This is a genomic window from Paenibacillus caseinilyticus (assembly GCF_027533645.1).
In the GTDB taxonomy this organism is placed as follows: Bacteria; Bacillota; Bacilli; order Paenibacillales; family NBRC-103111; genus Paenibacillus_G; species Paenibacillus_G caseinilyticus.
The window spans coordinates 113,831-171,501 of record NZ_JAQAGY010000015.1 but is presented as its reverse complement, the minus strand read 5'-3'; the positions used below and the strand labels follow the sequence as shown (position 1 = coordinate 171,501).

Annotated in this window: 53 protein-coding genes and 2 pseudogenes (1 of these 55 cut by a window edge); 43 read left to right on the top strand and 12 right to left on the bottom strand. The window is 57.6% G+C overall.

Features of this window, described 5'->3' with window-relative positions; genetic code table 11:
- The 5 genes from O9H32_RS21290 to O9H32_RS21270 all read left to right on the top strand — a co-directional run.
- A protein-coding gene (locus O9H32_RS21290; protein WP_269868139.1) for a response regulator crosses the window boundary here: on the top strand, positions 1–1,137 show its 3' portion. Its footprint begins 483 nt before the window's first position; only the last 1,137 of its 1,620 coding nucleotides appear in the window; the start codon falls outside the window, past its left edge; its stop codon occupies positions 1,135–1,137.
- Positions 1,134–2,981: a sensor histidine kinase gene (locus O9H32_RS21285; protein WP_269868138.1), complete on the top strand. Its 1,848-nt coding sequence runs from the start codon at positions 1,134–1,136 to the stop codon at positions 2,979–2,981. Before O9H32_RS21290 ends, O9H32_RS21285 begins: the two co-directional genes overlap by 4 nt.
- 125 nt (positions 2,982–3,106) lie before the next feature.
- On the top strand, positions 3,107–4,519 hold the full coding sequence (locus O9H32_RS21280) for an ABC transporter substrate-binding protein (RefSeq protein WP_269868137.1): 1,413 nt from the start codon (positions 3,107–3,109) through the stop codon (positions 4,517–4,519).
- A gap of 200 nt (positions 4,520–4,719) precedes the next feature.
- Positions 4,720–5,592, top strand: coding sequence for a carbohydrate ABC transporter permease (locus O9H32_RS21275; protein WP_269868136.1), 873 nt, complete (start codon positions 4,720–4,722; stop codon positions 5,590–5,592).
- Positions 5,589–6,425: a carbohydrate ABC transporter permease gene (locus O9H32_RS21270; RefSeq protein WP_319946947.1), complete on the top strand. Its 837-nt coding sequence runs from the start codon at positions 5,589–5,591 to the stop codon at positions 6,423–6,425. The genes O9H32_RS21275 and O9H32_RS21270 overlap by 4 nt, the downstream gene beginning before the upstream one ends.
- Before the next feature lie 32 nt (positions 6,426–6,457).
- Here O9H32_RS21270 and O9H32_RS21265 read toward each other — a convergent pair whose 3' ends face one another.
- Positions 6,458–7,843, bottom strand: coding sequence for an MFS transporter (locus O9H32_RS21265; protein ID WP_269868135.1), 1,386 nt, complete (start codon positions 7,841–7,843; stop codon positions 6,458–6,460).
- A 115-nt stretch (positions 7,844–7,958) separates the two neighbouring features.
- On the opposite strand from O9H32_RS21265, the gene O9H32_RS21260 reads away from it, so the two are divergent.
- Positions 7,959–8,846, top strand: coding sequence for a LysR family transcriptional regulator (locus O9H32_RS21260; protein ID WP_269868134.1), 888 nt, complete (start codon positions 7,959–7,961; stop codon positions 8,844–8,846).
- Positions 8,847–9,029: 183 nt separating this feature from the next.
- Here the strand turns inward: O9H32_RS21260 and O9H32_RS21255 are convergent, their stop codons facing one another.
- On the bottom strand, positions 9,030–9,818 hold the full coding sequence (locus tag O9H32_RS21255) for an NAD(P)H-dependent oxidoreductase (RefSeq protein ID WP_269868133.1): 789 nt from the start codon (positions 9,816–9,818) through the stop codon (positions 9,030–9,032).
- Positions 9,819–9,962: 144 nt separating this feature from the next.
- Here O9H32_RS21255 and O9H32_RS21250 point away from each other — a divergent pair, with 144 nt between their 5' ends.
- The 7 genes from O9H32_RS21250 (at position 9,963) to O9H32_RS21220 (ending at position 16,484) form a co-directional block, all read left to right on the top strand.
- Positions 9,963–10,337 (top strand): winged helix-turn-helix transcriptional regulator, encoded by a 375-nt coding sequence (locus O9H32_RS21250; protein ID WP_269868132.1) that lies wholly within the window; start codon positions 9,963–9,965, stop codon positions 10,335–10,337.
- Between the two features lie 643 nt (positions 10,338–10,980).
- Positions 10,981–12,027 carry an NAD(P)H-dependent flavin oxidoreductase gene (locus tag O9H32_RS21245; RefSeq protein ID WP_269868131.1) on the top strand — a complete coding sequence of 349 codons (1,047 nt, stop codon included), beginning with the start codon at positions 10,981–10,983 and terminating at the stop codon, positions 12,025–12,027.
- Between the two features lie 148 nt (positions 12,028–12,175).
- Entirely contained in the window at positions 12,176–12,418 is a 243-nt protein-coding gene (locus tag O9H32_RS21240) for a hypothetical protein (RefSeq protein WP_269868130.1), read from the top strand.
- 166 nt (positions 12,419–12,584) lie between these two features.
- On the top strand, positions 12,585–12,824 hold the full coding sequence (locus O9H32_RS21235; protein ID WP_269868129.1) for a hypothetical protein: 240 nt from the start codon (positions 12,585–12,587) through the stop codon (positions 12,822–12,824).
- A gap of 350 nt (positions 12,825–13,174) precedes the next feature.
- On the top strand, positions 13,175–15,490 hold the full coding sequence (locus O9H32_RS21230) for a rhamnogalacturonan lyase (protein ID WP_406627359.1): 2,316 nt from the start codon (positions 13,175–13,177) through the stop codon (positions 15,488–15,490).
- Between the two features lie 140 nt (positions 15,491–15,630).
- Complete coding sequence (locus tag O9H32_RS21225) at positions 15,631–15,909, top strand: hypothetical protein (RefSeq protein WP_269868128.1); 279 nt, start codon at positions 15,631–15,633, stop codon at positions 15,907–15,909.
- 59 nt (positions 15,910–15,968) lie between these two features.
- Positions 15,969–16,484 carry a RidA family protein gene (locus tag O9H32_RS21220; protein WP_269868127.1) on the top strand — a complete coding sequence of 172 codons (516 nt, stop codon included), beginning with the start codon at positions 15,969–15,971 and terminating at the stop codon, positions 16,482–16,484.
- Between the two features lie 111 nt (positions 16,485–16,595).
- Here the strand turns inward: O9H32_RS21220 and O9H32_RS21215 are convergent.
- A pseudogene (locus O9H32_RS21215) lies at positions 16,596–17,557 on the bottom strand (DMT family transporter).
- A 149-nt stretch (positions 17,558–17,706) separates the two neighbouring features.
- Between O9H32_RS21215 and O9H32_RS21210 the strand changes: the two are divergent.
- From O9H32_RS21210 to O9H32_RS21195, 4 genes are all read left to right on the top strand, one after another.
- Positions 17,707–18,552, top strand: a complete 846-nt coding sequence (locus tag O9H32_RS21210; RefSeq protein ID WP_269868126.1) for a metallophosphoesterase — start codon at positions 17,707–17,709, stop codon at positions 18,550–18,552.
- A gap of 135 nt (positions 18,553–18,687) precedes the next feature.
- A complete protein-coding gene (locus O9H32_RS21205) occupies positions 18,688–19,227 on the top strand; it encodes a hypothetical protein (RefSeq protein ID WP_269868125.1) in 540 nt (179 codons plus the stop codon).
- Positions 19,228–19,474: 247 nt separating this feature from the next.
- Positions 19,475–20,281: a class I SAM-dependent methyltransferase gene (locus O9H32_RS21200; RefSeq protein WP_269868124.1), complete on the top strand. Its 807-nt coding sequence runs from the start codon at positions 19,475–19,477 to the stop codon at positions 20,279–20,281.
- 114 nt (positions 20,282–20,395) lie between these two features.
- Positions 20,396–21,490, top strand: a complete 1,095-nt coding sequence (locus O9H32_RS21195; RefSeq protein WP_269868123.1) for a M24 family metallopeptidase — start codon at positions 20,396–20,398, stop codon at positions 21,488–21,490.
- Positions 21,491–21,781: 291 nt separating this feature from the next.
- Here the strand turns inward: O9H32_RS21195 and O9H32_RS21190 are convergent, their stop codons facing one another.
- Positions 21,782–23,242 carry a glycosyl hydrolase family 18 protein gene (locus O9H32_RS21190; RefSeq protein WP_319946946.1) on the bottom strand — a complete coding sequence of 487 codons (1,461 nt, stop codon included), beginning with the start codon at positions 23,240–23,242 and terminating at the stop codon, positions 21,782–21,784.
- A 473-nt stretch (positions 23,243–23,715) separates the two neighbouring features.
- Between O9H32_RS21190 and O9H32_RS21185 the strand changes: the two genes are divergently transcribed.
- From O9H32_RS21185 to O9H32_RS21165, 5 genes are all read left to right on the top strand, one after another.
- The gene (locus tag O9H32_RS21185; protein ID WP_406627362.1) at positions 23,716–24,798 is read left to right on the top strand and encodes a S1C family serine protease; all 1,083 of its coding nucleotides are present in this window, start codon (positions 23,716–23,718) and stop codon (positions 24,796–24,798) included.
- 14 nt (positions 24,799–24,812) lie between these two features.
- On the top strand, positions 24,813–26,696 hold the full coding sequence (locus O9H32_RS21180) for a copper amine oxidase N-terminal domain-containing protein (protein WP_269868121.1): 1,884 nt from the start codon (positions 24,813–24,815) through the stop codon (positions 26,694–26,696).
- A gap of 174 nt (positions 26,697–26,870) precedes the next feature.
- Positions 26,871–28,073, top strand: coding sequence for an MFS transporter (locus tag O9H32_RS21175; protein ID WP_269868120.1), 1,203 nt, complete (start codon positions 26,871–26,873; stop codon positions 28,071–28,073).
- Between the two features lie 258 nt (positions 28,074–28,331).
- Complete coding sequence (gene speD / locus O9H32_RS21170) at positions 28,332–29,150, top strand: adenosylmethionine decarboxylase (protein WP_269868119.1); 819 nt, start codon at positions 28,332–28,334, stop codon at positions 29,148–29,150.
- 270 nt (positions 29,151–29,420) lie between these two features.
- Positions 29,421–29,765, top strand: a complete 345-nt coding sequence (locus O9H32_RS21165) for a hypothetical protein (RefSeq protein WP_269868118.1) — start codon at positions 29,421–29,423, stop codon at positions 29,763–29,765.
- A 122-nt stretch (positions 29,766–29,887) separates the two neighbouring features.
- On the opposite strand, the gene O9H32_RS21160 is transcribed toward O9H32_RS21165, so the two are convergent.
- Positions 29,888–30,664 (bottom strand): DUF1836 domain-containing protein, encoded by a 777-nt coding sequence (locus O9H32_RS21160; protein ID WP_269868117.1) that lies wholly within the window; start codon positions 30,662–30,664, stop codon positions 29,888–29,890.
- 258 nt (positions 30,665–30,922) lie between these two features.
- Here O9H32_RS21160 and O9H32_RS21155 point away from each other — a divergent pair, with 258 nt between their 5' ends.
- A complete protein-coding gene (locus tag O9H32_RS21155; protein ID WP_269868116.1) occupies positions 30,923–32,251 on the top strand; it encodes a hemolysin family protein in 1,329 nt (442 codons plus the stop codon).
- A gap of 187 nt (positions 32,252–32,438) precedes the next feature.
- Here O9H32_RS21155 and O9H32_RS21150 read toward each other — a convergent pair whose 3' ends face one another.
- The 3 genes from O9H32_RS21150 to O9H32_RS21140 all read right to left on the bottom strand — a co-directional run bounded on the left by O9H32_RS21150 (position 32,439) and on the right by O9H32_RS21140 (position 34,064).
- A complete protein-coding gene (locus O9H32_RS21150; RefSeq protein WP_269868115.1) occupies positions 32,439–33,056 on the bottom strand; it encodes an AAA family ATPase in 618 nt (205 codons plus the stop codon).
- A 283-nt stretch (positions 33,057–33,339) separates the two neighbouring features.
- Positions 33,340–33,690, bottom strand: a complete 351-nt coding sequence (locus tag O9H32_RS21145) for a thioredoxin family protein (RefSeq protein ID WP_269868114.1) — start codon at positions 33,688–33,690, stop codon at positions 33,340–33,342.
- Positions 33,687–34,064, bottom strand: coding sequence for a MerR family transcriptional regulator (locus O9H32_RS21140; protein ID WP_269868155.1), 378 nt, complete (start codon positions 34,062–34,064; stop codon positions 33,687–33,689). Before O9H32_RS21140 ends, O9H32_RS21145 begins: the two co-directional genes overlap by 4 nt.
- Before the next feature lie 686 nt (positions 34,065–34,750).
- Between O9H32_RS21140 and O9H32_RS21135 the strand changes: the two genes are divergently transcribed.
- The 7 genes from O9H32_RS21135 to O9H32_RS21105 all read left to right on the top strand — a co-directional run bounded on the left by O9H32_RS21135 (position 34,751) and on the right by O9H32_RS21105 (position 40,066).
- A complete protein-coding gene (locus tag O9H32_RS21135) occupies positions 34,751–35,677 on the top strand; it encodes a DoxX-like family protein (protein ID WP_269868113.1) in 927 nt (308 codons plus the stop codon).
- On the top strand, positions 35,674–36,354 hold the full coding sequence (locus O9H32_RS21130) for a DUF4166 domain-containing protein (RefSeq protein ID WP_269868112.1): 681 nt from the start codon (positions 35,674–35,676) through the stop codon (positions 36,352–36,354). The genes O9H32_RS21135 and O9H32_RS21130 overlap by 4 nt, the downstream gene beginning before the upstream one ends.
- Positions 36,355–36,495: 141 nt before the next feature.
- Complete coding sequence (locus O9H32_RS21125) at positions 36,496–37,200, top strand: Crp/Fnr family transcriptional regulator (RefSeq protein ID WP_269868111.1); 705 nt, start codon at positions 36,496–36,498, stop codon at positions 37,198–37,200.
- Positions 37,197–38,405, top strand: a complete 1,209-nt coding sequence (locus tag O9H32_RS21120; protein ID WP_269868110.1) for an MFS transporter — start codon at positions 37,197–37,199, stop codon at positions 38,403–38,405. Before O9H32_RS21125 ends, O9H32_RS21120 begins: the two co-directional genes overlap by 4 nt.
- Positions 38,406–38,615: 210 nt before the next feature.
- Positions 38,616–38,978 carry a (2Fe-2S) ferredoxin domain-containing protein gene (locus O9H32_RS21115; protein ID WP_269868109.1) on the top strand — a complete coding sequence of 121 codons (363 nt, stop codon included), beginning with the start codon at positions 38,616–38,618 and terminating at the stop codon, positions 38,976–38,978.
- Between the two features lie 131 nt (positions 38,979–39,109).
- Entirely contained in the window at positions 39,110–39,361 is a 252-nt protein-coding gene (locus O9H32_RS21110; protein ID WP_269868108.1) for a YolD-like family protein, read from the top strand.
- Between the two features lie 33 nt (positions 39,362–39,394).
- Positions 39,395–40,066, top strand: coding sequence for a sulfite oxidase-like oxidoreductase (locus tag O9H32_RS21105; protein ID WP_269868107.1), 672 nt, complete (start codon positions 39,395–39,397; stop codon positions 40,064–40,066).
- A gap of 130 nt (positions 40,067–40,196) precedes the next feature.
- Here the strand turns inward: O9H32_RS21105 and O9H32_RS21100 are convergent, their stop codons facing one another.
- On the bottom strand, positions 40,197–40,436 hold the full coding sequence (locus O9H32_RS21100; RefSeq protein WP_269868106.1) for a hypothetical protein: 240 nt from the start codon (positions 40,434–40,436) through the stop codon (positions 40,197–40,199).
- A gap of 282 nt (positions 40,437–40,718) precedes the next feature.
- On the opposite strand from O9H32_RS21100, the gene O9H32_RS21095 reads away from it, so the two are divergent.
- Both O9H32_RS21095 and O9H32_RS21090 read left to right on the top strand, forming a co-directional pair.
- The gene (locus O9H32_RS21095) at positions 40,719–41,024 is read left to right on the top strand and encodes an alpha-glucosidase C-terminal domain-containing protein (RefSeq protein ID WP_406627358.1); all 306 of its coding nucleotides are present in this window, start codon (positions 40,719–40,721) and stop codon (positions 41,022–41,024) included.
- Between the two features lie 163 nt (positions 41,025–41,187).
- Complete coding sequence (locus tag O9H32_RS21090) at positions 41,188–41,631, top strand: hypothetical protein (RefSeq protein ID WP_269868105.1); 444 nt, start codon at positions 41,188–41,190, stop codon at positions 41,629–41,631.
- Positions 41,632–41,945: 314 nt separating this feature from the next.
- Here O9H32_RS21090 and O9H32_RS21085 read toward each other — a convergent pair whose 3' ends face one another.
- A complete protein-coding gene (locus O9H32_RS21085; protein ID WP_269868104.1) occupies positions 41,946–43,178 on the bottom strand; it encodes a ParB/RepB/Spo0J family partition protein in 1,233 nt (410 codons plus the stop codon).
- A 181-nt stretch (positions 43,179–43,359) separates the two neighbouring features.
- Between O9H32_RS21085 and O9H32_RS21080 the strand changes: the two genes are divergently transcribed.
- The gene (locus tag O9H32_RS21080) at positions 43,360–43,512 is read left to right on the top strand and encodes a hypothetical protein (protein ID WP_269868103.1); all 153 of its coding nucleotides are present in this window, start codon (positions 43,360–43,362) and stop codon (positions 43,510–43,512) included.
- A gap of 342 nt (positions 43,513–43,854) precedes the next feature.
- Here the strand turns inward: O9H32_RS21080 and O9H32_RS21075 are convergent, their stop codons facing one another.
- Positions 43,855–44,472: a hypothetical protein gene (locus O9H32_RS21075; RefSeq protein WP_269868102.1), complete on the bottom strand. Its 618-nt coding sequence runs from the start codon at positions 44,470–44,472 to the stop codon at positions 43,855–43,857.
- Between the two features lie 495 nt (positions 44,473–44,967).
- Between O9H32_RS21075 and O9H32_RS21070 the strand changes: the two genes are divergently transcribed.
- From O9H32_RS21070 to O9H32_RS21060, 3 genes are all read left to right on the top strand, one after another.
- A complete protein-coding gene (locus O9H32_RS21070; RefSeq protein WP_269868154.1) occupies positions 44,968–46,095 on the top strand; it encodes a rhamnogalacturonan acetylesterase in 1,128 nt (375 codons plus the stop codon).
- A gap of 285 nt (positions 46,096–46,380) precedes the next feature.
- Complete coding sequence (locus tag O9H32_RS21065) at positions 46,381–47,151, top strand: C40 family peptidase (RefSeq protein ID WP_269868101.1); 771 nt, start codon at positions 46,381–46,383, stop codon at positions 47,149–47,151.
- A 128-nt stretch (positions 47,152–47,279) separates the two neighbouring features.
- Positions 47,280–47,993, top strand: a complete 714-nt coding sequence (locus O9H32_RS21060) for a hypothetical protein (protein ID WP_269868100.1) — start codon at positions 47,280–47,282, stop codon at positions 47,991–47,993.
- A 154-nt stretch (positions 47,994–48,147) separates the two neighbouring features.
- Here the strand turns inward: O9H32_RS21060 and O9H32_RS21055 are convergent, their stop codons facing one another.
- A complete protein-coding gene (locus O9H32_RS21055) occupies positions 48,148–49,074 on the bottom strand; it encodes an ArsR/SmtB family transcription factor (protein ID WP_269868099.1) in 927 nt (308 codons plus the stop codon).
- 388 nt (positions 49,075–49,462) lie between these two features.
- Here O9H32_RS21055 and O9H32_RS21050 point away from each other — a divergent pair, with 388 nt between their 5' ends.
- The 7 genes and pseudogenes from O9H32_RS21050 to O9H32_RS21020 all read left to right on the top strand — a co-directional run bounded on the left by O9H32_RS21050 (position 49,463) and on the right by O9H32_RS21020 (position 57,669).
- The gene (locus O9H32_RS21050) at positions 49,463–50,797 is read left to right on the top strand and encodes an ABC transporter substrate-binding protein (RefSeq protein WP_269868098.1); all 1,335 of its coding nucleotides are present in this window, start codon (positions 49,463–49,465) and stop codon (positions 50,795–50,797) included.
- Positions 50,798–50,869: 72 nt separating this feature from the next.
- Positions 50,870–51,793: a carbohydrate ABC transporter permease gene (locus tag O9H32_RS21045; RefSeq protein ID WP_269868097.1), complete on the top strand. Its 924-nt coding sequence runs from the start codon at positions 50,870–50,872 to the stop codon at positions 51,791–51,793.
- Between the two features lie 17 nt (positions 51,794–51,810).
- Complete coding sequence (locus O9H32_RS21040) at positions 51,811–52,671, top strand: carbohydrate ABC transporter permease (protein WP_269868096.1); 861 nt, start codon at positions 51,811–51,813, stop codon at positions 52,669–52,671.
- A gap of 51 nt (positions 52,672–52,722) precedes the next feature.
- Entirely contained in the window at positions 52,723–54,213 is a 1,491-nt protein-coding gene (locus O9H32_RS21035; protein ID WP_269868095.1) for an alpha-N-arabinofuranosidase, read from the top strand.
- Between the two features lie 124 nt (positions 54,214–54,337).
- Positions 54,338–55,858 (top strand): annotated as a pseudogene (locus O9H32_RS21030) (glycoside hydrolase family 43 protein); the annotation flags it as partial.
- A 368-nt stretch (positions 55,859–56,226) separates the two neighbouring features.
- Positions 56,227–56,997, top strand: a complete 771-nt coding sequence (locus O9H32_RS21025) for a YheC/YheD family protein (RefSeq protein ID WP_269868094.1) — start codon at positions 56,227–56,229, stop codon at positions 56,995–56,997.
- 222 nt (positions 56,998–57,219) lie between these two features.
- Entirely contained in the window at positions 57,220–57,669 is a 450-nt protein-coding gene (locus O9H32_RS21020) for an RrF2 family transcriptional regulator (RefSeq protein WP_269868153.1), read from the top strand.
- Positions 57,670–57,671: the final 2 nt, after the last annotated feature.

The following is a 57,671-nucleotide window of genomic DNA, read 5'->3' as shown; positions in this document are numbered from 1 at the left end:
TCGAGCCCGGATGGAGAAGAGCTTCGAGCCCACATGGCAGCCGCGTACATGGACTGCAGCGGCTTGGTCTACACAGCGAAGCTCTGCCGGGGGAAGATCCATACGGATGAACGGAGACAGGAGCTCCTGACCTGCGTGGGCCGGGAGCTGGCGGAGCGGTTGAGTTCGGGTACCGGGGTCATCTCCCTGACCATGGAAGAAAGTACAGGCCTGCTGGTTACGCTGGTTCTCTGCGAGAGAGATGCTTTCCCGGGCGTGAAGCGCATCGCATCTTGGCTGGAGCAGGGGGCATCCCAGCTTGCAGCCCAATATGAAGTGAACGTAAGGGTCGGCATAGGGCTGCCGCTTGACGCTTCGATATGGGATTCCGGCCCGCAGTGCTACCAGCATGCCGCTCTTGCGCTGGAACAAGGCTTCTTTCACGGTACCCAGCAGGTGGTAGTCTGGGAGGAGCAGCCGCTGAACACGTCAGGATCCATCGATGTATTCGAACGGGAGCAGCAATTCGCCGCTGCCGTCAGCGGGTGTGATGTGGAAGAGACGCATGAGTTCCTGAACCGGCTGGTGGAGCAGACCAAGCGCTGCCGTCCGCTGTCCCCTGCCCAAGTCAAAGCGGATGTAGCCCGGTTAATTCTGAACCGTCTGAGGGAGGCCAAGCACTTGTTGGCCTCGGAAGAGGCGTATACCAGTCTTGCAGGCCTCATTCAGGAGAGAGTGCTGGACTGCGAGGATTACCGCGAGCTCAGGCACTGGGCCAAAAAGCTGGCGTTACAGATTATCGGCCTGTATGAGAGCGCCAGCCAAGACAAGAACAGCCTTGTCATTCACAAATGCAAGGAATATATCCGGGAGCGATGCGGGGAAGAGCTGACGCTGGAGCACCTGGCTCAGAGGTTCCATTTTAACCCGTCGTATTTCAGTACCCTGTTCAAAACGTACACCGGCATGAACCTCACCGACTATCTGACGAAAATCCGGCTCGACCGGGCGCAGCACATGCTGATGAATACGGATGAGAAGATCGCTGATATCGCGCGAAAGGTGGGCTATAAGGAAGCGGGGTACTTTATCCGCTTGTTCAAGAGAGAGAAGGGAACCTCGCCCAAACGATACCGCAGCCTGAACGGAAAGGAATGACTATGAACACCAAGACGCTGTATTCCTTGCCCCGCCGGCTGGGCCTCAAGAGCCAGCTCGTCGTTACCTTTATCGTGTTGATCTCGATCTCGCTGCTGGTGTTCGGGCTGCAATACTTCGATGTCAGCAAGCGCGTCGTCTCCGATATCGTCCAGCGGAACGTCTATGAGATTGTCAAGAAGAACAATCAGATTATGGATACGAAATTAGCGCAGGCCAAGGACAATATCTTATCCTTCCTGGTCGATCAGGAGCTCTACAGCGCGTTATCCTCGATGAAGCCGGAGGACGATTACCAGATTACGCTGCTCGATAAGAAGCTCTCCGCCGTCATGGACAAATATTTCTCCCATCTGCAGGATGTGTACTCCGTTCAGCTCGCGACGAGCTATACGACATTCCGGCCGACGATGCCGCCCAACAGCGGAAGCGGGAAAAATTTCATTCCCGAAGGGACCATCCAGAGAACGGGGATGTACCAAGAAGCGATCCGGCAGGCTGGCCGGATCGTCTGGATTCCGACCTATAATTTCTCCGAAATGTTCGACGTGCCATACATGACGGATGCGAACATTGAATTCCGGTATCTGTTCTCCGCCGTCGAGCTGGTCAACAGCTCTTATTTCGACGGCACTTCCTATTTCACGTCCACGCCGGACATCGAGAAACCTGTGCTGCTTGTCAATTACAAGGAGGATTTTTTCCAGACGATATTCCGGGGAAGCCTGCCGGTTGAGGGCAGCTTTTTCTTCGTGGTCACGAAGGACGGGCAGTACGTGTCCCACCAAGATCCGGCGAATATCGGGCGGAAGGCGGCGTATCCTTGGATCCAGGAAATCACGGAGCAGGGCAGCGGCACTGCCAAATTCGACATCGACGGCCAGAGCGCCATCGTCTCGTTCGATACGTCCCGTGTGACCGGGTGGACATCCGTCGTCGTCATTCCGCCGGACCGGATGCTGGAGGAGTTCTTGGATACGACCAAGACGAACCTCGCGTTCTCCTTGCTGCTCTTGGTGATCCTCTCCTTCCTGATCTCGTATGTGGTGACCGACCGGATTACGAAGCCGGTCCGCAGTCTGCTCAAGGCAATCAAGAAGACGGGCGAGGGCCAGTTCGATATCACGGTAAGTGAACGGGGGAGTATGGAGCTCGTCGTGCTCAGCCAGAAGTTCAAGGAAATGAACGCCAAAATCCAGAAGCTCATCGAGGAAAATTATGAAAGCAAAATTCGCGAGAAGGAAGCCGAGATTACGGCGCTCAATCTGCAGCTGGACCCTCACTTTATGTACAATACGCTGAACCTGATCAATCTGATCTCGGCCGAGAACGGGCAGGAGGAGATCAGCGAGATGATCGTCAGCTTGTCCACCATGCTGAAGTATACGGTGAAGGCGCAGAAGGATCTGGTTCCCTTCAAGGACGATTGGAACTACCTGCAGAGCTATGTGTTCATCATGACGAAGCGGTTCGAGGGACGCTTTCAAGTGGAGTACAGCATGGACCCTGCCTTATTTGCTTATGGGGTGCCGAAGTTCTTCCTGCAGCCGTTCGTGGAGAATGCCTTCGTCCATGCGTTCGATTCGATGAAAACAGGCGGCAGTCTGCACATCAGCGGCTGGATCGATGAGGGTACCCGTACTCGGTATTTCCGGATTGAAGACAATGGCCGCGGCATGGAGCCGGAGAAGCTGCAGCAGCTGCTGGGCGGGGGGACCGGATCGGTGGGCATCCCTAATGTGAACGCCCGTATCAAGATTACGTATGGTGAGGAGTACGGCCTCCAGATGGAGTCGCTGCCAGGGCAAGGAACCACCGTGACGCTTCGTCTCCCGCTCGATTAAAGCGATTACAAAGAAAGTGCAACAACATGAAGAGAATCCCATTTTCCGTGAGGGCGGGTCTTATATACTAATCACTGTAAGGGATGAGGGCATGCACCGATCACCGACATGGAGGGGGCAAGGCAATGAAAGGGAAGCGGAGAAAGACGGCGGCACTGATCAGTTCGATCCTGTTATCGGGGATGGTAGTCAGCGCATGTTCTGGCGGCGGGGGCAGCCCGGCCGCAGAGCCGAAGAACAATGAGGCGGCCTCGGGAGAACAGAAGAAGCAGCCGGTGAAGCTGAAATTCACTTATTGGGGCAGCCCGGACGAGAAGAAAGCGATCGAGAAGGCCACGAAGAAGTTCACCGAGAAATACCCGTGGATTACAGTGGAAACGGTACAAATTCCGAATTCCGACTACAATACGAAGCTGACCGCGATGGCGGCCGCCAATGACATGCCTGACACCGGATACATGACGGGCGATCTCGGCGATACCTGGGCCAAACAGGGCAAGTTCGTGAACCTGTTCGAGATGCTGAACAAGGACCAGGAGATCAAGAAGGAGGACTTCCTCGATACGATCTGGTACAAACAGTCGCCGGATAACGCCTGGGGGATCAGTACGGCCGGCGAAGCGTTCGGCCTGTTCTACCGCAAGGACCTGCTGGAAAAGGCAGGGGTTTCCATGCCTCCGGCGAAGGCCGATCAAGCTTGGACATGGGATCAATTCGTGGATGCCGCCAAGAAGCTCACGCTCGATAAATCGGGCAAGAATGCCACGGACCCCGGCTTCGATCCGAAGAACATCAAGCAGTACGGCGTTACCTTCGAGACGTGGAACGAGCCGCTGAACAACTTTATTTACAGCAACGGCGGCGACTGGGTCTCGAAGGACGGGAAGGAATTCACGCTGAACAAGCCGGAGGCTGCGGAAGCGATCCAGAAGCTGGCCGACCTGATCAACGTGCATCATGTCGCCCCGTCTCCGCTCGCCGCCAAATCGCTGCCGGCGATGAATGTGGCGCTCCAGTCGGGCATCTCGGCGATGGCGGTCGGCGGCCAATGGATGAACCTGGATCTTGGCAATGCCAAGGTGAATTACGACATTGGCGTGCTGCCTAAGCTGAAGACCAGCCTGACCGTGGGCGTGAGCGGGGCGACTGTGTTCTTCAAGGATTCCAAACACCCGGAGGAGGCCTGGATGCTCTTCAAGTGGATGTCGAATCCCGAAGGGGCGGTCGAGCTGTATTCCGGCGGGCTCTGGATGCCGACGATGAAGAAGTGGTACACCGATCCCGCGCTCGTGGCGAAGTGGGTGGATGCCAATCCGGCGGCGCATCCGCCGGGCTTCAAGGATGCGATGATGAATCAGTTCATGAATCATTCGGTGCCCGGCTCGACGTACTACTTGAAGAACTATGCCAAAATCAACTCCATGGTCATCTCCAGCCTGGATCCGGTGTGGCTCGGCAAGCGGAGCGCGCAGGAAGTGCTGGACGAGATTGCGAAGCAGGTCCAGCCGGAGGTACAGGGCAGATATGATACCAAGTAAATATGATACCAAGTAAATATGACGCCAAGTAATGCCGGGTTCCGGCACAGGGGGATGGAGTGCTGCTCCGCCCCCGCCATCTTAATGTGAAGGGAGCCGTGACTCCATTGATCCAGGCAGCAGTCTCCAAAGCGGCAGTGCAGCCCGCGAGGCGTGTGCGGAGAAAGAATCTGGCCGCTGGCTTGCTATTCACTTCTCCTGTGTTAATCGGCTATGCCGTCTTCATCGTCATCCCGCTGGTCATGACGTTCTTCTTAAGCTTTACCGATTACTCGATCGGCGGGCCGATGAGCTTCGTCGGGTGGACGAACTATGAGGATATGTTCACGGGCAAGGATATTTTTTTCTACCCGGCGGTGAAAGCAACGATCTATTATGTGGGCGTCAGTGTGCCGCTGATCATCGGATTCTCCTTCGCCATGGCGATCCTGCTCAATCAGAACATCCGGGCCCGGGGGTTCTTTCGCGGCGTGTTCTACCTTCCGGTCGTCATTCCGATGGCATCGGCGGGGATCATCTGGATGTGGATGCTCCAGCCGGACTTCGGCATCGTGAATCACCTGCTGCGGGAGGCGGGACTGCCGACCTCGCCATGGCTCGCCTCCGATACCACCGTAATCCCGACGCTGATCCTGTTCGCCTTATGGAACTGCGGCAGCACGATTGTGATCTTTTTGGCCGGTCTGCAGAGCATTCCCGCCCATTTGTATGAAGCGGTGGAGATCGACGGGGGTTCCGCCTGGCATAAGCTCGTTCATATTACGATTCCCATGAGCTCGCCGATTATTTTTTTCAACACGGTGATCGGGTTCATCAACGCCTTCCAGACCTTCGTCCAGCCGGCGGTCATGACCAGCGGCAGTTCCGGCAGCGGCGCCGCATCGATGGGCGGACCGGATAACGCCAGCTTGATGTATGTGCTCTATTTGTTCCAGAACGCCTTCCGCTTCTCGAAGATGGGGGCGGCGAGCGCGAACTCCGTCCTTTTATTCTTGGTCACGCTCGGGTTTACCTTGGTGATATTCCGGTTCTCCCGGTCACTGGTGCATTATGAAGGAGATGGGACCAAATGATGCGAAAGCAACAATACGCCGCCCAGACGGTGATCTATTTGCTGCTTATAGGCGGTGCGGTTCTCACACTGTTTCCATTCTATTGGATGCTCAAGACCGCCCTGGTCGGCATGGATGGGGTGTTCGAGGCGACGCCGTCATTCATTCCGAAGAGCTTCGAATTCCATAATTTCGCCGATGCATTGCAGGCCCAGCCATTCGGGCGCTTCTTCTTCAACAGCGGGGTGGTCACGATAGCCAATATTATCGGCGTACTCCTCACCAGCTCCTTGTGTGCCTACGGGTTCTCCCGAATCGATTGGCCGGGGCGGGATAAGGTGTTCGGCCTCATGCTGACGGCGCTCATGCTGCCGTTCGCGGTCGTCATGATCCCCCAGTTTATCGGCTGGCGGATGCTGAATTTGACGGATACGCTCGCGCCATTGATTTTGCCGTCTTTTTTCGGCGGCGGCTTGTTTAATATCTTTTTGCTGAGGCAGTTTTTCATGGGCATTCCCAGAGACCTGGATGAGGCGGCCTTCATGGATGGCGCGAGCCACTTTACGGTCTACAGCCGGGTGATCCTGCCGCTCAGCTCCCAATCGATGATCGTCGTCGGCTTATTCACTTTCCTGAACAGCTGGAACGATTATTTGGCCCCGATGATCTATCTTTCCTCCGAGAAAAATTATACGTTGATGCTCGGTCTTACTTTATTTCAGGGCGCCTATTCCTCCCAATGGAATCTGATGATGGCGGCGGTGGCCATCGTCGTCCTGCCTTCGCTTATCGTATTTCTGTTCGCCCAGCGTTATTTCATTGAAGGCATTGCCATGACCGGGATCAAAGGCTGACGGGCTGACGGTAAGGGGGGGATGGCCGCTCCCTACGACTCCTGCAGCTGCCCTGATTCCCGGCGGCGCCGATTCATGAATACCAGGGACAATGCAATGGCGGTAAGGATCAATCCAAGCACCCGAAATCCCCCGAAGCTGAACTGATCACCCATGACAATCCCGATCAGCAAGGAAGAGAGAATGGTTCCGAGGTATCTTGATGTATTGAAGAGTCCGGATGCTACTCCGATGATTTCCTTGGGCGAGCTTTTGAACATAGCCGCTTGCATAGCGACACCGTTCAACCCGTTGCTGATCCCGAATGCCGCCAACGCCGCACACACGCCGATCACCGGCGAAGTCGGATTCCATGTCACGATCCATACGGACCCCAGCGTCATCAGTATGCCGGATAGCAGCAAGGCCGGCCGGGGGCCAGATCGATCAATCCATCGTCCTGCTAGGGGGGAGACAACGAGCGAGCACAAACCCAAGCTCAGCATGAGCATCCCAGTATGGAATTCATTGACATGACGTACCATCTGCAAGTAGGACGGAAGCCCGAAGAAGATCGAGTAAAAGAGTACGTTCACGAGCATGAACTCGACATTGACCCAAGTCATCTCGGGATATTTGGCGAATGTGCGCAAAGGAATAAAGGGGGAAGCCGCTCTTAACTCATGCCGCACGAAGACTGTAAGCAGCACGAGGCCTATCAACAGAGCCGTGGCGTTGAGTAATGAGAGATGACCGGATGATTTGGCAGACAGTAATCCGACGAGCAGAGCCACCAGACCCGCGGTGAAGAGCAGGATTCCTGACGCATCCATCACATTCAACCATCGGCGAAAGGACATGCCCCGTGCAGCGGACAGCGGCGGCTCGTCCTTGGGAATATGCCTTGAGGCCAATAGGTAGCTCGCCGCCGCGAACGGTATATTGACCCAGAAGATAGCAGGCCAATCCCACCAGTGAATCAAGACTCCGCCAACAAAAGGGCCAATCGCTGCGGCTCCGGACAGGAAGATGGACAGCACAGATAGTGCTGCCGCTTGTTTCTCTGTAATATGAATTCGCACCAAGGCCATTCCAACCGCAACCATCATGCTGGTCCCGATGGATTGCACGATGCGCAGTACGATGAGCCACCCAAAGTTTGGCGATAGCGGGGCGAGTATGGAGGCGACGAAGGCTACGACAAGCCCGATAAGAAATAGGTTCCTGCGGCCGAATACATCGCTGGCTTTTCCCATGACAGGTTGTGCGATGCTGCTTGCAATATAGAAAGAAAAAATAATCCAGGAAACCTCTGTAAAATTAAGTTGATACACATTTTGCAGTCTTGCAATAGCTACGGAAACCATCGAAGAATTCAATGGATTCAACAGGATCCCGAGTCCAATGGAAATCATCAGCCACTTGCTGCCTGTATTCATGTGTGTGCTCCTCCCTACCAAGTGTATTGATGTCATCTTACATAGAATCGGTTATTTATTCCAACGCATTCTATGTTATGATTTCATTGACTTGGAAGAATGAATGGAGGGGCGAATGGAACTTCTTCAACTGCAATATTTTATCGCGGTAGCCCGAGTGGAGCATGTAACCGAAGCTGCACGAAGTCTGCACGTGACTCAATCGTCACTAAGCAAAACGATTCAACGTCTGGAGGAGGATCTGGGGGTCCCTCTGTTCGATCGAATAGGGAGGAAGCTGCGGCTCAATGAGTTCGGCATCCGATTCCTCCACCGTGCGGAAAGGGCTTTATTCGAATTGGAACAGGGGAAACAGGAGATCAGCGATTTATCCAGCCCGGAACATGGCACACTTGCATTGGCGGTGACTGCCGCAAGCGCGCTGCCAAGTATCCTTCGGGAGTTTCGGAAAAAGCGGCCTTATATCCAATTTCATGTGCAGATGCTGACCACGCAGGAAATGGTTACGCTTCTTCATCGAGGAGAGGTCGATTTCTGTTTGTCCTCGCCTTCTATACAAGGAGATGACATTGAATGCCAAGTCGTGTTCAATGACCCTATCCTTGTAGCTGTTCCCAAGGGACACCGGCTGGCAGACCGCAGCAGCGTAGCCTTGACCGAGCTAAGGGATGAATGGTTCGTTGGTGTAAAGAGAGGCTACGGTACGCGTGATCTGGTGGACTCCATGTGCAAATCGATTGGATTTGTACCTAACTATGTGTATGAGGGGGATGAACCCGCAAGGCTCAGCGCGCTCGTGGAAGCCGAGATTGGCATTGCCTTCATACCAAGTACGGCAAGGAATTCACAGGAACAGATCCACTATCTCCAAGTGGAGGACCATGAATTGGTCCGGGAGATCGCTTTATTATGGCACCGGAGCCGGTACATCTCGCGGACGGCTCTGGAATTCCGGGATGTGGTTGTTGAATATTTTGGGTCGATATCCAGGCAGACCCTATAATTCAGCTTGCGTCCAGCGTCAGGCTAATGGAACATGATAACGAAAGAAGCGATACACAAATAACGAAGGAGCAGCTCTGGCCGCTTCTTCGTTATTTGTGCATAGAACCTATAAATCCTTTGCACATATCGTAAGGTCAACTGACAGGGGCGATTTCCTTACGATCTCCCCATCAGGCTCCAGTCATAGTGTCTCCACGCCTTCGGCGATGTGAGCCATCAAGCCAGTTCGTCCGATGGCAATGTCGCTTGCAAGCACATGGCTGTCCGGATAATCCCCGCCGTTCTGATGTCGGAACGCAACGGGCTCCTCCTCGAATAGACGCTCGAGACGCAAACGCCAGGCTGTCATCGCCGCGTCGATGTCGGCTGCCGTCATGCGATCGGTTCCGTAGACGGCATGGGTAGGCAGCACATCCATTCCGGGGTAGAAGAGGATGCCGTGAGTAATGGGGAACAGCAATTGCTCCAGCGGTCCATTGATTCCTCGCGGCGAATAATCCTTCTCGGGCCCTCCGGCAGCCACGGACAGCATAGCCCGCTTTCCCTTTAGCATGCCATCGCCGTAGCGGTAGCGATTCCCTTCGCCCTTAAAGCCATAGGCGAAACCATAAGCGAAGACCCGTTCTACCCACCCCTTGAGAATAGCCGGCATGCTGAACCACCACAGAGGAAACTGCAAGATCACCGCGTCGGCAGCAAGAAGTTTCTGCTGCTCCATCGCGACGTCCGCCGTTTGACGGCCAGTCGAATAGGCGTGCGCTGACTCTTTAATAAAGGATAACCGTTCCGGATGGGCTCGATCCGGGAAGTCGCGCCCATCGAACACGGCCTTCCAGTCCATTCCGTACAGATCGGACAACATGACTTCGTGCCCTTGCTCCTGAAGTGTTTGTACAGCCGTCTCTACGAACTGGTTAGTCAACGAAGCGGGCTCGGGGTGCGCATAAACGATCAATACCTTCTTTGACATGACTCCACTCTCCCTTTGTATTGGCGTACGACGTCTTTAATAAGTGCCGTATGAGTGTTATATTAAAGTGAATATTGAATTTAGTGAAGTACGCATAATTTTATAATATAGTATTAAAAATCAAACTAATAGAGGGCGATGGCTGTGGGAGATCGCAAAAAAAAGCTCGAAGCGAAAGTGGAAGTGTGTCCTGTCGAAACAACTTTGAATGTCATCGGGGGCAAATGGAAAGCGATCATTCTGTTTCATCTTATCGATGGCCCAAAGCGATTCAGTGAATTCCGGCGGCTCTACCCGGGAATGACGCAATTTATGCTTACTTTGCAGCTCCGCGAGCTTGAACGGGATGGCATTATTCACCGTGAAGTGTATAAACAGGTGCCCCCTAAAGTGGAATACTCGCTGACGGAATTCGGAGTGACGTTGAAGCCGATTATCCAAGATATGAAGAAGTGGGGAGTAACCTACAAGAACAGAGTTGACGACATACGGCAGCAGACGGCAGTGCAGGAGCCTTGAATACCAAGGCTTTGGGGCGGAACCGTGACTATACCTTTGGTGAAATCCGGCGCTGGCGCGTCTAGGATGGAGGGTAGGGGATTTTTTATGGCAAAAGGGGCTCTAGACGCGGCCATTGGTTTGACACATCGGTCTGCTGGACAGGGGTGTGACGACCGGCAGGCGTCTTTTTTGCGTTGCGCAGGAGGTGGCGGTATATCGTAGAGCCCCACCTCTCATCCCCCTGACAGGGGTATAAGAAGAAAATGACACGCGTTAACAATATATTTGTAATTAATATACTTGTTTACACATATTTCGCCTGCAGGAACTCCCCCCGCATGGATAAGTGAGACGTTTACCTATTTACGGATCCGGCCTTAGGCTTCCCCATGACCATGTACTGCAAAAGCTTGTAATAAATATACTTGCTATCACTCTTATATATCTGCTAGAACCAACACACCGTATCTAGAAACAAAAATTATAACCCACAAGATTATCCCTTCCTTTGTACATTCGAAAAATCCAAAGTTGCAAAGGGAATAAAACCATAGAAGCAAAAGAACATGTTGGCAATACTACGTTGTGATATAGAAGCAGGACGATTAAACTGGTAGCAGGTGCTATATATCCATATGGTGGAAAGAGGGGAGGCTTACGGATGACTCTTTTATGGTCTTATCCGATCATTGCCGCGCCTATGGCCGGCGGGGTGTCGACGCCGGCTCTGGCGGCGGCCGTATCGAATGCCGGAGGACTGGGGTTTCTGGCCGCGGGCTACAAGACGGAGGCGGCGCTCCGGGCGGAGATTGAAGCCGTGCGTGGGCTGACGAACGCGCCTGTTGGCGTCAATCTGTTCGTGCCCGGCTCGGAAGAAGCAGACGAGGCCGGGCTTGAGAGATACCGCGTGCGGATGAACTCCGAAGCGCAGCGTCTCCAAGTACAGCCGGGCGAAGCGCTGTATGATGACGACGAGTGGGAAGGGAAGCTGCGGGTTGTGCGCGAGCTCCGTGTGCCCGTAGTCAGTTTCACGTTCGGGTGCCCGTCCAAGGGGGTCTTGATGGAGCTGAAGGGGCTGGGAACGACGGTTGTCGTGACGGTAACGTCCCTGGAAGAAGCGCTGCTCAGCGTTGAGGCAGGGGCAGACGCGCTGTGCGCACAGGGCGTAGAGGCTGGTGGCCACAGGGCTTCCTTCGGCAACCGGATGCCGGACCGGGAGGCCTTGAGCCTCCTGGTACTGCTGCGCCAAGTCCGGCAGGCCGTCTCCGTACCGCTCATCGCCGCCGGCGGACTGATGCACGGAGGCGATGTAGCCGCCGTGCTCAGCGCGGGGGCAGAAGCGGCGCAGCTCGGCACGGCGTTCCTGCTGTGCCCGGAGAGCGGTACGCATCCGGTGCACAGGGCGGCGCTGACGGATGGCCGCTTCACGGAGACTGCGTTGACCCGGGCGTTCACCGGTCGGCGGGCGAGAGGCCTGGTGAACCGGTTCCTGGCCGAGCATGCGGATGCGCCTGCGGCCTATCCGCAGATTCAACATCTGACCAGGCCGATCCGCAAAGCATCCGGTGACCTCGGGGAAGCGGATGCGATGTCGCTGTGGGCTGGGCAAGGCTACAAGCTGGCCAGGGAACTGCCGGCAGGTGAACTGATCGGGGTACTGGTGCGGGAAGCGAGAGAGGCGCTCGCATCCACAGCCGGCCGGTTGTAAGTTGGGGCCGGGCAGCAGGATAGTGATCCGCTCCTTGAGCTATCTCCCCAAATCCCGGCCCCGTGACGAACTATTATTTTTATACGACAAGGATAGGCAAGGAAGCGAATCCAACCGGGATCCGCAAGAACCCAGTCAGGAGCTGACGATGGACAAAGAGATACAGCTGGCTGTCGAGAAGATCGAACAGCTCAACATCCGCAACCAAAGGGCGATGATGGAGCTCATCCGCCGGAGCATGAAGCTTACCGAAGACGACTTTATTAAAGAACTGCTGCTCGCTTACGCACAGCGCAACCCCGTACATATTCTGGAGATTTCCATTGCGCTGCAGTATGAAGAAATGATCAAAACGCTCCCCGACAAGTTCGTCTGGTCCGGTGAGGGCTAAGCGTCATCCGTGACGGTGCCAAGGGGTATGAAGAGCCCTGACAAACGCACGAAAGAATTAGCCTCTCTTCATGGGGATTCATCTTCTATGGAAGTTCGGTGGCCGCAGGGACAAGTCCGTGTTTTTGGGGTAAGAAGGAGGAAGAAAGAAAAGAGGAGGTGCAGGCATGAAGTACGAACCAAGTGAAGCTGCAACCGTAACATCCGCCGTGGGATCGGAGCAGCCCGAAATATCGCCGGGCACGGCCACGCCGGAGATTGTTCCCGAACGGCTGCCCGAGATTACCCCGAGCCAGCCGTCGGAAATCCCGGCGAAGCCCATCCCGGAGATCCGTCCGGATCCCGCGGGACCCGAAATTAAACCTGGAGCCGTACCGCCCGAAATACCGGGTGAACAAGTCGGATAAGGCGGCTGGTTTCGTAGAGTTGGTTCCACAGAACGGGTACCATAGAAGAGCATGTTATAAAAGCGAAGAAAGTGCGGAGAGGCTTCCGCACTTTCTTTTTTATATATGAGCATTTATATCTCGCCAGGGCTCGATTCTGTAATCTTATATATCTTATAAACGCGCATCGTCCTTATAGGACGGCGAAGCCGTTTATCTTGTGTGGGTGGAGGCAAGAGAAGGGCAGTTCTGCAAGATTGTGCAAGCCGGCTGCAGGCTGCAGCGCAAGATAGTCCCATGGCGGATGAAGAAGACGAGCGGTATGGTAAGGAGGATGGATCAAGGCAGCATACCAAGGGAGGAATGAAATTATGGTGAAGAAAGCTAGATCTGCAGCAGAATCTGGGAGAGGAAAAGGAGCCGCGGCCCGCAGCGGCGCAGTAACGCGGAAAGCGGGTCTGCTTCTGCTCGGCACATCACTTGCCGCAGTCCTGTACGCTCCGCCATCGGCAGTGGTGCGTGCGGATGAAGCTGCCAGTGCGGCGCCGACAGGTGTGAAGCGCCACATGGAGACTCTTGACAGGGGCGTGGTTGCCGTGGAAGCGGATGGCGGCAACTTCGTTTCCTGGCGCCTGCTGGGCACGGATCCCGTTGATATCGCTTTCAATTTGTATCGGGGCAAGGAAAAGCTAAATAAAAAGCCGCTGGCCGGCGGCACGAATTTCCTGGATGCCAAGGGGAAGGGGAACTCCAAGTATACGGTCCGGCCTGTCGTGAACGGCAAGGAGCTGCCAGCGGCGGGGGAGAGCGCCACCGTATGGGGCAGCACTTACCTGGATATTCCCATTACGGCTCCTGCGGGTGGGACGACACCCGACGGCGTAGCCTATACGTATAATGCCAACGACGCTTCCGCCGGGGATCTGGACGGCGACGGAGAATATGAGCTCATCCTGAAGTGGGATCCGTCGAACTCCAAAGACAACTCGCAAAAAGGATATACTGGGAATGTGTATGTCGATGCCTATAAGCTGGACGGTACGCGCTTGTGGCGGATCGACCTCGGACGCAATATCCGGGCTGGCGCACATTATACGCAGTTCATGGTATATGACCTGGACGGCGATGGCAGGGCCGAGGTGAGCTTCAAGACGGCGGACGGCACCGTTGACGGAACCGGCACGGTGATCGGCGACCCGAATGCGGACTACCGGAACAGCGGGGGTTATGTCCTGGAAGGGCCGGAATTCCTGACGGTCTTCGAGGGGAACACGGGCCGCGCCCTGCAGACGGTGCCCTACGATCCGCCACGGGGCACTGTCACGGATTGGGGCGACGGATACGGCAACCGGGTCGACCGCTTCCTCGCAGGCGTCGCTTACCTCGACGGCGAGCGGCCGAGCCTCATTTTTGCACGGGGCTACTACACACGCGCAGTCGTAGCCGCTTACGATTGGCGGGACGGGAAGCTCGCCAAGCGGTGGACGTTCGATACCAATGAATCCGGCAACGAGGGCTACCGCGGGCAGGGCAACCACAACCTCGGCGTAGCGGATGTGGATGGCGACGGCCGGGATGAGATCATCTACGGGGCAGCCGCCATTGACGATAACGGGAAGGGGCTCTATACGACAGGACTCGGTCACGGCGACGCGATGCACCTTGGCGACCTCGATCCGGAGCATCCGGGAATGGAAGTGTTCCAGGTACACGAGAGCAAGCCGAACCGGGCCGGGATCGAATACAGGGATGCCGACAGCGGCGAGCTGATCTGGGGCGTGCCGACGACCATTGATGTAGGCCGAGGCGTCTCGGCGGATATCGACCCGCGCTACAAGGGGGAGGAAGTGTGGGCGATCGACGGCGCCTGGAATTCTCCAACCGGGGGCCTGTATTCCGCGAAGGGCGAGCTGATCTCCACTTCGATCCCGGGAGCGAACTTCGCGATCTGGTGGGACGGCGATCTTCAACGGGAGGTGCTCGACCACACGTGGACCGAGCCGAACGGCGTCGGGAAGATAGACAAGTGGGATTACACGAATGCGAAGCCGGTCAACCTCCTCACAGCGGATGGAACCCTGTCGAACAACTGGACGAAAGGCAATCCGAATCTGCAGGCGGATCTCCTAGGCGACTGGCGGGAGGAGGTCATCTGGCGTAAGGCGGACAATACCGCCCTGCGGCTCTATACCACGGCAGCGCCTACGGATACGCGCATCCCTACGCTGATGCATGATCCGGTCTACCGTCTCGGTATCGCCTGGCAGAATACGGCGTACAACCAGCCGCCGCATCCGTCATTCTATCTTGGCGAGGGCATGAAGGCTCCGGGCCGCCCCGCTATCTACACGAAGGCGTCCGCCAAGGTCTCCGTCACGCCGTCTGTGCTCAGCCGCAGATCTGGCGGGGGCTCGGCGCCGCTGCTGGCTGCCGTCACGGCGCAGCCTGGACAAGGGACCCCCTTCGGCGAAGCCCGCTCGGCTTCCGTCACGGTGAACGGGCAAACCTTTGCTGCGGAGCGTGTACACGGGGAAGGCAAAGCTGGCGTGTACGGCGTGAAGATCGACCGCCGCAAGGTGATCGGGGCGCTGGACGGGCTGAAGGGCGAGGCCGTTATCGAGGTTACCCTCGAGCTTGAGGGGGGCGTCCGTCTCACCGGGACCGACCGTATCCGCATTACCGACTAGCCGGGTCCCTAGTCCGAATCGCAGGTGCAAAGAGGAGAGCTGCAGGGGATGCGGCTCTTCTTTTTCTTTGATAAGATTAGGGAATATATGGAATATGGAGCGGTGAAGGGCAGGGGATTAGGGGAGGAGGCAAGGATCAGATGAACGAAGTAAAGAAGCGCCTGCGCATCACTGCCGCGATGGTCGTATGGTTATGCGGATCTGCTGCTGGAGCAGCCTACCTGCTGAGTACAGATAAACATAGCGCGTACATCAACATGCTTTTTTTCTTCACGCTGCTGTTCTTAGGGCTAAGCGCAGGCCATACGGCCGTTCTGCTGGTCCTGCTCCAAAGAAAACACAAAATCAGGAGGAAGGAAATTCCACATATACAGCGAAAGGTAGAGAAGGAGCAGCCCGAGATTGAAACAAAAGAGTAGACAGGTCCTAACGGTCGCGCGGCACAATGGCGCTGGGACGGAGAGAAGGAGTCATCCCTATGAATCCAACGCCTGAATCATTATCCGGACCGCAATCGCTGTCCCGTACGAATGAAGGTGAGCCGGAATCGGTGCAAGCGCGGCTGGAAGCCTTGGGCATTGCGCTGCCGCAAGCTTCGGAGCCCGCAGCCAAGTACGCGAACTATGTCATCGTGAATGGCTTGATGTTCGTGTCCGGCAAGGGACCGGCGGGCAAGCCAAGGGGCAAGCTGGGTGCGGAATTCGCAACGGAAGAAGGATATGCTTATGCCCGGAGCACAGGCGTCGAAGTGCTTGCCGTGCTGCAGTCGGCACTGGGCTCGCTGGACCGCGTGAAGCGGGTCGTGAAAGTGCAGGGGTTCGTGAACGCCGATCCCGCCTTCGAAGAGCACCACAAAGTGCTGAACGGCTTCTCGGATCTGATGCTGGAGGTGTTCGGCGAGCAGGGCACGCATGCGCGCTCGGTCTTCGGGGCGAGCTCCCTCCGGGACAACCTGCCTGTGATCGTCGATTCCATCTTTCAGGTGGAAGAGTAACGGGGAACGCCGCTAAGCCCTGCCGGAGCCGCATCAGCGGTCCGTGCAGGGCTTGGATCCGGCAGCCGGGGAGGCTGCCTTGGGGCGACGGGCCGCCGGCTGCGGAACAGCTCACCCGGATGAGGGAGCGGATAAGTGCTCGGTCCGGCGCGAGGCCCGCACGGACCAGGCGCTCTGGGCGGCCATGCCGAGGCAGATCAGCGCCATCCCGAGCCAGCCCCACACGGCGGGCAGGGGTGCCGACAGAATCAGGACTTCGCCGATGACCGCGAAGAGCACTTCGAGCGATTGGGTCGCTTCGACCGCGCCGAGCTTCTGCATGTCGCCGTGCACCGCGTCCGTGGCCCGGAAGAACAGCGCCGTCGCGATGATGCCTGACAGAATAGCGACGAGCGCCGACTGGAAGACGAGACCAGAGCTCGGCACGCCCGATTCGATCCAGCCGAAGACGGCGAGCAGGAGCCAGAACGGCATACTAAGCAGCGTCATGCCGAGGAGCCGCTGGGTGGCGCTGAGCCGTCCGCTGCAGAGATCCATCATCTTGCGGTTGCCGAGCGGATAGGCGAAGGAGGCGAGCAGGACCGGGAGGAGGCCCAGCAGCAGCGCGGATGGATCGTTCCAGGTGAAGTGCTCGGCTTGGATGAGCAGGATGCCCAGCAGAATCATGAGCGAGAAGCCCATCCCGCGCCAAGGGACGGTTCCCCGGACGAGCCGCCCGTCCTTGTTCTGCTTGAAGAGCGGAGCGAGCAGCGAACCGGAGATGATCGTAATCTGCCACGTTCCGGCGATCAGCCACCCCGGGCTGTAGTCCGAGGCCAGACATAGCGGCGCGTAGACAGGCCGAAGCCGACGCAGCTCCAGAGCAGCCAAGCGCCTGGATTCCTGCGGATCTCCGCCCACAGCGGCGGCAGGCGATGCCGTCCGACCAGGAGGATCAGCAGGGGAACCATGAAGAAATACCGCAGGGAGGCATTCCACATCCACGAGCCGCCCGATAGCGAGATGGAGCGGTTCAGCACGAAGGTGAAGGCGAAGAAAAAAGCGGCGCATATGCCGATGAGGATCGGGCGCACGAAAGATCCCACCTTTGACCAGAATGGTTTACTTGCGGCTCTTTATGTATAAGCGAATCTTTATTGTACCGAACCTTGCCCTCCTTTGTCATCATAAAAAAGCAGGTTGACCCTATGCGCTCTACGAATAGGGATGAAAGGAGCGAGCCATGAAGATCAGCATAATCTCGGATCTGCATATCGACACCTACCGGCAGAAAGCGCCGATGAGCGTAATCGATGCGCTTTGTACCGTCGTGAACGAACGGGGATCGGAGCTGCTCCTGATCGCCGGGGACCTGTCGAGTCATTACCGCAGCACCCTGGAGGCGCTGGAAGAAATCGAGCGCCGGACGGGCATCCCCTGCCTGATGGTTCCGGGCAATCATGACGTGTGGAACGCTAAGGAGCCGGAGCTCGGCACGTGGGAGATTTACCGGCGGCTGCTCGAGTACCCGCGCAATCTGGGCAGGGCGCCGTACCAAGTGAACCGGGAGTGGGTCGTGATCGGGGACTTGGGATGGTACGATTTTTCATTCGGCGACAGGGCGTTCACAGAAGAGGCATTCGGGCGGATGGAGCGGGACGGCCGCGTCTGGAGCGACAGGGAATTTGCTCCGTGGGATCGTCCGGCACCCGAGGTGCACCGGTATTTTCTCAGTAAGCTGGAGGCCCAGCTCGAAGCCCACCGGGAGCGGAACATTGTGCTGGTCACCCACGTGGTGCCGCACCGGCACTTCACGGTTCCCCTGCCGAATGAAACCTGGCGGTACTTCAACGCCTTCCTGGGAAGCGAGGCGTATGCGGAGCTGATCGCCAGGTACTCCGATTCAATCCGGTATGCGGTGTGCGGGCATGTCCATTACCGGAGGCGTCACCGTTATCACCAGACCGAGCTGATCTGCGCCTGCTTCGGTTATGGGAGCGAGTGGAGAACCTCCGACATGCTGGAGGAGATGCGTCTGGCCGTCGTCGACCTCGATCTCGGCCCCGGGCCGGCCGCAGCCGGCAAGTAAAATACCCGGAATTGGGATACCCTAAGGGATAAATTAACAAGTAGGCCCCGTTCTGACGATATGTACCCTAGGGCTTATCATCCATTCATCCCAGCGAGGAAGCTGCGTACGCGGGAATTCGGGAGGACACTATGTATGTCGGATATGAATCGTAAATTTCATTATTGGCTGGAGAACGGCACGCTGATCTATGCCAGCTTTCTCCCCAAAGGCCAAAAAACGCCGGTCAAGCTGTGGGGCCGGATCATGAAGTTCGATATGCTGGAGGACGGAGACATCTCCTTCGTGCTGTACAATGAGGATACGAAGCAGTCGGAGGGCATCCGGCTGTCAACGCTGGACGACTTCCAGGCCGAAGAAGAGCCGGACGTGCAGTACGTGACTTATTATCCGGGCGAAGGCTCACAGGTCGTCAGTTCCATCCATGGATCGGCACCGAAGACCGACGCAGTTGTGCCTGCGGAGCCGTTACCTCAGGAGGCGGTAGCCGCCGAAGCAAGGCAAAATCCCGAGTCCGGCAAAGGGACGGCCGGCGCTCCGGTAACATCGGGGCCGGCACCCGAAGCGGCAGTACGGTCCGGCAGGGCCGATGAGCTGCGCGAGCTCGCGCTTCAGCTGGCGGAGGAGGACCAGATCCTGCTGCTGGGCATGGCCAGGAGGCTGGCTTCCCGCTGACCCGGTGCCCGCCATATCTCACAAGCTTGATTCTCACGAAGAATACTGCGTGTCCTGAAGCCGGAAGCGATTCCGGCTTTTGGGTATGGGCTCATCCCGTACGAGAAGCGGACAGGGAAGCTGGTTCATCCTCCTGCTCTAAGGCGGTGGCGTTGACAGCGCATTGGATATCCTTTACAGTTATGAGCCGGAGAGTACAGCATGTCCATGGAAAAGAGTGAGTTCTTCGGTGAGAGGGGGATGGAAGATGGACAAGGTGACAGACTCTAATCGGGCGGGCTGGAGCCGGCACGCTTACGAAGCCTGGATCCGCGGCAAGGGGAGGCCGGAGGAGCTCGCAGAGCAGCTGCGCAGAGATCCCGGTAAGAAGCTTGCCCCGTTCGGAACGCTGCTGGGTGACCTTCGCGGCAAGCGTGCGGCCAATCTGCTGGGCTCGAATGGCAAAGCCGCTGTAGCGCTCGCCCTGCTGGGGGCCGAGGTGACCGTGGTCGATCTCTCGCCGGAGAATGCAAGGTATGCGGGCGAGCTGGCGGCTGCAGCAGGCGTACGACTCCGGTATATCGTCTCCGACGTTATGGCGATTCCGGCGGAAGAGCCGATGGAAGGCTTCGATCTGGTGCTGATGGAGCTAGGGATTCTCCATTGGCTGCAGGATCTGCGGGCATTCTTCGGCCGGGTGGCCGGCATGCTGCGGCCCGGAGGACGCATGGTCCTTCGCGATTATCACCCTGTCGCCCGCAAACTGCTGCGCTGGAAGGGCGGACAGGTGACCGCTGACGGGAATTATTTTGACGAGAGCCTGGAGCCGGGGGTGGTTCCGTATGCGGTGTTCCTCACAGCGGAGGAACGCGCCGGCCTTAGCACCGTGTATACGAGGGGCTGGACGATGGGAGAGATCGTGACGGCTGTCGCCGAAGCGGGCCTGATGATCCGGTCTCTGCAGGAAGAACGGGGCAGTGCACAGCGCTGGGTATTCCCTGAAGAAGCGCCATCCGGAACCGAAGACCGCCTCCCGGGCATCTACATCCTGGCGGCAGATCGGCCGCCGGAATAGGGAGATCCGCCTGCCGGAGTTTAACGCAGAAGGCTCGGCATAGTACAATAGAGAGCGAAGATCCAGTTATACTTACATATGAAGATCATGGAACAAGAAAGGCGGACTGCCCAAATGAAAGAACGGATCACGAAGCTGTACGAGCTGCTCGAAGGGGAGCGGCTGGATGCGATAATCATTACCCATCCGAAGAGCGTGTATTACTTCACGGGCTTCTATACGAATCCCCACGAGCGGTTCCTCGCGCTGGTGTGCCCGAGAGGGGAGGAGCCGATCCTGTATGTGCCTGCGCTGGATGAAGAGAAGGCGGTACAGTCCTCTTCGGTGACGAAGATTGCGTCGCATCTCGACGCGGAGAATCCGTATGCCAAACTCTCGGAGCTCCTGGGCGGACGGCAGCTGGCGAGGATCGGCGTGCAGGAAGACCATTTGAACGTCAAAAGCTACCGTGCGCTGATGGCCTGCACCTCTGCCGGGGAAGCCTACAACCTGGAGGGTGAGCTGGCCGCCATGCGGGTCATCAAGGATGCGGCGGAAATCGCCGTGGTCCGGCGGGCCATCCATTGCATCGAAGAGGTATTCCGCAGCGCGGCTGCGCAGGTGAAGCCGGGGATGACCGAAGTGGAGCTCGTCGCCGAGATGGAGTACCAGATGCGGCGCCTCGGCTCCGAGGGGCCTTCCTTCGAGACGATGGTGCTCTCAGGTGCAAAATCCGGTCTCCCGCATGGCGTCTCCTCATCGGATCCGATCCGGGAAGGACACCTCCTGCTGCTTGATGCCGGTGTGTTCGTGGACGGGTACGCCTCGGATCTCACCCGGACATTCGCAGTAGGCGAGGTCGGGGACGAAGTGCGGGCCGTATACGATGCCGTGCTGCAGGCCAACCTGGCCATGATCGCCGCCGCCCGCCCGGGCGTCTCGTTCGGCAGCCTCGACCGTGCCGCCCGCAGCACGATCGAGGGCAGAGGCTACGGCGAGTTCTTCATTACCCGGGCCGGACACGGCTTCGGCCTCGAGATTCACGAGTATCCTTCGATTCACGGAGGCAACGAGGATGTGTTGAAGGAAGGCATGCTCTTCACGGCGGAGCCCGGCATCTATATCCCAGGCTTCGGCGGCGTCCGCATCGAAGACAACGTGGTGGTGACCCCGGATGGGGCGGAGGTGCTCACGACCTTCCCCAAAGAGTTGACGGTTATCGGCGTGTAAGGCCGGCGGAGAGCCCTCAGCCGTCCCGAGGCCGGCGCCCGCATCATGAGGGGTTCCATCATATGCCCGGCAGCTTGCCGTGGGCACACACCACAACCCGGAAGAAGGAGCAAGGCTCCTTCCCCGGGTTGTGGTGCTGCCCTCTTCGGGAATCGGGTTAGCCCTGCAGGCATTTCGCAGCAGAGTAAAGGTTCCCTGAACGACAAAGCCCCCACCGTGAAGGATGGGGGCCGGGTTGCTTGGGAAGAGGACGAAATGCAATGTTCCTATAAGGTAAGAGTGCCTGCGGATTTAATGACGAAGGCCGTTTCTTACAGCCGTTTGAAGCGTCTTGCTGCGGTCCTGGGTGACTTCCCAGGACATCGCGCCGGCAAGCCGGTTTTTCTTGATATATTTCACTTTCTCCTTAATGGACTGCTCGTCGTCGTAGGAGATGAAGACTCCGCCGTCCGGATTGTAGAGGTACGGCGTCTTGGTCTTGTTGTTCCAATACCGCTTGTAGCCGTTCTTGTTGATATAGTTGGCTTCGAGGTCGTAGAAGTCGTACCTCCCGTGCTCCCACGTGCCTGTCCCTGACGGGCCGGTGCAAGACTGATACAGGCCGCCGTTCTCGCTGCCGCAGCCCTGCAGACCGAAGCCGTAGTAAGCCAGCCCCATGACCAGCTTCGACGGAGACACGCCGGCCTTCAGATGATTCTGGATGGCCTGGTCTGCATTGAAGTTGCGCGGGTTCGCGCCGTTATCCGCCCGATCATAGTACAGAGGGGCATTCTGGCCGGCTCTTTTTTCTCCGCTGCCATGAAAATCATAGGTCATGATATTGATCCAATCGACCGTTTTGGATATTTTGTCCAGCTCCGTATTCGTAACGAACGTAGGGTTCGCGCCGGAGACGATCGTCAGGAGATAGCGCTTGCCGTCGGCTTTGCCGGCTTTGTCGAGCTCCGCGCGGATGGTCCGCAGCAGCAGCGTATAATTCTGCTTGTCGGCCGGGCTTGACGCGTTGCCCGCAAGACCCCCGCCTCCCGGATACTCCCAGTCGAGATCGACGCCGTCGAATTGGTATTTGCGCAGAAAATCAACCGCTGACTTGGCGAAGGCTGCCCGAGCTGCCGGGTCTGCGGCCACCTCGGAGAAGCGGTTCGACCAAGACCATCCGCCGACGGAGATGATCGTCTGCAGATGCGGGTTCGCTTCCTTCAGCTTGATAAGCTGCTTGAAGCTTCCCTTGACCGGCTCGTCCCCTGTATCGCCCGGATATGCCATGCCGGTGTCCGCCCAAGGATCGCCCTGTACGATCGTGCCGTTCGGCACATCGATAGTCCCGGTTTCGTCGGCGCAGGCATAAGACTGCGGGTTGGGGGCGGTCGGGTCGAGATTCCCGTGCTGCCCGTTCCAGCAGATGTCGGCGAACGCATAGTTGATGTGCGTAATTTTGCTCGCATCGATGTCCGCCACTTTGAAGTTACGCCCGTACACGGACCAAGACGTATAGTAGGTTACAATTTTATAGTTATCATTATTGCCCCGGTCCGGGGCCTTCTTCCATAAGGCTGGCACCTTGGACGGCTCCCATCCCTTCTGGGAGGTATGGGGCTGAATAATTTCGTAGGTCGAACCGTTGTAATCCGCCTCGTCGCCCGTCTGGTAGGATGTATCCGGTGCCCAAGAGGCAGCCCCGAAGGCGGCGGAGGGGAAGAGCGATACCATAAGCGAGGCGGAGAGCACAAAAGTCCACGGTTTTCTGTTCATAACTACAAGTCACACTCCTCTGTTCTATGTCGAACTCCAGTGAATCCATCCGGCGGATCGTGCTGTCGGGTCAGACGGCAGGTCGCTTCTTGGTCCCCGGTTCACCTCGCACCTGGCAGGCTCTTGCCTGTGTGCCTCCAGCTTATTGGACTTCATTATCAGGCACACCGCTGAAGATGAAAACGGATAATATCGTCCAACCGGGGGGCAAATTTTCACAATGCAGGCAGGTACGATCGATTCCTCCCGAGACGGTAACCATTGATTGTTTTTCCAATAACTGCTTGTCCGCATTAGGGGGCCAAACCGTCGACAGATGAGCCTTTATCGCTTATATTCATATACATACGACCAAAGAACTAGATATTGTCTGGTTCTAAAGAATCAATTCCTTCGTAGGACTTAGATAGAAAGGGAGAGTCAGATTGAGCTCCATATGGATGAAAAAGATAGGCAGTGTGGCTGCTTTGTCGATGTTACTTGGACCCGGCAGCGCTCTGGCACAGGCCGGTGAACCTCAGCCAGTTGCGTGGGCAACCACCCAGGTGAACGGCGAGACGTACGTTAAAGAGTCGGATGTATTGCACACGCTGGGCGGCGAAGGAGCTTACCGGGCGGAGACGAACACCTACGTCTACACAGCGGCCTCGGCGGTTCCGGAGGTGGTGAAGAAGGTGTCTCCGGTAACGGTGGGCATTATCGGCAAGCCCCTTGGAAGCAGCTCATCGGCGGACAACCGCTACAATCTCGCCCACGGCACCGGGATAATCGTGCAGTCGGATGGACTCATCATCACGAATGCCCATGTGGTCAAAGATATGAGCCAGCTTATCGTCGTGACGGCGGATGGCAGGCAATATACGGGGATAACGACACACATGGACGAAGAAAGCGACTTGGCTTTGGTCAAAATTGAGGCAGCTGGCCTGCAGACCGCGGTCTTCGCTAAGAGCAGCGAGCTTCAAGTAGGGGAGACGGTCGTGGCGATCGGCACGCCCATCTCGTTCGCCCTGCGCAACTCCGTATCGGTAGGTGTCGTCAGCGGGATGGACCGATCGCTGCACAGCACGTACAGGCTGATCCAGACGGATGCCGCGATTAACCCGGGCAACAGCGGCGGGGCTTTGGTGAACATGAAGGGCGAGATTGTCGGCATCAATTCGCTTAAGCTGTCGGCAGCCGGCATTGACGGCCTGGGATTTGCGATTCCGTCCGACACCGTGCAGTATGTGCTGCATCATTTCTTGAGTTACGGCCGGGTGAAGCATCCGGGTCTGGGGCTGGATGTCGAAGAGAGCTGGGCGGCGATTGTCGGCCTTCCTTCCGACGATCCGCTCCGCGTTGCCCGCATTCACCCGGGAACGTCTGCTGCGGCAGCCGGGATCAAGGAGGGAGACGTGCTCTACTCGATCGGCGACAAGAATGTGAAGAGCATCGTTGATCTCAACGAGTACCTGAAGCAGTATTCGCCTGGGGATCAGATCACGCTCACGCTTCAATCCGGGGGAGACCTCGTTCAGAAAGAAATTACATTAGTCGAAGCCAACCCTAACTAACGGAGAGTGACATCATGAAGAGGATTTGGAAAGCAGGACTTGGAACGCTGATGCTGTGGTACGCGATCCAGCCTGCAGGCGCCTGGGCCCAGACTACGGAGTCCGGCCAAAGCGTTCAGATCGAGCTTACGCTCGGACAGAACGTCTTGAAAGTGAATAACGAAACGCTGACCGTAGAAAAGCCCTATGTCTCAAACGGAGCGACGCTGGTTCCCCTGCGTGTGATCACTACGGCGTTCGGAGCGGTGCTCCGGTGGGATTCCGAGACGCGGACTGTGGGACTGAGGAGCGGTGACACTTCCTTGTCACTGCAGATCGACAGTACGACAGCAACCGTGAACGGACTCCCCGAGCAGCTGGAAGCAGCACCGGAGCTGCAGAACGGCACGACCATGGTGCCGCTGCGATTTATTGCCGAGAAATTCGGGGCGCAGGTCGCTTTCGACGAGGCAACCCGGACCATTACGATTAAGGGAACGGCTGCCGCGACGCTTGACGGCAGCGGCATTGATACGGATCTCGGAAAGACACAGATCGGCAACAGTTACTTCGGTTGGTCGATGAAATACCCCACAGGTCTTATTAAGGAGTACCAAAGCTTTCAGGAGGATGCGACCGGCTTCGAAGACGCGAACGGCGAGTTCTACCTTGCCGTTGAGGCGGAGCTCGACGTAACCGAGAATATGTCCGAGGATGCGCTGCTCAGCCGTCTGTCAGACGATGCGGAGGGCAAGGTTCTGAAGAAAACCTTCGTCCAAGACGGTGCACGCTCCTATGCGCTTATCGTGAGCCAAAAAGATGGGAAGATCTACGAGCTCCGCGCCTATCAGAGCGGGGACCGGCTTTATATCGTAAGTCTTTTCGTCAACAAGGAAGAGAATTATAAGAACCCGCTCAAATATAATGCATACAAAGACCTGCTCGACAGCTTCAAGATGACTTTCGATGCCAAAGACGCCTCCCTCAAGGATCTGTCCACGGTGAAAGCGGGGTATCGTACGTATACAGATGAAACCTATGGATACGCACTCAAGCTTCCGGCCGATTGGCAGATGATGAAAGATCCGTACAACAACATCGGATTTCTTGACCCGAAGCAGAATAAAAGCATTATTGTAACGATCTCATCCAAATCGGAGTCCGAAACGCTTCAGACTTGGACGGACCGGATGCTGAAGAAGTACGAAGGACAGTTCGTCAGTGAATACCGCAAAACGGAACCCCTGCAGAGCCTTACCCTCGACAACATGCCGGCCGCAGCCATCCGGTCTAAGGCTACATTTGACAAGAAAAACTGGAAGGTTGCCGAGGATGTCTTCGTGATCAAAGGCGATTACAAATATCAGATTCACTTTCAGTTCGAAAAGGAAAGCGAAGTTTCTGAAATGCTGATCAAAGATACGCTGAACTCCCTGAAGATCAGCCGTCCCTCTTCCTCTATCGGCACACTCAAAGATGGTGCGGACAGTGAACAGACACAGACAAGCGTAGTCAAGAACAAAACGTACGGCTACAATGTGAAAGTTCCTTCCCATTGGAAGCAGAATACGGATGTTGAACAGCAAACGCTTGCCTTTGATACGGGATACGGCGTATTCATTGTTCTTTCCGCTGAAGATGCTGAGGTCCCCTCTAAAGTGTTGGTAGCCAAGCTGAAAGAGAAGCTCAAGGAGCAGGAAGGGAGCGACTTCAAGGAGATCGAGAGCAAGACCGTGACGGTCGCCGGGGTGGATGCGTCCTGGAACGTATACGAAGCCGGGAATGCGATAACGGTTCTTTGCGCCTTCGAGAAGAACGGCACTTCGTATATCCTCCATTCGGTCCAGCCAACAGCCGTGTATACCGAAGCGTTGAAGGGGCAGATCGAATCTGCCATGCTTTCCATTCAAGTGCCATAATTCGATCCCTTTTTAAGATCTGCACTAAACCGGATTCCATCTTATTCCTTTTGAGGAGTAAGAGGATCCGGTTTTTTCTTATTGTAAAAGGGTTGTTGCGGGGTTCATTTTTGACCAAGGATCAGATACAATAAGCAGGCGTGCCTTATCTTGTTCTGCAAAGGAGAATGAGCATTGAATCCAATCCGTCAACCTGCGCCCGATGCTTCGATTCCTCTTCGGCATTATCTCGTGTTGATCACCGTGGTGATCGCAGCGGGCATGAACCAAGGGATGCTGCTGCCGCTTCTGACGATGCTGCTCGAGCAGACCGGCGTGTCCTCGGGAGTGAACGGTCTGAATGCCGCAGCCCTATATATCGGTATCTTCGCGACGATGTTCTGGATCGAGAAGCCCGTCCGGCGGTATGGCTACAAACCCGTGATCCTCGGCGGGATGGTGATCGTATGTATAGCCCTCATCTTGTTCCCTGTTTTCCCTCATTACTGGGTATGGCTGCTGCTGCGCATAGCCGTTGGCGTGGGGGACAGCGGGCTGCATTATGCCACCCAGCTGTGGATCGTCGCCTCCTCGCCGCCGGACCGCCGCGGGCGCTATATCTCACTGTACGGCATGGCGTATGGCGCCGGCTTCTCGATCGGTCCGCTCGGCATCAACCTGCTGGCCTTCGGCGAAAGCGTGCCGTTCCTTGCGGCGGCCCTCTTGTCGGCCGTCTCGCTCCTGCTCGTGCTGAAGCTGCGGAACGGCCATCCGGAGAGGGGGAGAGAAGGCTCGCGCCTCAAAGTGAGCTACCCGGCGGTATTCCGGCTCGCCTGGTTCGCGCTGCTGACCTCGTTCCTCTACGGCTACATGGAGTCGTCGATGAACAGCAACTTCCCGGTGTACGGCCTCCGGGCGGGCTTCAGCGATGCCTGGATCTCGCTGCTGCTGCCTGCGGTCGGCGTCGGTTCGCTGGTCCTTCAGCTGCCGCTCGGCATCTGGAGCGACCGGTGGGGACGCCGACGCGTGCTGATGGGCGCCGGCCTGATCGGCGGTGCGGCTTTCCTGGCCGTTCCGTTCTTCGCGGATGGCAGCCCTTATGCGCTGCTGCTCCTCTTCGGCATTGCTGGAGGGATGGTCGGCTCTTTCTATACCCTGGGGCTGGCTTATGCGGCCGATGTGGTGCCGGGAGCCGTGCTGCCGCGGACCAATGTCATTGCCTCGGTGCTGTTCAGCGTCGGCAGCATCCTCGGTCCGGGGATCGGAGGCTTCAGCATGCAGTACGGTTCCCTCCACAGCATGTTCTATTGGCTCGGCGGCGCGTTCGTCCTCTTCGCGCTGCTCGGCCTGTTGTACCGTCCGGCCGCCGCGGCTGCTGCGCGGGAAGTGTCGGTATAACCCGCTTGGCCCGGTCCGCTTCTTCGGAAGCGGGCCTTTTTGAATGGCTGCAGAGAAGGGGAGGGGACGGGACGGGAACAGGGGAAGGGCCTGCGGCCGGATATAGCAGGTGATCGCGGCCCCGGATCGGCAGGGGGTGTTTTTTATCGGGTAGATTGGGTAAACATAGTATGTATGCCGCTGTGCCATACGGGAGAACGAAGGCCGCAGGGGAAGTAGGGCGGTCCCAAACATTGTTACCAGAAGGAGACATCGCTTATGAAACTGACACCGGAACAGCGCGTCACACTGCATGGCTTCAATAATCTCACGAAATCGCTCAGCTTCAATATGTACGATATCTGCTACACGAAGACAAAGGAAGAACGCGAAGCCTACATTGAATATATCGACGAACAGTACAATGCCGACCGGCTGACTAAAATACTGAAGAACGTGTCGGATATCATCGGTGCGCATGTACTCAACATAGCGAAGCAGGACTACGTGCCCCAAGGGGCGAGCGTCACGGTGCTCGTGTCGGAAGGACCGGTGGTGGAGGTGCCGACGGAGTCGTTCGAGGAGTCGCCCGGACCGCTGCCCTCGACCGTAGTCATGCAGCTCGACAAAAGCCACATTACCGTGCATACGTACCCGGAATATCATCCGGACGAGGGCATCAGCACCTTCCGGGCGGATATCGATGTATCGACCTGCGGAGAGATCTCCCCGCTGAAGACGCTGAATTATCTCATCCATTCCTTCGACACGGACATCATGGCGATGGATTACCGGGTGCGCGGATTCACGAGGGACATCCATGGGCACAAGCTGTTCATCGACCATGAGATCAGTTCGATCCAGAATTATATCCCTGAAGAGATCAAGGATATGTATGATATGATCGATGTGAACGTATACCAGGAGAATATATTCCATACGAAGTGCAAGCTGAAGGAATTCGATCTCGATAATTATCTCTTCGGCTATACCAAAGACAAACTGCCGAGGCATGAGCAGGAGCAGATCACCGACCGTCTCAAGACCGAGATGGATGAGATCTATTACGCGAAGAACATTTCATTCGTAGGCAATTAGGACTGGCGGCAGTTAGGATGCACGCTGGCACTCTTACCTGGATCATGGATAGATGTCACAGAGCCCGCCTCCGGAATGGAGGGGGGCAGTTGGCGTTATGGCTCCCTCGGGCCTCAGTCCAAGGCGCAGCCAAGAGGATAAGAATCAAGAAGGGAAGACGCTGGACGATCTCTACGCCATGTTAATCTTGTCAACTACGGGATCGAAGGCACGCATTACGAGCTTGCGGACGGCAGAGCGAAGATCCCTTCCGATCCGGCCAAGGTTGCCGTGAACGACCGGGAGGTACGGCCGCTGCTCAGCTTGCGGATCGGGGGGCCGGAGACGGTAGCCGGGCTGAAGGCCTACGTCGACAAGCCGCTTCAGCAGAAGACGGACGACAGCATGGAAGATAACAGCAAGATCCTGATTACGGATCCGACCGCTTCGTTCAATTCGCCGACCAGGGATAAGAATGGCGTTCCTCTGGGACAGATCATCACAGATGCTACCTATCAATATATCATGGGCAAAATAGACGAGAAGGGCTTCCAGTCCGCCATTGACAAGTGGAAGAAAGAAGGCGGGGATGCCGTGATACAGGAGATTGGCGAGCAGTACGTCAAGTTGAAGTAACCCAGGCGCCACCGGCAGGGCTTCGCGCGCCGCCGGACAACAGCACAAAAGATCGCCTGTCCAATCCTGGAGGGCGATCTTTTGTGCTGCCCGAGGGGATGCGGAGTAAGACCGGCACCCCTTCAAGTCAAGTTGTTTAAGAACAGGGTGGCGTGGAGATAGCGCCGGGCCATCGAATGGAAGTAAGCGGTCTGCACCGAGATCATCGCGATGAACAGCATATTGCGCACGGCTTCCCTCTGCTGCGGGCCCAGGTGTTCCATAGCGCAGGCATATTGGTCCGCTTTTTGGCGGATCGTCAGCTCCGTTAAAGAATCGTGATTCCGCTTGCCGGCCACATGTCCCTGCACATCCATGAGCTGGTCGTTGTTGGCGTCAAGCTCCTCGAACAAGCGGGAATACGCCTCATAGAGGTCAACGGGACGGAGCAGATCGTCCTCCTCATCTTCGGGCTTTTGGAAGATAATCTCGAAGAGCTTGCGGATGGACTCGAAGTCGAGGCAGTGCTTCAGGTCGTCGATAATGAACAGCATCGCCGCCTGGTCGATCGAATATTTTTTGCCAACTTTGGGCGATCCTAAGAAATCTTTAAAATCACGTTTCACCCAGTTCTGCATGGACGTAATGGACATATGCGTATACTCGATGCCGCTGCCGAGCGAGACGATTTCCTGCAGGGAGAAGCCTTCCACCCGTTCGGTCCTGATCATCTTCTCGAGCACCGGCGTCAGTTGTGTGGACAAAAAAGCGGAGAGCGATGCGCCGTGCTGCACTTCGGTCCTATGGTTCTTCTTCCAGGCTTCCTGCAGCACCGTAAGCGGCCTCACCGCGCCGGATCTTCCTTTCAGCGAGAGGAGAATAACCGCCATTTCTTTTCGGGTCAGCGTGAATGTCTCCATACCATCTCCTCTTTTCACAGTTTATAGGGAGGGACGACGAGTTCATTTGAACCCATCATAAAACGTTAGCATTCCTTTGTCAAAGTGAGGGAGCGGGCGCGCGGGGGCACTTTAGCCGCCAAGCTACACCGCATCGCCTCTACAGGGGGAGCCAGCGCCCTAAATGGTCTTTTGAGGAATGGCCGGAACTAAGATATAATAAGTTCATAAGAACTCTTTGAATGAGACTCTTAAAAATATGTTTTAAGGAAGGTTGATATGGCCTTAAATTTGTTTCTTGTAGCCCTTCTCATTTTGTTCACAGCCTTTTTCGTCGCTACGGAATTCGCGATTATCCGCCTCCGCAGCTCCCGGGTGGACCAGCTGATCCTGGAAGGACGGAAAAATGCGGCCGCGGTGCAAAAGGTCCAGCGCAATCTGGACGGATATCTATCCGCCTGCCAGCTCGGGATCACCATCACGGCGCTCGGACTCGGGTGGCTGGGGGAGCCCACGGTGGAAGCCCTGCTTCATCCGTTGTTTGCCTGGCTTGAACTATCCGATGAACTGGCTACACCGATCTCCTTCCTCACCGCCTTTGTCTTAATGACCTATATTCACGTGGTATTCGGGGAACTGGCTCCAAAGACGTTCGCGATCCACAAAGCGGAAGAGATCTCGCTGATGCTGGCGCCGCCGATTATGCTGTTCTACAAAGTCATGTATCCGTTCATCTGGCTGCTCAACGGATCCGCGAACAGCCTCGTCCGGATGTTCGGCCTGAAGCCGGCCACAGAGCATGAGGAAGCGCACTCCGAGGAAGAGATACAGATCATCGTCTCCGAAAGCTTCCAGAGCGGCAAGATTAACCAGACCGAGTACGGCTACGTCAACCGTATATTCGCCTTCGACGAGATGCTGGCCAAGGAAATTATGGTGCCCCGCACGGATATGGTCTGCTTATATACGAACAGCACGCTTCAAGAGAATCTCGAAATCATCCGCCGCGAGCAGTACACGCGGTTTCCCGTAGCCCAGGAGAGCAAGGATAACATCATTGGGATGATCAATACGAAACAGTTTTTTCTGAAGTACGACAACAACCCGGATACGTTCGACTTCTCCTCGCTGGTTCATCCGGTATTGACGGTTCCCGAATATATGCCGGTCAACAAGCTGCTGACGCGGATGCAAAAGGAACGGGTGCATATTGCGCTGCTCGTGGATGAATACGGGGGGACGTCGGGGCTCCTCACGATGGAGGATATTCTGGAAGAGATCGTCGGCGAGATCCGCGACGAATTCGATGCGGATGAAGCCAAGGAGATCGAGAAGCTGGGAGACCGCCATTATATCTTCGACGGCAAAATCTCGCTGACCGAGGTGAACGACCTGCTCGGCAGCCACCTGGACAACGACGATGTGGATACGATCGGGGGCTGGCTCTTCGCGGCCAACTCCGAGATCAAAGTGAACGCGCCATGGGTCCGGGACGATCTCGAGTTCGTGGTGCTCAAGAAAGACAGCTACCGTATCCGCCGGGTCGAGATCCGCAAAGCGGGTCCGTCCGTTCCGGAGGAGTCTGAGGCCGAGACGGCAGAGGCGTAAGAGCGTGCGAGCACAAAAAGTCGGGAGGGTTCCCGGCTTTTTGTGTATAGCAGAACGTGTGAACTCAAGACCAAATCCCGTGTATCATCGGTGGGGATATCCGTGCTTGTGCGCTTGTTCACGTCATGCCGGCGGGGCCGGTGATTCATGCCGGAGACAGCTCCGGTGTCCCCATCCGAAATGAAGATCAGGGATGGCGCTCAAGCTCTCCGCCGGAGGGCCTGCCATAGACGAAGTGCTCCAATTCGGCGAGCCGTCCGTCGGTAAGCGGCGCCGAGTTGTCGAAGCGGAGCACGGAGGAGGCCGGGATAGCCCAGCGGATCTCGCGGCGGCGGAGGGAGCGGCGGAAGTCGTCCCAATGCTCCAGCTTCCACTCGTCGAGCGGGGAACCCCGGCCGCGGAGCCGCTCGGCATAGTCTTCTTCGGCCGGGAGATAGACGTATACCGCTCTCACCTCTACGGCAGACAGCGAAGCGCCGATACGTTCCAGCTCCTTCCCGATCCACCCGGGATCTTCGGTCTCTTGGGTGAACGGACCCACGACCACCGCATCGATACCGAGAGCTATATTCTCCAGCGCCGCATCCATCGTGATGCGGTAGCCCAGATCGCGGCAACGGACTTTGTATTCCGCGGAGTCGCGGTCGGCCGGGTCGAGGCCGGAGAGCTCCATAATCTTCTCGGCGGCCGGACGCAGCAGCGTGTCCATGTCGAAGAAGGCGGAGCGGCGCTTCGCGGCGAGCCTCTTGGCGAGGGTTGTCTTGCCTGCGGCAGCAGGGCCTACAAAAAAGGTCAGTGTGGCCATTGGGGGATTCTCCTTGGAAATAGGGATAGTGTAGGAGGCATGAAACGAAGTGCTATGGATCCCATTATAAGCCGCTCGGCGGCCACATCCAAGCAGGGAATGTAGGCCGTATCTCCCGAAGCGAGCGAATGCGGGACAGCAAGCGGGCTGCCAGATTTAAGGGGCGGACTATAACAAAAACCACCGGAGGGTGTCCGGTGGTGATGGGCTACGCCGAATGAGATAGGAAGGGGACAGGGGGCGGCTCTTGAGTGTCCTTATTGAGCATAATTATTGAGCATCCTTATTCGCTGGCGGAGCCACTGCCAGCAGCCGGAGCCAAATACTTATCGATCATGTTCCGGTAGCCCTCCGGGGAACGGAGTCCGACCAGTTTCTCCATCGGCTCCCCATTCTTGAAGAGAATTACCGTCGGCATGGACATGACCCCGTAAGCGGCGGCCGACTCGGGGGAATCGTCGCAGTTCAGCTTCAGGATCGACAGGTTCTCCCCGTACGCCTCCCCCAGCTCATCGAGCATTGGCAGCAGCGTCCGGCAGGGGGCGCACCACGGCGCTCCAAAATCAACAAGCGTAAGCGGGTGGGCTTCCAGCCCGGCCTTCAGGTTCGTATCGTTCACATTTTCCGGTTTCATACCTGTATTCCTCCCGAGTGAGTTTGTTGTTCCGCATGGATGGCATCGATCCGTTCGATGAGATTCGAGCGGATGCGTGTCAGGAGCTCGATCTGCTCGTTCATCTCCGCAAGTTTCTTCTCGTACACCGGGAGCACTTCGCGGCAGAAGGCTTCTTTGTTCTTCATGACGCATTGAAGGAATCCGGCGATCTGTTCCGTGGTCAGACCGAGGCTCAGGTAGAACTGGATGCTCCGCACCTGATCCGCCGCAAAAGGGGTATATTCCCGGTAGCCGTTCGCCGACCGGACAGATTGAATCAAGCCTTGCTCTTCATAGTAGCGCAGCGAACGGATGCTGGCTCCCGTGGCTTTCGCAAGCTCACCGATCCGCAATGGATTCACCGCCTCCTTTCACCTGATGTACTCCCAGTATAAACCATGACATTGATGTGAGGGTCAAGAGGGATGGCCGATTTTTTTGCCTTCTCCGGAGGGCCGGGCGGATTTCGTTATGTGGAGGAGCGTGTGGTCTGCACAGTTAGGGGGACGGTGCTGGACAAAGAGCAGACTAAGCATGGACTGCAGGGAAAACAGCCTAGCCCGCCAGGAACCTTCCCGAGAAGGTCTCTGACGGGCTCTATGATGGCTCTACACTTGTGTGTGCTCCGTGACATTCAGGACGCAGCTGCTGCATTTAAGGGCACGGCTGGTACCGGTAATCGGACAACCGGCGGGTCCGTGCGATGATCGCGAGACGGCCGCTAATCACAGCAAAAGTATATGTGATGGCGACATTGCCTTCTTCACTGCCCGACAGGACGGCTCTTACGATGGTCCGTCTTCACCTCCTATCCTATTCTATGAGAAAGCAGCACCTGGGGTGTGCTAGGTTTGCAGCCATTTCATAGAGCAGGCATGCGCGTAAAGTCTTAGGGGGGAAGCACTGCAGCAGCGGTGATAACGGAGGAGACACTTCCTGCTTTTTCGCCGGATTTCGCATGGTGATCCCCCCTATGGTAAAGTTTATGAGAGGCAGACATTCCTTTCAGTCCGTCTTCGCCTCAGGGAGGACCGAAGCTGTGAGAAGAAAACCGATCTACGTGGAACTGACGATAGATACAGCGATGCAGGCACTGTGGAAGCATACACAGACCCCGGAGCTTCACGAGCAGTGGGATCTTCGGTTCTCGGAGATCCGTTACCTGCCGAAGAAGGACGAGTCCGATCCCCAGCGCTTCCTGTACCGCACCCGGATCGGGTTCGGGCTCTCGATTGCCGGGGAGGGAGAGACAGCAGGGACAACAGAGAAGAACGGCGTGAGAACCTCGGTGCTGGCCTTCTCGTCGGACCAGCCGATCTCTTTGATCCGGGAAGGAGCAGGGTTCTGGCGGTATGAGCCGGACGGGGAGCGGGTGCGGTTCCTGACGCGATATGATTATCGGACGCGCTTCGGCAGGTGGGGAACGGCGGCGGACGCCCTGGTCTTCCGGCCTCTGATGGGCTGGGCCACCGCCTGGAGCTTCGACTGTCTGAGGCTGTGGCTGGAGAAGGGCATTCCTCCCCGTCTGTCCGTGACCCGAATGCTTACGCACGGCTTGTGCCTGACGGTACTTGCGCTGGATTGGATGTACCAAGGCTTGGTGCCGAAGCTGCTCTATCCGGATGCCGGGGAGCTGGAGATTCTGCGGGGCACCGGCTGGTTCGCCGGCAGCGAAGAAGCCGTCATCCGCCTGCTGGGCGCTGCCGAGATAGCTTTCGGTCTCGGGATAGCGGCAGCCGGCATCAAGTACGGACGGTGGGTCTACGGCCTCAACTTGATCCTGCTCGTGCTGCTTGGGTTGAGCGCGGCCGCAGGGGACGCCGGCACGTATGCCGAGCCGTTCAATCCCGTCACGCTGAACCTGTCGATGATGGGGATAGCCGTGGCTGGGATACTGCAGCTGCGGGACCTGCCGGAAGCCGGGCGGTGCAGGCGCAAGCCCATAGGGAAGGAGGAAGAGCTATGAGCTCCATCTACGAGAGAGTGCTTGGAAGCGACTTCGGCCGGCTTCATCCCGAGATCCGCCGACGGTTCGGGTTCGGCTCCGAGGACGGCATCGCTTCGATCGGCCGGGGAACGATGGACCGGGTATGGCACGGCAAAGCGTTCACGAAGCCATTCCTCTCCCTTGGGGCGTGGCGCAACATTATGTTTCCCCAGCAAGGGGAGAACGTGCCGTTCACCATCGAGAATTATGCCTATGTGGACCGATACGGAAGGGAGACGGTAACGTGGGTTCGTACGTTCCAGTTTCCGGATCGGGAGCGCCGTTTTGACGCGACGATGGTGTACAGCGAGCAGCGCGGCAAGATCGTCGACTATTTGGGCACGCACCAGCATTTGGCCGTAGAGATCGACATGGAGGTGGCGGATCACGGCGGGATCCGGCTGAGATCGGGCAATCAATACTTCTATGAGGGCTGGATCGGGTTCCGGTTTCCGATGCGCTTCTCGGGGTATGCCGACGTATGCGAATGGTTCGACGAACGGGAGGGACTTTTTCGGATCGATGTGCATGTTGCCAATCCCGCCTTCGGGCCGTTATTCGGCTACAGCGGCCGGTTTCATGCCGAGTACATCAAGGTGGAGGTAGGGAGGGTTCCCCCGGCAGTGAAGCCGGTGCGGGAAGAGCGGCGCGAGTAAGATCGCCGTGTTCGGCGTCCTTCCAGGACTGCAGCGGCTGGTGGCACACCCGGTTTGCGGTGCCGTTCGGGACATATGTCCTTTTCATCGGGGGAAGAATCCGGTTTAATGGGGGTATCAGAGAACAGACAGGTGGAATGTATGGAGATTACCCGAATTCTTTCAACATACAAGCAGATTGCCGAGCTGTTCGCCGGCGTGGCCGAGGAAGCGCTGAACGAATGGCAGGTGCTGGTATACCGTCCCGGCGAGAAGCTGTGCGGGCAGGAGGAGCCGCTTACCCTGCTGCAGATTGTAGTAGAAGGGATAGTGCAGGCTGAGCACCATGTGCCGGCCGGAGAAGGCGTCGTGCTCGCGAGGATGGCGAGCGGGCATATGATCGGCGACCTCGAGCTGCTGCTGGAGAAGCCGGTCGTCTGCCAGGCCGTTGCGGTCGTGCCGACTACGGTACTGGCGACCCCGGTGGAGAAGTTCCGCCGCCGGCTCGAGTCCGATCTCGTCTACTCCCGCATGCTGAATATGCAGCTGGCCGACAAGCTGTACCAGTCATCGGTCAGCTCGGCGGAGCATGCCCTCGTTCCGCTGAAGCAGCGGCTGCTAAAATATTGGGACGAGCGGCTGTCCCCGCTGGACTTTGCGGGCCAGCCTACACAGGAGCTTCCCTTCTCCTCCGAGGAGACGGCAAGGCAGCTGCGGGTAACGAGCCGCAGCGTCAACCGGATCATGAAGGAGTGGAAAGAGCAGGGCATTCTGAAGTCCGGACGCCACCGGGTGACGGTGACGGAGAGAACCCGTGCGTTCATCCGGCGGTCGCTGTGGGAGAGCGCAGCAGGGGCCGACTCATGACGCAGATCCGAGCCGCTGCCGGAGGCGTCCGGGCAGAAGGCGGAATGCACGCGGCGGCGCTCAAAGCTTTCTACTTCTGCTATTTCGCTTCATACGGCGCCCTCTTCCCTTACCTGATTCCCTACCTGCAGGAGCGAACTGCCCTGAGCGGTCTGCAGACCGGCATCCTCTTGGCCGTGCAGCCGCTGATGATCATCCTCATACAGCCCTTGTGGGGGCTGCTGTGCGATGCGACCCGGCAGGCCAAACCGATCCTGGCGGCGGCAACCTTCTGTACGATGGGGAGCGGGCTGGCGCTGACGGTCGCGGATTCATATGGCGCGATGGTGCTGGCCCTCATCGGCGTCTCTACGTTCCAGTGCGCGGTCATGCCGATTGCCGACAGCTTGACGATGACCTACTCGCTGCGGACGGGGCGGTCTTACGGTTCGTTCGGGCTCTGGGGCGCGATCGGCTTCTCGGCTTCCGTCTTCCTGACGGGCAAGCTTGCGGATGTATTCGGCATGCCGGTGTCCATCTGGTGTTTTGCTGCGGCAAGCGCCGGGTGCCTGCTCTTCGTCGCGTTCCTTCCCGGTACACTCGGAGATCGACGGGACCGGAAGGGGCAGCCGTCCACGGTCACGGCCGTCCTGCAGCTGCTGCGGATCCCCAGAGTGTGGATGTTCCTGCTCGCGGCGCTCTTCATCATGGGCCCCGTCTTCGCGAACAATACCTACTTCGGCACGTATGCGGCAGGTCTTGGGGGAAGCGCAGCGGGAGTGGGCCTGCTCATGCTGATCGCGGCGGGAAGCGAGATCCCGTTCATGCAGGTCGCCGAGCGGTTCGCCGCACGGCTGGGCCTGCTGCCTCTATTGACGGCCGCGGGGCTGTTCACGGCGGTAAGATGGTACATGTACCTCTTTGACCTGCCTCAGGCCCTGCTGTACCTCACTCTGCTCATGCAGGGCTTCTCCGTTGGCCTTCTCCTGCCCTTAACGATACGGTATATCGTGGCCGCTTCCCCGCAGGAAGTGCGCGTGACCGCGATTTCACTGTACTCGATGATGGGCGGCGGGGTGGGGAATGCCCTGTGCAACTTCGCGGGGGGGCTGCTTCTCCTAGCTTTCTCGGTTCATGCGGTATACCTGTTCTTCGCCGTTCTGGCCACCCTCGGGGTCCTGCTGCTAGTGGGCATCGGTGTGATCGGACGGCGCGCGGGCCAATAGTTGCCGAAGCAGGGGCCCATCCGGTATCATAGAGTAGATTCGATTCGTAGAGTTAGCCGTTATTCCGCTGAAGCTGCGGGCGTCTTTTCCTTTGTCGGTTGAATGGCGAGGGAGAGGACGCCTTTTTTGGCGGCACATGGACATAGATTCATAGAGTGGAGCACAGGGAGGCCCTGGGGACCTGCCCTGGATGGAAGGAGGAGGTGCGCTGTGGCGACATGGAATTTGACGGATACGAAGCATCATGTGCTGATCTGCAACGGAGGCAGCTGTATGCGAGGGGACGCCGAGGCGGTAACCCAGGCTCTGCGGGCGGAGATCCGGGAGAATGGGGCTGACCGCCGCATCCATACGACGCGGACGAGGTGCAACGGACGCTGCGAAGATGCCTGCGTGGTGATCGTATACCCCGAAGGAGTCTGGTACAGGGGAGTGACCCCGGAATCGGCCAAGGTCATCGTACGGGAGCATCTGCTGGAGGATCGACCCGTGGAGGAAAGAGCGGTCTATACCTACGGCCAAGAAGGCCTCATCGCGTCCGGGAACGGGCCGGCCGGCGTAGAGAAGAAGTAGGGGACGCAGCGGAAGGGGGCAGCGGGATCAGACGGGGTCCTATCGGTCCTTCATGCTCCCTTTTGTGCTATAATGATAGGATAGGTAACGCCGACTAAAGATAGATTGTGGTAAGGCAGGGAGGAGTAAACATGGCAAAAGCAAAGGTGGCCAAGCGTCCGACGCGGGACGAATTCGAACTGGAGGAGCTCGGGAACCAGCTCGTGGAAGCGAAGAATGAAGATTCCGAAATTGTGCTCACGGTCTGGGGATGGGCGGAGCAGGTGCGCGGTCGGATCGTGAATATGGACTCCAGGACGAAGCTCGTTCATCTGGAGGGGCAGGGCGGGACGACGAAAGTGCCGTTCATGGATATCATGAAAGTGGAGTATCCGAGAGATTAGCAGCACGATGCACAGCAGAGGAGGGTTATATTCATGCATGGCAAAGCGGACAGGCTGAAAGCGGTGAAGGCGCATCCGGCTGCCTCTTCGAAGCCGGAGCTGGCCCATCGGCTGCCTCCCGGGCAGGTGTGGACCGAGCGGTTCCCTATCCTGCATGAGGGAGAGGTGCCCCAGTATGAAATGTCCGGATGGAGCCTCCGGATCTTCGGCGGCGGGCAGGAGGAGCGGACGATCTCTTACGCGGAGCTGATGAAGCTGCCGCAGACGACGCTCCGCTGCGATATTCACTGCGTGACCCGGTGGTCCAAGGCGGATACCGAGTGGACGGGCGTCCGGTTCCGGGATTTGCTCGTGGCGCTCGATATCACGCCAGCTGCTCCTTACGTGATGATCCATGCCGATCCCGATTACGATACGAACGTGCCTCTGCCGGATCTGATGGGAGATGCCCTGCTGGCTCATTCCTATAACGGGGAGCCGCTCACGCCGAAGCACGGCTGGCCGCTGCGGCTGGTCGTGCCGCACCTGTACTTCTGGAAGAGCGCGAAGTGGATCCGCGGCATCGAATTCATGGAAGAAGACCGGACCGGCTTCTGGGAACGCAACGGATTCCACAATACGGCCGATCCGTTCCGCGAGCAGCGCTTCTCCGGCGAGGAGCTGCCGATCCCCGAAGACGAATGGGTACATAAGGACTACGATTGACGGATAGGGATCGGATGATGAACAACCACCCGGGCGGCTGCGGCTGCCGGGTGGCTGTTTGTGTTCCTTTCCGGCTCCAGTACGGGAGCCGGAAAGGACGGCATGAGGAGATGCGTATAGCTCCTTAGGCTCATCCCGATTCGTCGGGCCGCGTCAGCTCGTCTCTGAGCCGAAGCTTGAGAGCGATAGCGGTTGAAGCGCTGGCGAGCGATTCATCCACCGAGAAGCTGATGTCGAGACTGCGTAGAGATCTGCGATCTGCGTCACGGTCAAGACCGGTTCCGGTGCGGCCGGTGGTGCGGGAACCTCCGGTCCGGCGCATCCGGACATGCTGTACAGGAGGAGCAGCAGGGCTGCAAGGCATACGCATCGTCGGTAAGATGAGGTCATGAAGAGGATAGCTCCTTCCGGCTGTTTATGAACATAGACCGATGAAGCCGGGGAAAAGTTTCAAATCCGCTCCTCACTTCTACGTGTTGGCGCCCGCTCCGAATGGCGGCCGCCAGCCGAACGGCGACCCGATGGGGTCTCTCCTGCTCCTGCTTTACTGCCCCTGCTTCCTCGCTGTCTGGTTTCACCCTGCTGGCGCTGTGGTGATGACGAATGTCCGCTACGGGTCGACGGCGAGTACCGGGATATCGAAACGCTGAATATGTACCGGGAGCGCTCGGCCCAGGGAGCAGATCCTGCGGAGCTGCTGCAGGCTATTCACGCCAAGAGGCGCGATAACGCGCTGACGCCGTTCCAATGGGCTTATCTGAGGAAGCTGGGCGAGGAGCGCTGGCTGCTCCTGCTGAACTTCTCCGAGGGGCGGGTGGAGTTCGAGCTGCATCCCGAACTGGGGGCCACCCAGGGCGAGCTCCTCATCGGGAATTACAGCGAGGCCGCCGGGGAACGGGTGTACCTGGGCAGGGTGCCGCTGCGCCCCTATGAAGCTAAGGTATACCGCCTGCTCTGAAGAAGGTGGGCATGAGCTGATTCGAGGAATACGGGCAACGGGCAAGCAGACCGGCAATTGTGTGGCATCCGGATATCGGATGCCTTTTTTTTATCGTTTTGGGTGAGGAACTGCAACATTTTGGAAGGAGAGAAGGTCATATAGGGGAAGGGGTGAAGATCGGATGCGGAACTATGGGGTATACGGTCTGCTGCTCGTGCTGTATGCGGGGCTGCTTGGGTGCCAGAACCAAAGCGAGCCGGGGGCGGCATGGAACGTGTGGCAGAGAACGGATGTGGTATCGGTGAGCCTGGAGAAGCGCAGCGGCGGGCATCCCGTTATCATGGAAGCACCCTCAATTGACCGGTGGATGGCACTTCTCCGGACGGCGGTGTACGAAGCCGGACAACCGGATCTTCGTCCGCCGGAGTACGTAGCGACGGTTAGAGTGGCCGGTGGGTCGTATTATACCTTGTCGTTCTGGCTGGAGCAGGGGGCCGGGCTCTTCACGCTGTCCGGACAGGAGGGTCACTACAAGCTCCCTCCGGATACCCAAGAGAAGCTTAGCGAGCTGATGAATAAGGTTGTGAGGGAAGAGCAGACGCTGAGCTTCAGCGCCTGGGTGTAAGGTGCGGCGGGGGGCTGTGCCCGATGTCCGAAGAAAAAGGCACGCTCCCCGAAGGGGTTCTACACTCTGAATGCAGCGGGCGGTGCCGGCAAACTTGCGGGTCTGAGCGATAGTCTCGATAACTCTCGATGGTTGAGAGGCCTAAAGAAGAGGAAAGCGGTTCGGGGGGAGAGTCGCACATAAAAATAAAAGTGCCGAAAAGTCCTGGGGACTTTTCGGCACTCTGAGCGCGGTTCCTAAGGGGCCGTGCTTTTGTTTCGTCTGGGTCTGGCTTGGAGTACTGCTCGCACAAACTTTACATTATACAAACCGACTCAAACTACTTCCTTGGCCTGCTCCCGGACCTTCATCCACTCGTCGAGCTGCGTATCGAGCTGCTCGATCAGGCGGTCGATGCCGGAGAGGACGCGGTCGCGCTCCGCCGGTGTCAAGGTGCCAAGCGACCTGACCAGGTCCGCGCGGAGCGGGGCGGTCTGGGGCATGGAAGCGAGTACCCGCTGCAGCTGGGCCTCGATGGGAGAGAGCCCCGGCTGTGCGGCAGGGGCAGCCGTCACAAGCAGCCCGGCATTCGCCAGCAGGCCGTCCGCCGGCTGCTCAGCCGGGGCGGCGATCCCTGCCGGCTGCAGCGGCGCGGCCAAAGCGGCAGCCAGCTCGAGTGCGGCGGCGGCCGGCGGGGTTGCCGCCTCAAGCGCGGCAGCAGCAGGCTGTATCGCCGCTTCGCTCGGCATAGCCGAAGCGGCCTTCTGCGCGGCCTGTGCCGCGGCTTTATCTTCGGCAACCTTTTGCTCCGCAGCGGCTTTTTCTATAGCCTTCTGCTCTGCCGCCTTGGCCCGCTCCGCTTTATTGTGCTCATGGACCGACCACGTTTCGATCAGCCCCGGGCCGCTTTTGTACAGAAGCTTGCTCTTCGTATTCTCGGTAATGTCCTTGGACTTGAAGAGCTTGGCGATCTTCTTGACGTCGCTGACGGGCATCTCGTCCTTCGCGACGGTAAGGGCCAGCGTGTCCCGGTATTCCATCGGCAGATCCTTCAGCGGAAGCAGCTGCTCTTCGGTGAGCTGGTCTTTGCGGATCTCGGTGCCGCCGACGATCAGCTTTTTGACGGCTTTGCCGAATTTGAGCAGTTCACATTTATTTTTGATGTAAGATTCCGGTTTGCCGAGTTTGTTCGATAAGTATTTGGTCGAGCTTTTGAACTTCGAATCATGAAGCAGCTTATGGAACGCTTCCGCTTCTTCGATCGGAGAGAAGCCTTCGCGGGTCAGGTTCTCCGCGATCTGCTCCAGATAAATTTCCATTTCGTCCGTGACGGTCGAGACGATACACGGGATGGCTTGACGGTTCAGCATTTGACAAGCCTTGTAGCGGCGGTTGCCATAGATGATTTTGTACCGCCCGTCCGGCGTCGTTCTTACCTTGATCGGGGACAGCAGACCGAGCTCTTCGATGCTCTCCATGAGCTCCCGCAGCGCCTCTTCGTTGAACTGATATCTGGGCTGATCCGTATCTTCGTCAATCAAATTCATCGCAATTTCGGTAATGTTCATGAGCACGTTCTCCTACCAGTCTATTTCTCCCCGCTTGGAAAGGAAGGGCGGGGCATCCCCTTATTATATAACAACAATGACGGCATGAACATGCGTCGCAAGCCGGGCGGCTCCGGAGGTTCGAATAGATTGGATATTCCTGGCGAATCCTAAGCTTCTGTCGAAGAAAGGAGGGAACCGTATGCCTTACGAGAAATTGGATATCGAGACGGACGGGAACGAAGAGACGATGTACGAGGATACCGAGGCGCACGAAAGAACGGGCTTCGCCATCGATGAAGAAGACCGGCTGCCCGCATCGCAGGAAACCCGCGAAGAGCTTGGGCTCGATTAGCCGGGGCTTGAGCGCGTACCTGGGACTTGTCCCTGCATCGCAGGAAACCCGCGAAGAGCTTGGGCTCGATTAGCCGGGGCTTGAGCGCGTACCTGGGACTTGTCCCTACATCGCAGGAACCTGCGAGGGGCTTGGGCTCGATTAGCCGGGGCTTGAGCGCTTGCCTGGGACTTATCCCCGCATCGCAGGAACCTGCGAGGGGCTTGGGCTCGATTATCTGGGGCCTGAGCGCTTACCTGGGACTCGCGAATGAAAAATAGAGGCTGCCGGCAGGCAGCCTCTTCATATGAGAGAGAAGACAACGGCTTCCGCTTCGGAGAGCCTTCAAAAGAGAACGTGCGCTTAGTTACAGCCGATCGGCAGCGGGTATCCGTACAGCTTGGAGTTCTCGCAAGCGCTTTGGTGCCAAGAGGCGAGCTGGTCATCGAGATCCTTGGCGCTGTGCTGCTGGATGATCTCGAGCGATGTAGTGTCGGCCGCCACTTCCGGAGCAAAGTTATGCGTCCAATAGTCGGTGCGGTCATACCGGCCGAGCCATGTGCCGTCTACGCCGTATTTGTGCTGCTCGGTGACCCCGATGACGGCGTTGTCGGCGTTGCGCAGCAGGATGAAGACGCCGCCGGTGAATCCGGTGAATTTGACGCTGTTCTTGGTCCGCGTGGTAGCATCGAGCTTGCCTGCAAGAGGGCCGGAGCGCTGCAGGGTCGCCTTGGTGTACATATAGCGGCCGCCGTTCGAGCTCATCCAGGAAGCATCCTGGGTGAGGGAAGGAATCGTAGTAGCGGTGGATTGGGACGTAGTGGTTGTCGGAGGAGTATAGCCGCCGCCTCCACCGCCGCCGCCCCCTTCGACATCATCATTTCTTTGGGCCAAGGCGGATGAAGCAGGGTTCAGGGCGAGCAATGCGGCGCCTGCGATAGTAACGGACAGTAATGCGGTTTTCCATTTCGATGTTTTCATTTCAAGTACCTCCTGGAATTTAACAAGTAGCAGCTGCAATAACAATATACCGCGGGGTACCCCTTCTTGGTAATTATCCTAAAGTATACATTTTATGGTTCGGTCTCTGCACCGCCCCCGCAGACAGCTCTTATACCGGATATTTGAACAGAGAACACTGAATTTTCGCTTTCTCGGAATATGGGAAATATCCTATGATTTAACTGGAGAGAGGGGCATGCTGCCCAGGTGCCTGTGCCAAGAGAGGAGGAGCAGAGAATATATAGGGGTAAGGATGGACGAGAGCTTAATTTAATGTATACGCTTCCATAAAATGTCTTACACACGTATATGATTCCTAATCGCCTTCCTGGGTCGCCCGTCGCGGGTCAAGTGTGAAGCATTCAGGCCCTACAGCAGATTAGGTTTCGGTTCATTCGCCATTCCACGTACATTTGCGTCATATCCAAAGGAGGAGAAATCGTGAGAAAAAGCTTCATCTCGAAAGTGCTGTGTATGGTTCTGGGGGCTGGCGTGCTGCTCGGCTCGGTCGGAGGAGGGCAAGCGGAGGCGGCCAAAGACCGGTACCGGTTTGATTTTGGCAATGGAGGGGTAGAACAGGGGTACATCGGGGTCAGCGCCTCGGACAAGTATTCGAAGAAAAAAGGGTACGGCTTCAACACGCCGGAGAACATGAAGAATGTTGCGGCCTCCGGCAGCGGCGCGGGCAGTGATTCGGTCCAATTCGTTACATATGGCACGAAGAGTACGAATACGTTCAATGTGGATCTGCCCAAAGGGCTCTATGAGGTCAGCGTGAAGCTGGGGGATACGACAAGATCCAGCGTAGCGGCGGAAGGGGTCTTCCAGCTCATCAATCTGACGGGGAACGGGGCGGAGGACAAGTTCCAGATTCCGGTTACGGACGGCCAGTTGAATCTGCTCGTAACGGAAGGGAAGGTGGGGGCGGCTTTCACGCTGAGCGCCCTTGAGATCAAGAAGCTCTCGAGCCGGCCGGTGACGAACCAGACTATCTATATCGGCGGCGACTCCACGGTGTGCAATTACTATCCGCTGGAGAGCAGCGTCCAAGCCGGCTGGGGACAACTGCTTCCGAAGTATGCGGATACGGAGCAATTTCAGATCCGTAACATGGCTTCGGGCGGCCAGATTGCGCGGGGTTTCCTGAATGACGGCCAGATGGAGGCGGTCTTGAAGTATATTAAGCCGGGGGATTACTTCATCCTGCAGCTCGGCATTAACGATACGAACCCGAAGAACACGACGACCGAAGCCCAGTTCAAGGAATACATGAGGGAGATGGTCCGCCAGGTGAAGGCCAAGCGTGCGACTGTGATCTTATCCACCCCTCAGGGACGCGCCACCGACTTCAACTCGGCTGGCGTGCATAATGCCGAGAACCGCTGGTACCGGCATTCCACAGTAGCCCTGGCACAGGAAGAGCAGGTGCCGCTCGTGGACCTGAATGTGCTCAGCTCCGCTTACTTCACCTCGATCGGGCCCGAGGCTACGCTGGCGCTGTACATGACGGGCGACACGCTGCATCCGAACCGCAGCGGCGCCGCTGAACTGGCCCGCATCGTGGCTGAAGAGATGAAGAGACAAGGCCTTGACGGCTTCTAAGCCGGCGGCCGCACAGCCGGTGAGGAGTGGGCAGCCCTCCCGGTACGGACGATCTGCGCGGATCAGGTTCGCGTGATGATGAGGAAGCCCCCTGTGTAACGGCAAGCAGCCGTTACACAGGGGGTTTTTGGTGTGCAGAGGGGAGAGGAATGCGGCATCTTCGTCATAAAAAAGGGCCAGGCTTCCCATCCTATAACCATTCAGACTTTGGTTGGACAGGGATGATGTGCCAACAGCTCCAGTGAAGGATGATCCAATGAAGAGAGGTCTGGTCAATACATGCGAATGAATTCTAGAGTGCTCGGTCTGCTGTGCGGATGCATCTTGTTTACAGGCTGCTCCCATGCGCCGCAGAGCGGGATTCAAAGTGTAAGGGAAGAGGCCGGGGGAGCGGACGAGAAGGTCACCGACCGGCGCATGTCGGACGGGGCGCTTCTGCAGCGGGATAAGGAGCTTCAGCTCGGAGACCTGGGCGTGGAGGAGCGCTTCGATGTGAAGCAAGAGAGGCCACCGGGGAGCGGCGTGCTTCCCTTCGGGGCCCCCTTGCTGGATCCGAACGGATTCCCGCTTGTGCGCAGAGTCCCGAACCCATCGGTCGTACCGATCGGCGGCCGTTATGTCGAGAATGTGATCAAGGCTGCGAAGTCGTATATGGGAACGCCTTATGTCTATGGGGCGGACCGGACCGATCCTTCCACCTTCGACTGCTCGAGCTTTACCCGCTGGGTCTTCTTGTATGCGCTCGGTATGGATCTTCCCTGGGATTCGAGAAGCCAGGCTGCTTATGTCAAGGCATTTGCCAAACGCAAATATACGCTGCTCGGGCAGGCGCGCCGCGGGGACCTGCTCTTCTTCACGAAGTTCCACGGCACCCGGGCCTCCGATTACGTCAGGCTGACTCCCGCGCAGAAGCCGATCTCGCACATGGGCATCTATCTCGGGAACGGCAAAGTCATCCATTCGGCTTCGAAGGAAACCGGAGGGGTACGCATCGATACGATCCGCGGCAAGCATCTGGAATACCGTCTGGTGCTTGGGGGCGGGATTCTCGATTGAGGGGCATTCAGCGAACTTTCAGTACATCTTCAGCCTGGATTCAGGCAAGATTCAGGTACGGTTTAGCTTCGAGGCTTATGCTGGAGGAGGTAGAGAAACCAATCCCATATAGACAAAGGATGAAACGTATGAAAACAAGCAATAGAAGTAAAGCGATGATCGGATCTCTCGTCCTGCTGGCCGTGCTGGCCGCAGGCTGCGGCACGAAACAGGAAACGGCGCCGGCAAGCGGCGTACAAGGAGCAGCGGAGGCGGGGAGCACCGCTGCGGGGCAAACGAAGGATGCGGCCGGTACTTCCAAGGATACCGCGGCTGCAGGCCGGCCGGCCATGAATGATAAGGCGTTCGCTATGATGTCGACCTTCAGGGCGCTGATCCAGCTCGACGGGCAAGAAGGGCTGTCCCTCACGAAGGAGCAGGCGGAGGCCATGCTGCCTGTCGTACAGAGCAGCATCAGCGCTTCCGAGCTGACAGAGGAGAATAAGGCGAAGCTGACCGGGGCGCTGACGGCGGAGCAGAAGGCGTTCCTAGACAAGGCCGCAAGCCAGCGGCAGGGCGGCGGCCGGAACCGGCCGGCGGACGGCGGGGCAGGAGCGGCCGACGGCGGCACTGCGCCGCAGGAGAAGCCGGACGGCAGCGCAGGGACATCCGGCAGCGGCACGGCTTCGGGCAGCGGGAAGGCATCCACTGACGGGAAGGCGCCGGCAGCGGATGGCGCGGCGAAGCCGGACGGAACAGCGGACGGGCGTCCCGCCAAGGGCGGCGGCGGGCAGGGCATGAACGGCGGCAAGAATGCCGGCGAGCAGCTGACCGCCCTGCTGCAGGCCAGAATCGGGCAGTAGTCTCGACTACGACAGGGCGCAAGCACAATAGAACCCCCAGCGGCTTCTTAGAAGCGCAGGGGGTTCTATTTGTATGGATTTTGTATGGAGCAAGTGTACGTGCCTTTATTCGCGCCGGTGTTGGCTGCCATTACGCTGTGCAGCGCAGGAATCGTTAGACCGATTCCTTGCGCTGGCTGAGGTAGGTCAGCTTGAAGACGATGTCCTGGTAATAGTTGCCGAAGCCGGTACCGTAGATCGTCAGGCCGCCCAGATGCTTCGCATCCTCCTTGACGGAGAGGGTGAAGTCCCACTGGAGCTTGCGGATGTGGATGTCGCGGATCGTATAGTCGGACACCCGCGTTCCTTCGATGAAGGTGCCGTCCGCATTAATCCGGATATGCACGAGAAGCCCGTACTGGTTCATATTGATGTCCCACCACTCGGGCGTATGCTTGCCGCGGGTACCGCCGAAGTCGCCGGGACTCGTCCACTTGCCGATGTCTACGCCGTTGAAGAGGAAGGAAATGTCCGACGGCCAGTGTTCATTGGACAGCGGGGCTTCGGAGGCGAGCTCCATTGAGATTTCGAGCTCTTCGGGCTCCTCGTCCGGAAGCAGGTAGTTCGCGATTTTGTAAGTAACATGTCCTTGAGAGAACCAGAGGATCTTGGCGTCGACGCGTTCGTTATCCAGAAAATAGCGCGGATCGTCGAATCCGCCTCCGATCACCTTGTACTTCGAGGCGAGACCGCAGGTCGGCTTCACGTCGAAATCGGTAAAATGCCCGATCGGGATGTTCGATACGTGAAAATTGCGGGGGATGAGCCCCTTGCTCGGGAAGACCAGCTCGATCCGCTCGGCTACCAGCGTACAGAGCTTCTGCGAAGCTCCTTTGCCGGGAATCATCTCCGTGCGGACCAGATCGGCCCGCTCGAGCTTCTTGACGTGCATTGTAATGATGGAATTGCTCAGACCGAGCGCGGAGGCCAGGTCTTTCATGATCATAGGCTGCTGGCCGAGCAGCTCGAGAATTTTGATCCGGACGTTGCTGGCCAGCGCTTCGAATAGGGGGAGGTTGCTTTCCGATACGATTTTCTCCATGGTACCTCTTCCGGTTGGTTATTCATTTACGTTTTACTATACCTTACTTATTTGACATTTAGCAAGGAGGGTTTACATTCCGTCGAAAATTATATATTCAGGCAAATATATTTATATAAACATAAAACACTTTACAAAAAAATGTTGACATAGGGGAGCATCCTTTTTATGATGTGAATAGATAAACGTTGTTGTGAAGTAGTTTATAACATTGTGAACGACTTCAGGGAAAGCAGTGTGAGAAGCTAATCCGACTGGCCTCATTGTTATCGCTTACATAACCATTACTCCCAGCCACGGAGCTTTGCTTTGCAGCAGCGATGAGGAATCATGCAAGAAAGCGTTTTCTGTTTTGTTGAGGTATCCATATCAAGGAGGTCATTTATTCATGAACACAAAGGCATTGACCCTACTGGCGCTTACGGGGGCGATTGGATTGACAGGATGTTCTGGCGGCAGCGCGCCGAAGGAAGGCGCGGCGGCGGAAGGCTCCACTTCCGGGAAGGTCGAAATTTCCGTGTCCTCCTGGGGGGCGCCGGACGAACGTAAAGTTTTTGAAAGCGTACTCCAAGACTTCGAGAAGGCCAATCCGAACATCAAGGTGAAATTCCAGCACATTCCGAGCGACTACTCGGTGAAGCTCAACACGATGATTGCCGGGGGCAAAGCGCCCGATGTCATCTTCACGACAGACGGGGATTTCCCGCGCTGGGTGAAGCAGGGAGCTTTCTTGAATATTGACGAGATGATCAAGAAGAGCGGCAAGCTGGACCTCAGCGACATGTGGGAGACCGGCCTCAACCGATACCGTTTTGACGGGACCGTCCCCGGCAAAGGGGCGCTGTATGCGCTGCCGAAGGATATCGGGCCGTCCGTGATGTACTACAACAAAGCGCTGTTCGACAAGTATAACGTCCCGTATCCAAGCGCCGATAAGCCGATGTCCTGGGAAGATGCGCTCGCGATGTGGAAGAAGCTGACGATCGACGAGAACGGCGACGGCAAAACGGACATCTACGGCTCGGGCCCGAGCTGGTGGGAAGGCTTCGTCTGGTCGAACAAGGGCGATGTGCTGAGCAAGGACCGCAAGGAGTTCACGCTGAACCAGCCGGAAGGCGCGAAGGCGATGCAGTTCGCCTACGATCTGATCAACGTGCACAAGGTCGTGCCGGATGCCCGCGCCCTGCAGTCGATGAATGACGGACAGATGTTCGAAGCCGGGAAGCTCGCGACGATCACGGCCGGCCGCTGGCAGGTGCCGACCTACCGCAAGCTGAAGTTCGACTGGGACGTGGCTCCGATCCCGTCGGCCACAGGCTCTTGGGTGAACGGCTGGTCCGGTTCCGTAGGTCTGGGCGTCAATGCGAAGACGAAGCATCCGGATGAATCCTACAAGCTGGTCGAATGGTTCGCCGGCAAGGAAGGCCAGACGAAGATGACCGAGCTCGGCTTCTCCATCCCGAACTTCAAGTCGATGTCGTCTACCGATGTATTCCTGCAGCCGGGCCAGAAGCCGGAGCATGCCTCCGTCTTCGTGAAAGCGGCGGAGAACCAGCTCGCCGGTCCGTGGACGTACCTGCCGAATCCGAAGTGGTCCGACACGTTCAACCAGAAGCTCGCGGAGTTCTGGATCGGTACGGAATCCGCCCAAACCTTCCTCGACAAGATGAAGCCTGTCATCGACAAAGAGATCAAGGACGGCAATCCCGAGATCTTCAAATAAGAGCCGTATGATTTGAAAAGACATGCCGCATGAGATAAGAGACTTCGGATTGGATAGGAGGTCCATACTGCAATGAACGCTAATCCGTTAACGGCGGCAGGAACGCGTGCCGCTAAAAAAAGATCGCTGTATGCCAGCGAGAAATGGTGGGGCTATCTCTTCATCGCCCCTCCGTTCATCGGTCTTGCCGTATTTCTGCTCTACCCGCTGCTCACTTCCTTGTATTACAGCTTCACCATCTTTGACTTCAGTACGCCTCCGGAGTTCGTAGGGACGGAGAATTACAAGCGAGCCCTGTTCGAGGATCCGCTCGTATGGAAGACGCTCTGGAACACGTTCTATGCGGCACTCGGCGTACCGATCGGCATGGTGGTCTCGCTGCTCATCGCCATTATGCTGAACCAGAATCTGAGGGGCAAGAATGTGTTCCGGATGCTCTTCTTCCTTCCGACGATCTGCTCGATCGTTGCGATGACGCTGATCTGGCAGTGGATCTTCAACTCGGACTACGGTCTGCTGAACTACTTCCTGAGCCTTCTTGGCATTCAGGGTCCGGCCTGGCTCACGGACGAGAATTGGGCCATGCCGGCGATGATCTTCCAAGGCGTATGGGGCGGGCTCGGCATCTCGATCATCATGTACCTGGCGGCGCTGGGCAACGTGCCGACCTCCCTGTACGAAGCGGCCACGATGGACGGGGCGGGGGCCTGGAAGAAGTTCGTGCACATTACCGTGCCGGGCATCTCGCCGATCACCTTCTTCATCCTGGTCACCTCGCTGATCGCAGCTCTCCAGGATTTCCCGCGCTTCGTACTCATGACCGGCGGGGGCCCGAATTTCTCGACGACGACGATCGTGTATTATCTCTATACGACAGCCTTCGAGTACAACGAGATGGGCTATGCTTCCGCGATCTCCTGGTTCATCGGCATCATCATTATGGTCATCATTCTCCTGAACTTCCTGCTGTCGAAGCGCTGGGTTCACTATAACTAAGAGGGAGGCAGAGGGCATTGACTACTTCATCCGCTGCCAAGCGCAGCACCAATTACGCCGAAATTCTGAATAAGACGGTCGTCTATATTCTGATGTCGATCGGCGGACTGTTCATGGCGATCCCGTTCCTGTGGATGCTATCGACCTCCCTCAAGGACAAAGGGGCCGTGTTCTCGTATCCGCCCCAGTGGATCCCGGAGGACATCATGTGGGAGAACTACCGTACGATCTTCGAAGACGCCCATATGATCCGGGGCTTCTTCAACACGATGATGATCATCCTCCCGACGATTGTGATCGGCCTGTTCGTATGTGCTCTCGCGGGCTATGCGTTCGCGAAGCTCCGCTTCCCGGGCCGGGATAGGCTCTTCATGGTGCTGGTCGTCTCGCTGATGATTCCCGCTGCGGTCATGATGATCCCGGCGTTCATCATGTTCAAGAACTTCGGCTGGACCGACTCCTGGAAGCCGCTGATGATTCCCGGTATGTTCGGCGCCCCGATGGTCATCTTCTTCCTGCGCCAGTTCATTAAGCAGCTGCCCGATGAACTCGAGGATGCGGCCAAGATCGACGGACTCAATCCGCTAGGCGTATTCCTGAAGATTATCCTGCCGCTGAGCAAGCCGGCGCTGATCACCCAGGCGATCTTGTCCTACAACGCGGGATACAACGATTACCTTGGTCCGCTGATCTACCTGAACTCGCCGGAGAAGTATACGCTGCAGATGGAGCTCGCATCATTTACATCCTATTACGCATCCGAGTGGACGCTGATTATGGCGGGCTCCGTCGTCGCCCTGATTCCGACGCTGATCCTGTTCGCCTTCGCCCAGCGCTATTTCATCGAAGGGATTGCCCTTACCGGTATCAAGGGGTAACCGGCGCACCTGCCGGCCCCCCACTTACATATAGAGGAGAGAGAAACCAACATGTCACACAAGGTTGTTATCCACGCCGACTGGTCCCAAGGGACGATTTCCCGTCATATTTATGGACACTTCGCGGAGCACCTCGGCCGCTGCATCTATGAAGGACTCTGGGTCGGAGAAGAGTCCCCGATCCCGAACACGAAGGGCATCCGCAACGACGTCGTCGAGGCGCTGAAGAAGCTGAATATTCCGAACCTGCGCTGGCCGGGCGGCTGCTTCGCCGACGAGTACCACTGGGAAGACGGCGTAGGCCCGCGCGAAACCCGCAAGCGCATGATCAACACGCACTGGGGCGGCGTGGTCGAGAACAACCACTTCGGCACGCATGAGTTCTTCCAGCTGTGCGAGCTGCTCGAGACCGAGCCGTACATCTGCGGCAACGTGGGCAGCGGTTCCGTGCAGGAGATGTCCGAGTGGGTCGAGTACATGACCTTCGACGGCGAGTCCCCGATGGCGAACCGGCGCAAGAAGAACGGCAAGGATAAGCCTTGGAAGCTGAAGTACTTCGGCGTCGGCAACGAGAACTGGGGCTGCGGCGGCAACATGAAGCCGGAATACTACGCGGACCTGTACCGCCGTTACCAGACGTATGTCCGCCAGTACGGCGACAACAAGCTGTACAAGATCGCCGGCGGCGCGAACGTGGACGACTACCGCTGGACAGAGGTGCTCATGCGTGAAGCCGCTCCGCTAATGGACGGCCTCAGCCTGCACAACTACACGATCCCGGGCTCCTGGGAAGAGAAGAAGCCGGCGCTGACTTTCGATGAGAACGACTGGTTCGAGACGATGCAGAAGTCGCTGCGTATGGATGAGCTCATCACCCGCCACAGCACGATTATGGACCGCTATGACCCGCAGAAGCGCGTCGGCCTGATCGTCGACGAGTGGGGCACTTGGTTCCTCGTCGAGCCGGGCACGAATCCGGGCTTCCTGTACCAGCAGAACACGATGCGCGACGCACTCGTAGCCGGCATCCACCTGCACGTGTTCCACAAGCATTGCGACCGGGTGCATATGGCGAACCTGGCCCAGATGGTGAACGTGCTTCAGGCGGTCATCCTGACCGAAGGCAGCCAGATGCTCCTGACGCCGACCTACCATGTCATGGAGATGTTCAAGGTGCACCAGGATGCCGAGCACTTGGCGATTCACGGCGAGTTCGGCGCATATGAGAACAACGGCGTAACCTTGCCGCAGGTGACCGTGTCCGCTTCGAAGAAAGACGGCCGCATTCACGTGTCCCTCTGCAATCTGGATCCGAACGCTTCGGCGGACCTGAATCTCGAGCTGCGCGGACTCGAAGGCGCCTTCGAGCTGGCCTCCGGCCGTGTGCTCGCCAGCGGCGACATTCACGACCACAACACGTTCCAGGAGCCGGCGAAGGTTGCTCCGCGCGAGTTCAAGGAAGTGTCGCTTACGGAGAAGGGGCTGCGCGTCAACCTGCCTGCCGCTTGCGTGGCGATCATCGAGCTCGTGGAGAAGGCTTAACGGGCCGAAGCATACCGCAAGCGGAATTTTATACAACCGATTCCTAAGCCTGGCGGGCCTGCCCGCCGGGCCATCATTCTAAGTAAAGGCCGACACTTGGCAGGCGAAGGAGACACGACACAAGATGAACACCAAGACAGCGGTCAAAGCACTGATTCCGGCCCTGCTGGGGGCTGCCGTTTTGTACACGGCGGTTAGGGCGGACAGCTATCAGTACAACAGCGCCCTTCAGCAGAAGGAGCATAACCAGAATGGGGGGACAGGACAGGAAGCGATGAACATTGCAGCTCCGGTATTCAAGAATGCATCCGTACATGATCCTTCTATCATTAAGGCGGGGGACACTTTCTACGTCTTCGGCTCCCATCTGGCTGTAGCGAAGACGAAGGACCTTGTGGGCTGGGATCTCGTCGCCGCCGGCGTTACGGACGGCAACCCGCTGATCCCGAACGTCAAGGAAGAATTGAAGGAAGCGCTCGAATGGGCGCAGACGAATACGCTCTGGGCAGCGGATGTCATCCAGCTCGGGGACGGCAAATTCTACATGTATTATAATGCCTGCAAGGGCGATTCCCCGAGGTCCGCGCTCGGCGTAGCGGTTGCGGACCGGATCGAAGGCCCATACAAGGACCAGGGAATTCTCCTGAAGTCGGGCATGTGGGGCGAGCCCAGCGAGGACGGCACGGTCTACGATGCGAAGATTCATCCGAATGTGGTTGATCCGGATGTGTTCTTCGATAAGGAGGGCAAGCTGTGGATGGTGTACGGCTCCTACTCCGGGGGGATCTTCATCCTGGGCATGGACCCGGCGACAGGCAGGCCGCTGCCGGGCCAGGGCTACGGGAAGAAGCTGCTCGGAGGCAATCACTCCCGGATCGAAGGTCCTTACATCCAGTACATCCCGGAGACGGATTACTATTATCTGTTCCTCTCGTATGGGGGACTGGATGCGGACGGGGGCTACAATATCCGTGCCGCTCGTTCCCGGACACCCGATGGTCCGTATACGGATGCAGAAGGAAACGGCATGATCCGGGTCCAGGCGGATCCGGCGCTGCCGCTGTTCGATGACCGGTCCATCGAGCCGTACGGCGTCAAGCTGATGGGCAATCATGTGTTCGGGCGGGATTCCGCCGGTTAGGGGGAAGAACAGGGGACGGGCTATGTGTCGCCAGGCCACAACTCGGCTTATTACGACGAACAGACGGGCAGGTCCTTCCTCATCTTCCACTCCCGCTTCCCGAACCGGGGCGAGCATCATGAGATCCGGGTGCACGAGATGTATATGAATTCGCAGGGCTGGCCGGTCGTTTCGCCGCTGCGATATGCAGGCGGTCCAGGGAGTGCGGCAGGCGCCGTGACGAAGGTGTCTGCGCGGAGTGCGGCCGGATCCTACCAGCTGGTCAACCATGGCAAGGACATCTCCGCTGAGGTCAAGACCTCCACCGTCATCGGGCTGGCCGGGGACGGCCGGATCACCGGCGCCGCTGCCGGCCGTTATAGCGTGAGCGAGGGCGGCCAAGTGGAACTGACGCTGGATGGTACGGTCTACCACGGCGTCTTCGCCGCAGGGTGGGATGAAGCTGCCGGCCGGCAAGCGCTGGCCTTCACGGCGCTGTCGGACAACGGCACCGCGGTCTGGGGCGTCCGCAGCAGATAAGAAGGAAGAGGCACTCCGGGAATCATCTCTCCAGAGAGGTATGTGCCCAGCGGAGCCTTGAAGACATGACTTCAGCGCAGCATGCAGCAAGCGAAGGCACCGGACTCCCTCCGGTGCCTTCTATGTGAAGAACCGGTGTATTTCTCCGTTCCACATGCGTGCTTCGTCCAGCACACGGTCCTGCTCCATACTCCGTGCCCCGTTCACCCCCAGGCTGCTCCCAGAGCCATCCTCACAAATAGTGTATATGAACCGGACAAAACATCCACTCCTAGTAACCTTCCGGAGCATATTCATATAGAAGGGTCCACCACTATCAGGTTGAACCAGAACAGAGGGGATGAAGGGACGGTATGATCAGAAAGCGGCAGTGGCATGTTCGAAGCAAGTGGATAAGACATCTCGGACTGATCGGCCAGCGGCGGCTCCGGCGGCATATCCCACCGACCAGCCTGCTCAGCCGGAAAACTTTGAATACGTATATGAAACGGTACCGGGTCTTGTATATCAAACCGGTCTTTGGTTCGTTCGGCAATCATATTATGAAGCTGTCCCGCAGCCCCCGGGCGCGCGGCAGATATGTGGTCCGGCGGGAGCAAAGGGTACAGGTGATAACGGGCAGGCAGGTGCCCGGCGTCGTTATGAGGCATGCCCGCTCGAGAGCTTTCCTCATCCAGCGGGGCATTCCGCTGCTGCATATCGGCGGCCACCCGGTCGATTACCGGCTGATGATGCTGCGGCCGGGCCGGGAGTGGCAGTTCATGGGGATTATGGGGAAAGTTGCCTCGGGCGCGAGAATCGTGACGAACTATAACCACGGCGGCAAGGCGATCCGCTTCCGGGAGTCGCTCCGCAGGGCAGGCTTCACCCCTCGCCAGATCGATAGGGTCTTCGCGGAGATGCGCCGCGTGGGCTATCTGGCGGCGAGGCAGTTCGGCAGCCGCCACAAGCACTGCCGCCGGCTCGGAATCGATTTTGCGATCGACACGAACAAGCGGATCTGGATCATTGAGGTCAATACGAATCCGTTCTATGAACTGTTCCGGCACCACGAGAACCGTACGCTGTATAGACGAATCCACGGGGTTATGCAGAGAATCAGCAGATTGCAGTCGAACCGCTGACGGCTCGGGAAGCCACCCGGGCATGACCCGTTATGGATACCGGATGGATGTGCGCGTCTTCCCGTCTGCTCTCATGAGGGGTGCAGGTGGGGAGACGTCTTTTTTTTGGGCACCTGGGACAACTCCATCGGGCAGAAGAGGAACGCGGATTCTTGTATAAGCGCGCCGGGTCTGCTACAATGCACACACATAGACAGACCACCCAGGAGGGAGCTAGAGATGATGAAGAAAGAAAAATACACCTGTCCCTCCAATTTCCGGACTTACGGGCTGGCGCTGCAGGCTGTAACGGTGCTCTCAAGGTACCCGAGCCGCTGTCCGAGCGGCGAAATCGCGCAGCATTTGCAGTCCGAAGCTACGCTGATCCGGCGCATCCTGGCCAGGCTCGTGCAGGAGAACATTCTGGAGACGCGGGAAGGCCGCGACGGGGGATATAAGCTGAAGCGGCCGCCGGAATCCATCACCTGTGCGGACGTGCTGGCGGCTCTTCAGAAGGATGAACCGCTGCATCACGAGATCTTCGAATCCACGGGCGACCGGCCGTTCGGCGTGCGGATGAATGAAGTGTTCACGGGCATGATGGCCGAGATCGACCAGAGCATTCTCGCCGTCCTCGGACGGTATACGATAGCTGATCTGGCGGAGAAGACGCTGCTGCCCGAAGGGGATTGACA

Bases quoted from the DNA above. Each gene is read 5' to 3' on its own strand.
- O9H32_RS21025 (WP_269868094.1), top strand. From the start codon at position 56,227: ATGATCAGAAAGCGGCAGTGGCATGTTCGAAGCAAGTGGATAAGACAT.
- O9H32_RS21155 (WP_269868116.1), top strand. From the start codon at position 30,923: ATGGCCTTAAATTTGTTTCTTGTAGCCCTTCTCATTTTGTTCACAGCC.
- O9H32_RS21035 (WP_269868095.1), top strand. From the start codon at position 52,723: ATGTCACACAAGGTTGTTATCCACGCCGACTGGTCCCAAGGGACGATT.
- O9H32_RS21145 (WP_269868114.1), bottom strand. From the start codon at position 33,690: ATGAAACCGGAAAATGTGAACGATACGAACCTGAAGGCCGGGCTGGAA.
- O9H32_RS21020 (WP_269868153.1), top strand. From the start codon at position 57,220: ATGAAGAAAGAAAAATACACCTGTCCCTCCAATTTCCGGACTTACGGG.
- O9H32_RS21090 (WP_269868105.1), top strand. From the start codon at position 41,188: ATGCGGAACTATGGGGTATACGGTCTGCTGCTCGTGCTGTATGCGGGG.
- O9H32_RS21050 (WP_269868098.1), top strand. From the start codon at position 49,463: ATGAACACAAAGGCATTGACCCTACTGGCGCTTACGGGGGCGATTGGA.
- O9H32_RS21150 (WP_269868115.1), bottom strand. From the start codon at position 33,056: ATGGCCACACTGACCTTTTTTGTAGGCCCTGCTGCCGCAGGCAAGACA.
- O9H32_RS21220 (WP_269868127.1), top strand. From the start codon at position 15,969: ATGAATCCAACGCCTGAATCATTATCCGGACCGCAATCGCTGTCCCGT.
- O9H32_RS21130 (WP_269868112.1), top strand. From the start codon at position 35,674: ATGAGCTCCATCTACGAGAGAGTGCTTGGAAGCGACTTCGGCCGGCTT.
- O9H32_RS21210 (WP_269868126.1), top strand. From the start codon at position 17,707: ATGAAGATCAGCATAATCTCGGATCTGCATATCGACACCTACCGGCAG.
- O9H32_RS21060 (WP_269868100.1), top strand. From the start codon at position 47,280: ATGAAAACAAGCAATAGAAGTAAAGCGATGATCGGATCTCTCGTCCTG.
- O9H32_RS21260 (WP_269868134.1), top strand. From the start codon at position 7,959: ATGGAACTTCTTCAACTGCAATATTTTATCGCGGTAGCCCGAGTGGAG.
- O9H32_RS21205 (WP_269868125.1), top strand. From the start codon at position 18,688: ATGTCGGATATGAATCGTAAATTTCATTATTGGCTGGAGAACGGCACG.
- O9H32_RS21230 (WP_406627359.1), top strand. From the start codon at position 13,175: ATGGTGAAGAAAGCTAGATCTGCAGCAGAATCTGGGAGAGGAAAAGGA.
- O9H32_RS21085 (WP_269868104.1), bottom strand. From the start codon at position 43,178: ATGAACATTACCGAAATTGCGATGAATTTGATTGACGAAGATACGGAT.
- O9H32_RS21160 (WP_269868117.1), bottom strand. From the start codon at position 30,664: ATGGAGACATTCACGCTGACCCGAAAAGAAATGGCGGTTATTCTCCTC.
- O9H32_RS21265 (WP_269868135.1), bottom strand. From the start codon at position 7,843: ATGAATACAGGCAGCAAGTGGCTGATGATTTCCATTGGACTCGGGATC.
- O9H32_RS21070 (WP_269868154.1), top strand. From the start codon at position 44,968: ATGGTTCTGGGGGCTGGCGTGCTGCTCGGCTCGGTCGGAGGAGGGCAA.
- O9H32_RS21105 (WP_269868107.1), top strand. From the start codon at position 39,395: ATGCATGGCAAAGCGGACAGGCTGAAAGCGGTGAAGGCGCATCCGGCT.
- O9H32_RS21125 (WP_269868111.1), top strand. From the start codon at position 36,496: ATGGAGATTACCCGAATTCTTTCAACATACAAGCAGATTGCCGAGCTG.
- O9H32_RS21120 (WP_269868110.1), top strand. From the start codon at position 37,197: ATGACGCAGATCCGAGCCGCTGCCGGAGGCGTCCGGGCAGAAGGCGGA.
- O9H32_RS21100 (WP_269868106.1), bottom strand. From the start codon at position 40,436: ATGCGTATGCCTTGCAGCCCTGCTGCTCCTCCTGTACAGCATGTCCGG.
- O9H32_RS21280 (WP_269868137.1), top strand. From the start codon at position 3,107: ATGAAAGGGAAGCGGAGAAAGACGGCGGCACTGATCAGTTCGATCCTG.
- O9H32_RS21180 (WP_269868121.1), top strand. From the start codon at position 24,813: ATGAAGAGGATTTGGAAAGCAGGACTTGGAACGCTGATGCTGTGGTAC.
- O9H32_RS21200 (WP_269868124.1), top strand. From the start codon at position 19,475: ATGGACAAGGTGACAGACTCTAATCGGGCGGGCTGGAGCCGGCACGCT.
- O9H32_RS21270 (WP_319946947.1), top strand. From the start codon at position 5,589: ATGATGCGAAAGCAACAATACGCCGCCCAGACGGTGATCTATTTGCTG.
- O9H32_RS21075 (WP_269868102.1), bottom strand. From the start codon at position 44,472: ATGAAAACATCGAAATGGAAAACCGCATTACTGTCCGTTACTATCGCA.
- O9H32_RS21065 (WP_269868101.1), top strand. From the start codon at position 46,381: ATGAATTCTAGAGTGCTCGGTCTGCTGTGCGGATGCATCTTGTTTACA.
- O9H32_RS21285 (WP_269868138.1), top strand. From the start codon at position 1,134: ATGACTATGAACACCAAGACGCTGTATTCCTTGCCCCGCCGGCTGGGC.
- speD (WP_269868119.1), top strand. From the start codon at position 28,332: ATGAAACTGACACCGGAACAGCGCGTCACACTGCATGGCTTCAATAAT.
- O9H32_RS21225 (WP_269868128.1), top strand. From the start codon at position 15,631: ATGAACGAAGTAAAGAAGCGCCTGCGCATCACTGCCGCGATGGTCGTA.
- O9H32_RS21080 (WP_269868103.1), top strand. From the start codon at position 43,360: ATGCCTTACGAGAAATTGGATATCGAGACGGACGGGAACGAAGAGACG.
- O9H32_RS21245 (WP_269868131.1), top strand. From the start codon at position 10,981: ATGACTCTTTTATGGTCTTATCCGATCATTGCCGCGCCTATGGCCGGC.
- O9H32_RS21255 (WP_269868133.1), bottom strand. From the start codon at position 9,818: ATGTCAAAGAAGGTATTGATCGTTTATGCGCACCCCGAGCCCGCTTCG.
- O9H32_RS21110 (WP_269868108.1), top strand. From the start codon at position 39,110: ATGGCAAAAGCAAAGGTGGCCAAGCGTCCGACGCGGGACGAATTCGAA.
- O9H32_RS21055 (WP_269868099.1), bottom strand. From the start codon at position 49,074: ATGGAGAAAATCGTATCGGAAAGCAACCTCCCCCTATTCGAAGCGCTG.
- O9H32_RS21195 (WP_269868123.1), top strand. From the start codon at position 20,396: ATGAAAGAACGGATCACGAAGCTGTACGAGCTGCTCGAAGGGGAGCGG.
- O9H32_RS21045 (WP_269868097.1), top strand. From the start codon at position 50,870: ATGAACGCTAATCCGTTAACGGCGGCAGGAACGCGTGCCGCTAAAAAA.
- O9H32_RS21095 (WP_406627358.1), top strand. From the start codon at position 40,719: ATGTACCGGGAGCGCTCGGCCCAGGGAGCAGATCCTGCGGAGCTGCTG.
- O9H32_RS21240 (WP_269868130.1), top strand. From the start codon at position 12,176: ATGGACAAAGAGATACAGCTGGCTGTCGAGAAGATCGAACAGCTCAAC.
- O9H32_RS21185 (WP_406627362.1), top strand. From the start codon at position 23,716: ATGTTACTTGGACCCGGCAGCGCTCTGGCACAGGCCGGTGAACCTCAG.
- O9H32_RS21235 (WP_269868129.1), top strand. From the start codon at position 12,585: ATGAAGTACGAACCAAGTGAAGCTGCAACCGTAACATCCGCCGTGGGA.
- O9H32_RS21190 (WP_319946946.1), bottom strand. From the start codon at position 23,242: ATGAACAGAAAACCGTGGACTTTTGTGCTCTCCGCCTCGCTTATGGTA.